52 protein-coding genes and 1 pseudogene (1 of these 53 only partly in view) are annotated in these 55902 nt (G+C 61.7%); 22 read left to right on the top strand and 31 right to left on the bottom strand.

Annotated features, from left to right (window positions below; translation table 11 throughout):
* Positions 1-513: the 3' portion of an SDR family oxidoreductase gene (locus tag FPT15_RS25755; RefSeq protein WP_106577891.1), read on the top strand. The gene continues 234 nt to the left of window position 1, outside the view; the window shows 513 of its 747 coding nt (coding positions 235-747); its start codon lies beyond the left edge, outside the window; it ends in the stop codon at positions 511-513.
* Between the two features lie 58 nt (positions 514-571).
* Here FPT15_RS25755 and FPT15_RS25750 read toward each other — a convergent pair whose 3' ends face one another.
* The 5 genes from FPT15_RS25750 to FPT15_RS25730 all read right to left on the bottom strand — a co-directional run bounded on the left by FPT15_RS25750 (position 572) and on the right by FPT15_RS25730 (position 5350).
* Positions 572-1267, bottom strand: coding sequence for a tetratricopeptide repeat protein (locus tag FPT15_RS25750; protein ID WP_145165651.1), 696 nt, complete (start codon positions 1265-1267; stop codon positions 572-574).
* 6 nt (positions 1268-1273) lie between these two features.
* Positions 1274-1930, bottom strand: a complete 657-nt coding sequence (locus tag FPT15_RS25745) for a hypothetical protein (RefSeq protein WP_256676516.1) — start codon at positions 1928-1930, stop codon at positions 1274-1276.
* Between the two features lie 103 nt (positions 1931-2033).
* Positions 2034-3443 carry a GntR family transcriptional regulator MpaR gene (gene mapR, locus FPT15_RS25740; protein ID WP_145165649.1) on the bottom strand — a complete coding sequence of 470 codons (1410 nt, stop codon included), beginning with the start codon at positions 3441-3443 and terminating at the stop codon, positions 2034-2036.
* 73 nt (positions 3444-3516) lie between these two features.
* A complete protein-coding gene (gene ccoG / locus FPT15_RS25735) occupies positions 3517-4926 on the bottom strand; it encodes a cytochrome c oxidase accessory protein CcoG (RefSeq protein WP_145165648.1) in 1410 nt (469 codons plus the stop codon).
* 184 nt (positions 4927-5110) lie between these two features.
* Positions 5111-5350: a DUF3203 family protein gene (locus tag FPT15_RS25730; RefSeq protein ID WP_145165647.1), complete on the bottom strand. Its 240-nt coding sequence runs from the start codon at positions 5348-5350 to the stop codon at positions 5111-5113.
* Positions 5351-5473: 123 nt separating this feature from the next.
* On the opposite strand from FPT15_RS25730, the gene FPT15_RS25725 reads away from it, so the two are divergent.
* Entirely contained in the window at positions 5474-5989 is a 516-nt protein-coding gene (locus FPT15_RS25725; protein ID WP_145165646.1) for an MgtC/SapB family protein, read from the top strand.
* On the opposite strand, the gene FPT15_RS25720 is transcribed toward FPT15_RS25725, so the two are convergent.
* Positions 5978-6994 (bottom strand): M10 family metallopeptidase C-terminal domain-containing protein, encoded by a 1017-nt coding sequence (locus tag FPT15_RS25720; RefSeq protein ID WP_145165645.1) that lies wholly within the window; start codon positions 6992-6994, stop codon positions 5978-5980. The genes FPT15_RS25725 and FPT15_RS25720 overlap by 12 nt on opposite strands.
* 233 nt (positions 6995-7227) lie before the next feature.
* Positions 7228-7386 (bottom strand): hypothetical protein, encoded by a 159-nt coding sequence (locus tag FPT15_RS29865; RefSeq protein WP_178119749.1) that lies wholly within the window; start codon positions 7384-7386, stop codon positions 7228-7230.
* Between the two features lie 204 nt (positions 7387-7590).
* On the opposite strand from FPT15_RS29865, the gene FPT15_RS25715 reads away from it, so the two are divergent.
* The 4 genes from FPT15_RS25715 to FPT15_RS25700 all read left to right on the top strand — a co-directional run bounded on the left by FPT15_RS25715 (position 7591) and on the right by FPT15_RS25700 (position 16469).
* Complete coding sequence (locus tag FPT15_RS25715; RefSeq protein ID WP_145165644.1) at positions 7591-9579, top strand: alpha-1,4-glucan--maltose-1-phosphate maltosyltransferase; 1989 nt, start codon at positions 7591-7593, stop codon at positions 9577-9579.
* Between the two features lie 90 nt (positions 9580-9669).
* Positions 9670-13017 carry a maltose alpha-D-glucosyltransferase gene (gene treS, locus FPT15_RS25710; protein WP_145165643.1) on the top strand — a complete coding sequence of 1116 codons (3348 nt, stop codon included), beginning with the start codon at positions 9670-9672 and terminating at the stop codon, positions 13015-13017.
* Positions 13014-15251, top strand: coding sequence for a 1,4-alpha-glucan branching protein GlgB (gene glgB, locus FPT15_RS25705; protein WP_145165642.1), 2238 nt, complete (start codon positions 13014-13016; stop codon positions 15249-15251). The genes treS and glgB overlap by 4 nt, the downstream gene beginning before the upstream one ends.
* Positions 15252-15341: 90 nt before the next feature.
* Positions 15342-16469, top strand: coding sequence for a diguanylate cyclase (locus FPT15_RS25700; protein ID WP_145165641.1), 1128 nt, complete (start codon positions 15342-15344; stop codon positions 16467-16469).
* A 3-nt stretch (positions 16470-16472) separates the two neighbouring features.
* Here FPT15_RS25700 and FPT15_RS25695 read toward each other — a convergent pair whose 3' ends face one another.
* The 3 genes from FPT15_RS25695 to FPT15_RS25685 all read right to left on the bottom strand — a co-directional run bounded on the left by FPT15_RS25695 (position 16473) and on the right by FPT15_RS25685 (position 19941).
* The gene (locus FPT15_RS25695; protein ID WP_145165640.1) at positions 16473-18659 is read right to left on the bottom strand and encodes a response regulator; all 2187 of its coding nucleotides are present in this window, start codon (positions 18657-18659) and stop codon (positions 16473-16475) included.
* 172 nt (positions 18660-18831) lie between these two features.
* The gene (locus FPT15_RS25690) at positions 18832-19683 is read right to left on the bottom strand and encodes a CAP domain-containing protein (protein ID WP_145165639.1); all 852 of its coding nucleotides are present in this window, start codon (positions 19681-19683) and stop codon (positions 18832-18834) included.
* 81 nt (positions 19684-19764) lie between these two features.
* Positions 19765-19941, bottom strand: coding sequence for a hypothetical protein (locus FPT15_RS25685; protein ID WP_178119748.1), 177 nt, complete (start codon positions 19939-19941; stop codon positions 19765-19767).
* 20 nt (positions 19942-19961) lie between these two features.
* Between FPT15_RS25685 and FPT15_RS25680 the strand changes: the two genes are divergently transcribed.
* Both FPT15_RS25680 and FPT15_RS25675 read left to right on the top strand, forming a co-directional pair.
* Complete coding sequence (locus FPT15_RS25680; protein ID WP_256676515.1) at positions 19962-20090, top strand: hypothetical protein; 129 nt, start codon at positions 19962-19964, stop codon at positions 20088-20090.
* 56 nt (positions 20091-20146) lie between these two features.
* Positions 20147-20818 carry a GNAT family N-acetyltransferase gene (locus tag FPT15_RS25675; RefSeq protein ID WP_145165638.1) on the top strand — a complete coding sequence of 224 codons (672 nt, stop codon included), beginning with the start codon at positions 20147-20149 and terminating at the stop codon, positions 20816-20818.
* A gap of 63 nt (positions 20819-20881) precedes the next feature.
* Here the strand turns inward: FPT15_RS25675 and FPT15_RS25670 are convergent, their stop codons facing one another.
* Positions 20882-21259: a hypothetical protein gene (locus tag FPT15_RS25670; protein WP_145165637.1), complete on the bottom strand. Its 378-nt coding sequence runs from the start codon at positions 21257-21259 to the stop codon at positions 20882-20884.
* 112 nt (positions 21260-21371) lie between these two features.
* Entirely contained in the window at positions 21372-21974 is a 603-nt protein-coding gene (locus tag FPT15_RS25665; RefSeq protein WP_145165636.1) for a TetR/AcrR family transcriptional regulator, read from the bottom strand.
* 81 nt (positions 21975-22055) lie between these two features.
* Here FPT15_RS25665 and FPT15_RS25660 point away from each other — a divergent pair, with 81 nt between their 5' ends.
* Complete coding sequence (locus FPT15_RS25660; protein WP_145165635.1) at positions 22056-22655, top strand: NAD(P)H-dependent oxidoreductase; 600 nt, start codon at positions 22056-22058, stop codon at positions 22653-22655.
* 1 nt (position 22656) lies between these two features.
* Here the strand turns inward: FPT15_RS25660 and FPT15_RS25655 are convergent, their stop codons facing one another.
* Together FPT15_RS25655 and FPT15_RS25650 are read right to left on the bottom strand one after the other, a co-directional pair.
* A complete protein-coding gene (locus FPT15_RS25655; RefSeq protein ID WP_145165634.1) occupies positions 22657-23046 on the bottom strand; it encodes a hypothetical protein in 390 nt (129 codons plus the stop codon).
* Positions 23047-23078: 32 nt separating this feature from the next.
* Positions 23079-24335 carry a 3-phosphoshikimate 1-carboxyvinyltransferase gene (locus FPT15_RS25650; protein WP_145165633.1) on the bottom strand — a complete coding sequence of 419 codons (1257 nt, stop codon included), beginning with the start codon at positions 24333-24335 and terminating at the stop codon, positions 23079-23081.
* A 329-nt stretch (positions 24336-24664) separates the two neighbouring features.
* Between FPT15_RS25650 and FPT15_RS25645 the strand changes: the two genes are divergently transcribed.
* Positions 24665-25294 (top strand): lytic polysaccharide monooxygenase auxiliary activity family 9 protein, encoded by a 630-nt coding sequence (locus FPT15_RS25645; protein WP_145165632.1) that lies wholly within the window; start codon positions 24665-24667, stop codon positions 25292-25294.
* A gap of 7 nt (positions 25295-25301) precedes the next feature.
* Here FPT15_RS25645 and FPT15_RS25640 read toward each other — a convergent pair whose 3' ends face one another.
* Positions 25302-25856 (bottom strand): UPF0149 family protein, encoded by a 555-nt coding sequence (locus FPT15_RS25640; protein WP_145165631.1) that lies wholly within the window; start codon positions 25854-25856, stop codon positions 25302-25304.
* A 60-nt stretch (positions 25857-25916) separates the two neighbouring features.
* The gene (locus FPT15_RS25635) at positions 25917-27185 is read right to left on the bottom strand and encodes a chloride channel protein (RefSeq protein WP_145165630.1); all 1269 of its coding nucleotides are present in this window, start codon (positions 27183-27185) and stop codon (positions 25917-25919) included.
* Between the two features lie 192 nt (positions 27186-27377).
* On the opposite strand from FPT15_RS25635, the gene FPT15_RS25630 reads away from it, so the two are divergent.
* Together FPT15_RS25630 and nudC are read left to right on the top strand one after the other, a co-directional pair.
* Complete coding sequence (locus tag FPT15_RS25630) at positions 27378-28190, top strand: crotonase/enoyl-CoA hydratase family protein (protein ID WP_145165629.1); 813 nt, start codon at positions 27378-27380, stop codon at positions 28188-28190.
* A 5-nt stretch (positions 28191-28195) separates the two neighbouring features.
* Positions 28196-29029, top strand: a complete 834-nt coding sequence (gene nudC / locus FPT15_RS25625; RefSeq protein WP_145165628.1) for an NAD(+) diphosphatase — start codon at positions 28196-28198, stop codon at positions 29027-29029.
* On the opposite strand, the gene FPT15_RS25620 is transcribed toward nudC, so the two are convergent.
* From FPT15_RS25620 to FPT15_RS25610, 3 genes are all read right to left on the bottom strand, one after another.
* On the bottom strand, positions 28997-29776 hold the full coding sequence (locus FPT15_RS25620; RefSeq protein ID WP_119741946.1) for a TSUP family transporter: 780 nt from the start codon (positions 29774-29776) through the stop codon (positions 28997-28999). The genes nudC and FPT15_RS25620 overlap by 33 nt on opposite strands.
* Before the next feature lie 193 nt (positions 29777-29969).
* On the bottom strand, positions 29970-30686 hold the full coding sequence (pcsA, locus tag FPT15_RS25615; RefSeq protein ID WP_145165627.1) for a phosphatidylcholine synthase: 717 nt from the start codon (positions 30684-30686) through the stop codon (positions 29970-29972).
* A 149-nt stretch (positions 30687-30835) separates the two neighbouring features.
* A complete protein-coding gene (locus tag FPT15_RS25610) occupies positions 30836-31750 on the bottom strand; it encodes a class I SAM-dependent methyltransferase (protein ID WP_145165626.1) in 915 nt (304 codons plus the stop codon).
* A gap of 191 nt (positions 31751-31941) precedes the next feature.
* Between FPT15_RS25610 and mdeB the strand changes: the two are divergent.
* Positions 31942-34621, top strand: a pseudogene (mdeB, locus tag FPT15_RS25605) (alpha-ketoglutarate dehydrogenase).
* 124 nt (positions 34622-34745) lie between these two features.
* Here the strand turns inward: mdeB and FPT15_RS25600 are convergent.
* Entirely contained in the window at positions 34746-35234 is a 489-nt protein-coding gene (locus FPT15_RS25600; protein ID WP_145165625.1) for a DUF1289 domain-containing protein, read from the bottom strand.
* A gap of 152 nt (positions 35235-35386) precedes the next feature.
* On the bottom strand, positions 35387-36637 hold the full coding sequence (locus tag FPT15_RS25595) for a ribonucleotide-diphosphate reductase subunit beta (RefSeq protein WP_034108883.1): 1251 nt from the start codon (positions 36635-36637) through the stop codon (positions 35387-35389).
* Between the two features lie 388 nt (positions 36638-37025).
* On the opposite strand from FPT15_RS25595, the gene FPT15_RS30495 reads away from it, so the two are divergent.
* Positions 37026-37304, top strand: a complete 279-nt coding sequence (locus FPT15_RS30495; RefSeq protein ID WP_372241496.1) for a GNAT family N-acetyltransferase — start codon at positions 37026-37028, stop codon at positions 37302-37304.
* A 32-nt stretch (positions 37305-37336) separates the two neighbouring features.
* Complete coding sequence (locus FPT15_RS25585; protein WP_145165623.1) at positions 37337-37963, top strand: transcriptional regulator; 627 nt, start codon at positions 37337-37339, stop codon at positions 37961-37963.
* Here the strand turns inward: FPT15_RS25585 and FPT15_RS25580 are convergent.
* Positions 37951-38331: a RidA family protein gene (locus tag FPT15_RS25580; protein WP_145165622.1), complete on the bottom strand. Its 381-nt coding sequence runs from the start codon at positions 38329-38331 to the stop codon at positions 37951-37953. The two genes, FPT15_RS25585 and FPT15_RS25580, sit on opposite strands and share 13 nt — an antisense overlap.
* Complete coding sequence (locus tag FPT15_RS25575) at positions 38328-39293, bottom strand: threo-3-hydroxy-L-aspartate ammonia-lyase (protein ID WP_145165621.1); 966 nt, start codon at positions 39291-39293, stop codon at positions 38328-38330. Before FPT15_RS25575 ends, FPT15_RS25580 begins: the two co-directional genes overlap by 4 nt.
* 113 nt (positions 39294-39406) lie before the next feature.
* On the opposite strand from FPT15_RS25575, the gene FPT15_RS25570 reads away from it, so the two are divergent.
* From FPT15_RS25570 to FPT15_RS25555, 4 genes are all read left to right on the top strand, one after another.
* Entirely contained in the window at positions 39407-40024 is a 618-nt protein-coding gene (locus tag FPT15_RS25570) for an LpxA family transferase (protein ID WP_145165685.1), read from the top strand.
* Between the two features lie 92 nt (positions 40025-40116).
* Positions 40117-40635, top strand: coding sequence for a sigma-70 family RNA polymerase sigma factor (locus FPT15_RS25565; protein WP_145165620.1), 519 nt, complete (start codon positions 40117-40119; stop codon positions 40633-40635).
* Positions 40632-41552, top strand: a complete 921-nt coding sequence (locus FPT15_RS25560) for a FecR domain-containing protein (RefSeq protein WP_145165619.1) — start codon at positions 40632-40634, stop codon at positions 41550-41552. Before FPT15_RS25565 ends, FPT15_RS25560 begins: the two co-directional genes overlap by 4 nt.
* A gap of 361 nt (positions 41553-41913) precedes the next feature.
* The gene (locus tag FPT15_RS25555; protein ID WP_003173733.1) at positions 41914-42129 is read left to right on the top strand and encodes a molybdopterin-binding protein; all 216 of its coding nucleotides are present in this window, start codon (positions 41914-41916) and stop codon (positions 42127-42129) included.
* 517 nt (positions 42130-42646) lie between these two features.
* Here the strand turns inward: FPT15_RS25555 and FPT15_RS25545 are convergent.
* Positions 42647-45994 carry a hypothetical protein gene (locus FPT15_RS25545; protein WP_145165617.1) on the bottom strand — a complete coding sequence of 1116 codons (3348 nt, stop codon included), beginning with the start codon at positions 45992-45994 and terminating at the stop codon, positions 42647-42649.
* A 188-nt stretch (positions 45995-46182) separates the two neighbouring features.
* A complete protein-coding gene (locus tag FPT15_RS25540) occupies positions 46183-47328 on the bottom strand; it encodes a MalY/PatB family protein (RefSeq protein WP_145165616.1) in 1146 nt (381 codons plus the stop codon).
* A gap of 98 nt (positions 47329-47426) precedes the next feature.
* Between FPT15_RS25540 and FPT15_RS25535 the strand changes: the two genes are divergently transcribed.
* Positions 47427-47588, top strand: coding sequence for a hypothetical protein (locus FPT15_RS25535; RefSeq protein ID WP_372241498.1), 162 nt, complete (start codon positions 47427-47429; stop codon positions 47586-47588).
* Between the two features lie 40 nt (positions 47589-47628).
* On the opposite strand, the gene FPT15_RS25530 is transcribed toward FPT15_RS25535, so the two are convergent.
* The 6 genes from FPT15_RS25530 to FPT15_RS25505 form a co-directional block, all read right to left on the bottom strand.
* On the bottom strand, positions 47629-48705 hold the full coding sequence (locus FPT15_RS25530) for a nucleoside hydrolase (protein ID WP_145165615.1): 1077 nt from the start codon (positions 48703-48705) through the stop codon (positions 47629-47631).
* Positions 48706-48733: 28 nt separating this feature from the next.
* The gene (locus tag FPT15_RS25525) at positions 48734-50044 is read right to left on the bottom strand and encodes an MFS transporter (RefSeq protein WP_145165614.1); all 1311 of its coding nucleotides are present in this window, start codon (positions 50042-50044) and stop codon (positions 48734-48736) included.
* Positions 50045-50364: 320 nt separating this feature from the next.
* Positions 50365-50997 (bottom strand): N-carbamoylsarcosine amidohydrolase, encoded by a 633-nt coding sequence (locus FPT15_RS25520; protein ID WP_145165613.1) that lies wholly within the window; start codon positions 50995-50997, stop codon positions 50365-50367.
* Positions 50998-51193: 196 nt separating this feature from the next.
* Entirely contained in the window at positions 51194-51946 is a 753-nt protein-coding gene (locus FPT15_RS25515; protein ID WP_145165612.1) for an Asp/Glu racemase, read from the bottom strand.
* A 14-nt stretch (positions 51947-51960) separates the two neighbouring features.
* Positions 51961-52758 (bottom strand): alpha/beta fold hydrolase, encoded by a 798-nt coding sequence (locus FPT15_RS25510; protein WP_145165611.1) that lies wholly within the window; start codon positions 52756-52758, stop codon positions 51961-51963.
* Positions 52755-53888, bottom strand: coding sequence for an FAD-dependent monooxygenase (locus tag FPT15_RS25505; RefSeq protein ID WP_145165610.1), 1134 nt, complete (start codon positions 53886-53888; stop codon positions 52755-52757). Before FPT15_RS25505 ends, FPT15_RS25510 begins: the two co-directional genes overlap by 4 nt.
* A 307-nt stretch (positions 53889-54195) precedes the next feature.
* On the opposite strand from FPT15_RS25505, the gene FPT15_RS25500 reads away from it, so the two are divergent.
* Complete coding sequence (locus FPT15_RS25500; protein WP_145165609.1) at positions 54196-55248, top strand: 2,5-dihydroxypyridine 5,6-dioxygenase; 1053 nt, start codon at positions 54196-54198, stop codon at positions 55246-55248.
* Positions 55249-55373: 125 nt separating this feature from the next.
* Positions 55374-55808: a MarR family winged helix-turn-helix transcriptional regulator gene (locus tag FPT15_RS25495; RefSeq protein WP_145165608.1), complete on the top strand. Its 435-nt coding sequence runs from the start codon at positions 55374-55376 to the stop codon at positions 55806-55808.
* The last annotated feature ends 94 nt before the right edge of the window (positions 55809-55902 follow it).

Here is a 55902-nt window from a genome sequence, read left to right as displayed (position 1 = left end):
GGCCGCGTCACCGCGCTGGTGAACAACGCCGGCACCGTGGGGCATAAGTCGCGGGTCGACGAGATGTCCGAATTCCGCATCCTCAAGATCATGAAGACCAACGTGCTCGGGCCGATCCTGTGCGCCAAGCATGCGGTGCTGCGCATGTCGCCAAGGCATGGCGGGCAGGGTGGCAGTATCGTCAACGTGTCGTCAGTGGCGGCGCGCCTGGGTTCGCCGGGTGAATACGTCGACTATGCCGCCTCCAAGGGAGCACTGGACACCTTCACGCTGGGGCTGTCGAAAGAAGTTGCCGGTGAAGGGATTCGCGTCAACGCCGTGCGGCCTGGCTATATCTTTACCGACTTCCACGCCCTGAGTGGCGACCCGGACCGGGTCAGCAAACTGGAGTCCGGCATTCCAATGGCCCGTGGCGGGCGCCCGGACGAAGTGGCCGAGGCGATTATCTGGTTGCTGTCGGACAAGGCCTCGTACACCACCGGGACCTTCCTGGACCTGGGCGGCGGTCGCTGATCACCGCTGTTGACCGGCTGTTGAGTGAGGCACCCACGGGGGCGCCTCACTGCGACGCTCAGGGCAGCTTGATCTGATACGCCGCCAACTGCGCCTTGTGTTGCGCCTCCACCGTGCTTGGGTCGACGCGTTTGGCGAACTGGGTCAAGTCGCGTCGAGCGTTTTCCTTATCGCCCAGCCGGTCATAGGCCAGCGCTCGCTGGTAGTAGGCCCACGCGTAGTCAGGCTGTTTGATCAGTCCGGCGCTGTAGGCTTCGGCGGCTTCGCGGTACTGGCCGAGATCGTAGAGCGCCAGGCCCAAATGATAGAACGTCGGCATGTTGAACCCGGCGCCTTTGCCATTCTCGCCCAGGCCGGCATCCAGATTGGACTGCACCAGTTCGAGGGCTTTTTGCGGGTTGCCATTGAGGCGGTACAGGTAGCTCAGTTCCAGGGTCGCGCGCGGTTCGGGGTGCGGGTTGGTGGCGATGGATTTTTCGCGCGCGCTGATGGCTTGCGGATACTGCTTGAGGTTTGTGTAGGCCACTGACTGCAGCAGGTACACGGTGCTCTTGATTTTGGGCGGCAGGGTGTTCTTCGTCAGGCACAGGTCTGACTCTTGAATCACCTGCTGATTTTGCTCGGCTCTCATGGCCTTGCTGGTGTTGACGCAATGTTGCAGGTTGAGTTCGGCGGGGGTTGGCTGGTGCGCGCAACCGGTGACGACTGCGGCAACGGCCAGCAGGGCGAAACCACGAATAGAGGCGTTAGGCATGCTTGGTCAGTCCAGCAGATTGGCGTTGAGGTCGGGGCGATAGACTTGCAGCAGGGCAGGCGTGACGGTGCCTTGCAAGGAGCAGAAGATCTTCGTACGGCCCTCGGTCGGCCCTTTTTCCAGGCTCAGCGTACGTTCTACAAAGCCGAAGGGCGTGGCCACGCCCGGCCCCGCCAAGCCTTCGGTGCGCCATTGGCCGATCGGGTCGCCCACCCGGCGAATATCGGCGCGGCTGACGTTGCCGCGTTCTGCTACCAGGCGTGCGTGGTCGGCGATCAAGGGCTTGAGGCGCTCGGCCACATCGCTCACCGAACCTTCGGCGACGAATCCCCAGAACAGCAAATTGCCGACATTGGGCAGCGACATGGCTTCATTGTGATACCCCACAAGGCGCACGCCGTTGACCACCAGCGGTTGCTCAAAGGCCTGGTAGCGACCGCCTTCCTGCAGTGGGTTCATGACCACTGGAGCGCTGACGTTGCCCTGTTTGGCCACGCGCAGGGTGCCGGCGGGCAGGGAGGCGGTGTTGAGGGTTTCGAAAAAGCGTGCGTCACAGCGGGAGAAATCGCTGAACAGCTGATCGGGGGTGGCGGCAGTGGTTTGGCCCTGGGCCTGGCTGGCAAGCGCCAGCAAGCAAAGGGCGGATAACAGTGGGCGAAGCATCGGCGTCATCCATGAGCGTTGAGGGGCGGCGAGTGTAACAAGGCCCAAACGTCTTCGCTAACAGGATGAGCGTTGCCCGGTGGTCAGGCTCCGGCGAGCCTGTTCAAAACGAGCGCACGATCCGCCCCAGCGTTTCCATCGCTTTCTCCGACGCCTCGGTCCACGGGCTGCCGTAATTCAAGCGAATGCAATTTCTGAAGCGCTGGGTCGCCGAGAAAATCGGTCCCGGCGCAATGCTGATGCCTTGGGCCAGGGCCATCTGGAACAGCTTCAGCGAATCGGTTTGCTCCGGCAGTTCGAGCCACAAAAAATACCCGCCAGCCGGCTGGCTGACCCGTGTCTGGGCCGGGAAATAGCGGGCGATGGCCGCCAGCATCGCGCTTTGCTGTTCTTCCAGGGCATAGCGCAACTTGCGCAAATGGCGGTCATAGCCACCGTGCTGCAGGTAGTCGGCAATCGCCGCCTGCGCCGGCATTGAAGGGCACAATGAGGTCATCAGCTTCAAGCGCTCGACCTTCTGCGCATAGCGCCCGGCGGCCACCCAGCCAACGCGATAACCCGGGGCCAGGCTTTTGGCGAAGGAACCGCAATGCATCACCAGGCCTTCGGTGTCGAAGGCTTTGGCCGGTTTGGGCGCGTGCTGCCCGTAATACAACTCGGCGTACACGTCGTCTTCAATCAGTGGCACCTGGTGACTGCGCAGCAGTTCCACCAACGCCTGCTTTTTGGCTTCCGGCAGGGTTGCGCCCATCGGGTTCTGGAAGCTGGTCATGGTCCAGCAGGCCTTGATCGGGTAGCGCTCGAGGCTTTGCGCCAAGGCGTTGAGGTCAATGCCGTCGCGTGGGTGTACCGGAATTTCCACGGCCTTGAGCTTCAGACGTTCCAGCACTTGCAGGCAGGCATAAAACGCCGGCGCTTCGATGGCGACCAGGTCGCCCGGCTCGGTCACGGCCTGCAGGCACAGGTTCAGGGCCTCGAGCGCGCCGTTGGTGATCAGCAGCTCCTCCATCGGCAGCATCAGGCCACCGACCATGTAACGCAGGGCAATTTGCCTGCGCAGCTGCGGGTTGCCCGGTGACATGTCGGTCACGACCAGGCGTGGGTCCATTTCGCGGCTGGCACTGGCCAGGGAACGTGCCAGGCGTGGCAAAGGGAACAGCATCGGGCTGGGAAAGGCCGAGCCGAAGGGCACGGTGTTGGGGTCTTTGATGGAGTCCAGTACCGAAAAAACCAGTTCACTCACATCGACTTCGGTGGATTCGTGCACATGCTCACTCACCACCGGCTCGGAAAACGGGCTCGGTGCGTGGGTGTTGACGAAGTAACCGGAACGCGGCCGCGCGCGAATCAGCCCACGGCGTTCGAGCAGGTAATACGCCTGGAACACCGTGGACGGGCTGACGCCGTAGGTCTGGCTCGCATAGCGCACCGACGGCACGCGCTGGCCGGGCCCGAGCACGCCGGAGCGGATCAGTTCTGCGATGTCATCGGCGAATTTTTCGTAGCGTTTCATGAAGGCCTTAAAAACAGTTTTCTCATTATGAACACAGGGCAAACAGTGGCTGCGGGCCTGTGTCGGTTAGGCCTCAGCGGTTCATCGGCGCTACAAAGCGGCTGTCGGCCGCACTGTAGATCCAGGGCTCATCCACGTCCGTCACCTTGAACCGCAGGGTCTGTGAACTGCTCGCCGGCTTGTCGGCCAACAACGCCACCGACACCGGCACATCGCTGATTTCCCCCGGCGCCAGGCTGAGCTCGGTCTTGCCTTGCAGCACGAAACCCTCGGCGTCCACCAACGCCAGGCGATAGTGCTGGCGCTGCTGGGTTTTGTTGATGACCTTGAGGCTGTAAATGTTTTCGATCAAGCCCTGGCTGTTTTCGCGGAACATACCGCGATCCTTGGTGACGTCGAGCGATACCATCGGCCGTCCTACCAGGGCCACCACCAGTGCGGCGATCATCACCAGCAGCACGGCACTGTAGCCGATCAGTCGCGGCCGGAGCAGGTGGGTTTTGCCGCCCTGCAGTTGGTGCTCGGAGGTATAGCTCACCAGCCCGCGGGCATAGCCCATTTTGTCCATGATCGAATCGCAGGCGTCGATGCAGGCCGCGCAGCCGATGCACTCCATCTGCAAGCCGTCGCGAATATCAATGCCGGTGGGGCACACCTGCACGCACAGTTGGCAGTCGATGCAGTCACCCAGGCCGACGTCGGCGGGCGTCACGTCTCGTTTGCGCGGGCCGCGGTGTTCTCCACGCGCCGCATCGTAAGAAATGGTCAGCGTGTCCTTGTCGAACATCACGCTCTGGAAGCGCGCATAGGGGCACATGTGCATGCACACCGCCTCACGCAGCCAGCCGGCATTGATGTACGTGGCCGCGGTGAAAAACAGCACCCAGAACAGGCTGACGCCGCCCATTTGCCAGGTCAGCAGCTCCAAGGCCAGGGGCCGGATGGGCGTGAAGTAGCCGACAAACGTCAGCCCGGTCAACACGCTGATGCCCAGCCACAGCGTATGTTTGGCCGAGCGCCGCGCCAGCTTGTTCAGGCTCCACGGCGCCGCGTGCAGCTTGATACGCTGGTTGCGTTCGCCTTCGGTGACCTTTTCACACCACATGAACAGCCAGGTAAACGAGCTTTGCGGGCAGGTGTAGCCGCACCACACCCGGCCTGCGAACACGGTGATGGCAAACAGGCCGAAGGCGCAGATGATCAGCAGCGCCGACAACAGGATGAAGTCCTGGGGCCAGAAGGTTGCGCCGAAGATGTGGAATTTGCTCTCGGCCAGGTCCCACAGCACGGCTTGGCGCCCACCCCAGTTCAGCCATACGGTGCCGAAAAAAGCCAGGAACAGCACCGCGGCGCCGGCTACGCGCAAAGTACGAAACAGGCCGGTGAAGCTGCGGGTATGGATCAGGGTGTCGCTGGATTTGGCCTTCACCTTCTTTGGGTGTATGGGCTCAAAGGTTTCCACGGTTGGGATTTTTTCGCTCATGGTCGTTCGCTCATCAGCCTCCATCAGGCGGATGAACTATGGACGCCGCTCTGTGTGCATAACAGACTCAGCTAGGGCGATAAAAAGCGGATCAGATGGGGGGCTTCAGCAAGACTTCCGCCAGTTGCTGCACTCCGTGGTGCCAGGAGTGCAGCGCTAATCAGCGCACATTGATACAGATCAATCAAATCACCGAATCACTGTCGGTCGCCTTTAAGTGTTTGCGTCCATCCACGGCACCGGCGACGGTCAGGGCATCGGCTTCGGCCTCGGTGATGTAGACCCTGTCGTTATCCAGCGTCACAAAAGACATGGCCTTGAGGCTGTCGGTGCTGACCATTACCTCGGATGCAGGCAGGCTGCGCTCCTGGCCGTTTTCATCGACCTTGAAGTAGCACGTCTGGTTATCGATACGTACAGGCATGGTGATCTCCTTTTCCATTGGCGGGTGATCATTAGGGGTCACCCGGTTGCCCGGCGTTCCAGGCAACTGACTGGCGGTCGCCGTTGTCCATGCTTAACCCATAATCACAAAGGACCGCTTTCCATGGATGCCTGGTGGAGCGAAGTGTGGCAAACCCTGCAAGCCGAATTTGCCGACATCGGCGATGCGAAACAACTCACCCAGATCACTGTGCGCTTGCTGATCGCCGCGCTCCTGGGCGGCATTCTCGGGTTCGAACGGGAACAGAAGGGCAAGGCGGCGGGTGTACGCACCCACATGCTGGTGGCGTTGGGCGCCGCGCTGTTTGTATTGGTGCCGCAGACGTCCGGCAGCCAGGCGGATGCGATGAGCCGGGTGCTGCAAGGCGTGATTGCCGGCATCGGATTTCTCGGCGCCGGCACCATTCTCAAAGGCAATGAAGATGAGCAGGGCCAGCACGTCAAAGGCCTGACCACCGCTGCCGGCCTGTGGATGACGGCGGCAATCGGGGTTGCCGCCGGCATGGGCCGCGAATCGACAGCGGTGCTCAGTACCTTGCTGGCCTTGGCGGTATTCAGCGTGATGCCCCGGATCGTCAGGGCGTTCGATAATGATGATGACCGCCGATCAGGTGAGTAGATCGTCTTCTTTGACCTGGCCAAATATCTTCGCAACCAGCGCAGGCTCCCCTTGGTTGCCGGAAATCACCAGCACGCTGGCATTGTGTGCACGCGAGTATTTCAGCTGCATCTCACCACTGGCGCCGGATAACTGGTTGACCCAGTGCAGCGGTTTATTCAGTTGCCGGCGAATGCCGGTGACATCCAGCTTGTCTCGGTCGGTGACGAAGTTTCTGATTTCACACGGGTGGTCGAGCGTGGACTCCAGCGTGTGAGTGAAACTGTAGGTTTTGGGGTGGTTTTTACAGTCGGACTCGTAGTGATCCCGTCGCTGCCAATCCTCAAGATGCGCATATTGCAACGGCTCGGTCACCTTCCGGACCTGAGTGGCAATGTCGCAGAGGTGTTTACCCTTGGCCTCCAGGCTGCGCATGGAGTCCTGAATGCTGGTCAGGGGCGCGTGCTCCTGGCGGGCGAACGCGCGAACCATATCAAAGCGACTGCCCGGCGAGGCTTTCATCAAACTGGCTTTCAACGCGAACAGCGCCGCCTCCACGTAATTGCGATAGGCGCCGACCTGCTCGGTTTCGATGGGGCTCAAGACCGCGTCGATCGAATCTTTGTTGAGTTGGGTTTCGATCCTGGCAAGGATCTTGAAGCAGGACGTTGCGTTGGGGCCGCTCAACAGGCACTTGAGGTTGTCTGGGGTCAACAGCCGGTCGATGGTGTTGAAGTTGGCTGCTGACTCTCTGGACTCTGGGTCGCGCATCAGGCGCTCAACGGTTTTGCGGTCCAACTGGTCGCAGAGCTGCTTGAGCTGTTTTTCCAGGGCAGCCTGGTCGGCGGCTGGGGGTGGGGCTCCATCTGCACGCATCGGCTCGCGGGTGGTGCTTGGTGCCGACCGGAGCAACGCGTCCAGCGCTTGAGCAGACACGCTTACGGGTGAGGGTGAAATGGGGCGGGCGTGAAGATGGCCTGGGGTGACTTCGGCGCGGGCGCGCGACGGCTGATGGATGGTCGACATGATAGATCCTCAAAAACAAATCGGACGAGCGCTGGGGTCAGGGGCTTGGATATGGAATCAGCGCAAAATCAGTATGAGAACGACCACGTCAGTTGGGGTTAGGGCTTTGCCTTTTAAGTGAGTGGGAATTTTCTGCGTCAACGCCCGCTCGCGAGTCACGGTTCAGCGGCCAGTGCTGCGCCGGCAGTACCAGGCTGACCCGGCGAGCGGATGCTGAATCTGCAACATCTGCGTCACAGAATGACCGGTGGCTCGCTCGTTGGCGGTTCCTGCACCGGCGGTGGGTCGTTTTCAGGGGGTTCCTGTTCGGGAATCGGCTTCGGCTCAGCGGGCGGTAACGTTGGGTCGTCGATGTTCGGATCAGGTGTTTCAGCCGGAATCGGGATATTCATCGGTGTGGCCTCCTTTGTGCTTTGCTCTACCGGTGGACATCCGCCTGGGGGAATTGATTCCCCGCCCAATGGCGACATATCCACCTGAACTTTTCACCTGACGCCAGGCTCGGACCTATTACGGCCTTGCTCAGGGAGAGCGTTGCCCTATCAGAATTCGGATCAAGCAAAGAGCGTCCACAGGGCGTAAGGGGAAGATGCTCGATGACTGCTGAAACACTGGCTCCAGACGATTCCATTTTGCCGCTATCCCAGGCGTTGTTATTGCCCAGGATCGCCATCGAAAGTACCGCGCCTGTCATCGACGGCGGCGAATTTGCCGTGAAAGCCGTGGTCGGCCAGCGCATCAATGTCACCAGCAAGGTCTTTGCTGATGGCCATGACAAGCTTGCCGTACTGATCCGCTGGCGCCCGTTGCAGGACGAAAGCTGGCACAGCGTGGTGATGGCCGACGTCGGTAACAATGGCTGGGAAGGCGCGTTCACCGTGACGCAGCAAGGCCCCCACGAATATTGCATTGAAGCCTGGATCGATACCTTTGCCAGCTTCTGTTATGAGCTGCGCAAGAAACACGAGGCCGGCGTACCGGTCAGCCTTGAACTGCAGGAAGGTCGCAGCCTGGTGTTGCAGGCCGCCGAGCGCAGTGACAACGAGCTGCGCGATCGCCTGATGCTGCTGCACCACGAACTGTCGGGCTTGCTGGAAACCGAGCAGGTCGCGCAGTTTCTGCACGAAGACAGTGCACACCTGATGACCCAGGCCGACCATCGTGCCTACTTGAGCGTCAGCCCGGTTTACCCGGTTGATGTGGAGCGGACGGCGGCGCAGTTTGCCAGCTGGTACGAGTTGTTTCCGCGCTCGATCACCGACGATCCTGCGCGCCACGGCACGTTTAACGACGTGCACTCGCGCTTGTCGATGATCCATGACATGGGCTTTGACGTGCTGTACTTCCCGCCGATCCATCCGATCGGGCGCAGCCATCGCAAAGGCAAGAACAACTCCCTGACCGCCGGCCCCGATGATCCCGGCAGCCCGTACGCGATTGGCAGCGAGGAGGGCGGCCATGAAGCCATCCACCCGCAACTGGGCAGCCGCGATGACTTCCGCCGGTTGGTCAAGGCCGCCGCGGACCACGGCCTGGAAATCGCTCTGGATTTTGCCATTCAGTGCTCCCAGGACCACCCGTGGCTCAAGCAGCACCCGGGCTGGTTCAACTGGCGCCCGGACGGCACGATCAAATACGCCGAGAACCCGCCGAAGAAATACCAGGACATCGTCAACGTCGACTTCTATGCCGCCGATGCGATCCCGAGCCTGTGGACTGAGCTGCGCGACGTCGTGCTGGGCTGGGTGGAAGAGGGCGTGAAGACCTTTCGGGTCGACAACCCTCACACCAAACCGCTGCCCTTCTGGCAATGGCTGATCAGCGACGTGCGCGGCAAGCACCCGGACGTGATCTTCCTCGCCGAAGCATTCACCACGCCTGCAATGATGGCGCGCCTGGGCAAGGTCGGTTATTCGCAGAGTTACACCTACTTTACCTGGCGCAATACCAAGGCCGAGTTGAGCGAGTACTTTGCACAGTTGAACGAATCGCCCTGGCGCGAGTGCTACCGACCGAATTTCTTCGTCAACACGCCGGACATCAACCCCGGCTTCCTGCACGAATCCGGGCGACCGGGCTTCTTGATCCGCGCCGCACTGGCCACCATGGGCTCGGGCCTGTGGGGCATGTATTCAGGGTTTGAGTTGTGCGAAGCCGCGCCGGTGCCGGGCAAGGAGGAGTATCTGGATTCGGAGAAGTACGAGATCCGTCCGCGTGATTTCACCGCGCCCGGCAACATCATTGCCGAGATCGCGCAGCTCAATCGTATCCGCCGGCAGAACCCCGCGTTGCAGACGCACTTGGGGTTGAAGCTCTACAACGCCTGGAACGACAACATCCTGTACTTCGGCAAACGCAGTGAAGACGGCAGCAATTTCATTCTCGTCGCGGTGAACCTTGACCCGTTCAATGCCCAGGAAGCGCATTTCGAGTTGCCACTGTGGGAACTGGGCTTGCCGGATGATGCCCAGACCCAAGGCGAAGACTTGATGAACGGGCATCGCTGGACCTGGTACGGCAAGACTCAGTGGATGCGGCTGGAGCCGCACATGCCGTTTGGAATTTGGAGAATCACCACCTCCTGAAACCAGCCAGTCACCTGCGGGCGCCGGTACACGGCGCCTGCAGGGAGCGCGCTCCACCAGTTGGTTTTTCAGCATTTTCAGGAGTTACCAATGGCGAAGAAACCCAAGGCTGCCACCTTTATCAAAGACCCGCTCTGGTACAAGGATGCGGTGATTTATCAGGTTCACGTCAAATCCTATTTCGACTCCAACAACGACGGCATCGGTGACTTTCCCGGGCTGATCGCCAAGCTCGATTACATCGCCGACCTGGGCGTAAACACCATCTGGCTGTTGCCGTTCTACCCCTCGCCACGCCGTGATGACGGCTATGACATCGCCGAGTACCGTGGCGTGCACAGCGACTACGGGACCATGGCCGACGCCAAGCGGTTTATTGCCGAAGCCCACCAACGCGGCCTGCGGGTCATCACCGAACTGGTGATCAACCACACCTCCGACCAGCATCCCTGGTTCCAGCGTGCGCGCAAGGCCAAGCCGGGTTCGGCCGCGCGCGACTTCTATGTGTGGTCCGATGACGACCAGAAATACGACGGCACCCGGATCATCTTTCTCGACACCGAAAAATCCAACTGGACCTGGGACCCGGTCGCTGGCCAGTACTTCTGGCACCGGTTCTATTCTCACCAGCCAGACCTTAACTTCGACAACCCGCAGGTGATGAAGGCGGTGCTGTCGGTGATGCGTTATTGGCTGGACATGGGCATCGATGGCCTGCGCCTGGACGCCATTCCGTACCTGATCGAACGCGACGGTACCAATAACGAAAACCTCCCGGAAACCCACGACGTCCTCAAGCAGATCCGTGCCGAGATCGACGCGCATTACCCCGACCGCATGCTGCTCGCCGAAGCCAACCAATGGCCGGAGGACACGCAGCTGTACTTCGGTGACAAAAAGGGTGACGACGGCGATGAATGCCACATGGCGTTCCACTTCCCGCTGATGCCGCGCATGTACATGGCGCTGGCCCAGGAAGATCGCTTCCCGATCACCGATATTTTGCGCCAGACCCCGGAGATTCCCGCCAACTGCCAATGGGCGATTTTCCTGCGCAACCACGATGAACTGACCCTGGAAATGGTCACCGACAAAGAACGCGACTACCTGTGGAACTACTACGCCGCCGACCGTCGCGCGCGGATCAACCTGGGTATTCGTCGACGCCTGGCGCCGCTGATGGAGCGTGATCGCCGCCGTGTCGAACTGCTCAATAGCCTGCTGCTGTCGATGCCGGGCACGCCGACCCTGTATTACGGCGATGAGATCGGCATGGGCGATAACATTTATCTGGGCGACCGCGACGGCGTGCGTACGCCGATGCAGTGGTCCATCGACCGTAACGGCGGCTTTTCCCGCGCCGACCCGGCGAGCCTGGTGCTGCCGCCGATCATGGACCCGCTTTACGGCTACCAGTCGGTCAACGTCGAAACCCAGGCTCAGGACCCGCACTCGTTGCTGAACTGGACCCGGCGCATGCTCGCGGTGCGCAAGCAGTCCAAGGCCTTTGGCCGTGGCAGCTTGAAAATGCTCTCGCCGAGCAACCGCCGTATCCTGGCCTACACCCGTGAATTCACCGGCGAAGACGGCCGCACGGAAATCATCCTGTGCGTGGCCAACGTGTCACGCAGTGCCCAGGCCGCCGAACTGGACCTGTCGGCGTTCGCCGGCATGGTGCCGGTGGAGATGCTCGGCGGGAATGCCTTCCCGCCGATTGGCCAGCTCAATTTCCTGCTGACCCTGGCGCCTTACGGCTTCTACTGGTTTGTGCTGGCGGCGGAAAACCAGATGCCGAGCTGGCATGTGGAACCGGCGCAGAGCATCCCGGACTTCACCACACTGGTATTGAAAAAACGCATGGAAGAACTGCTCGAAGAACCGTGCCGCAGCACCCTGGAACAAACCTCGCTGCCCGCCTGGCTGCCCAAGCGGCGCTGGTTTGCCGGCAAGGACACTGCCATCGACAGCGTGCACATTGCCTACGGCGTGCGCTTTGGCGACCCGCAGCACCCGGTGCTGCTCAGCGAGATCGAGGTGAGCAGCGCTGGCCAGGTCAGCCGCTATCAACTCCCGTTCGGCTTTCTCGGCGAAGACCAGCTCACCAGTGCGCTGCCCCAGCAATTGGCGCTCGCCCGTGTACGCCGTGCGCGTCAGGTCGGTTTGGTGACCGATGCCTTCAGCCTTGAGCACTTTATTCGTGCGGTGATCCATGGCCTGCAAGCCGGCACCGTGCTGAACACCGGCGAAGGTGATTTGCGCTTTGAGGCCACGCCGCATCTGGCCAAGCTGCAACTGGGCGACGAGCCGCAGGTGCGCTACCTGGCCGCCGAACAGTCCAACAGTTCGGTGGTGGTGGGCGAAAGCCTGGTGCTCAAGCTCATCCGCAAAGTCAGCGCCGGCGTGCACCCGGAGCTGGAAATGAGCGCTTACCTGACCGAAGCCGGTTACCCCAACATCTCGCCGCTGCTGGGCTCGATGGTGCGCCGTGACGGTGAAGGGCAAGACAACCTGCTGATGATTGCCCAGGGCTACCTCAGCAACCAGGGCGATGCATGGGCCTGGACGCAAAACAGCCTGGAGCGGGCGATTCGCGATGAATTGGCCGAAGCCATGTCCGAACAGGAACAGCACTACAACGCCCTCGGCGAACTGCAAGACTTTGCCGGTTTGCTCGGCCAGCGCCTGGGTGAAATGCACGCGGTCTTGGCGGCGAAAACCACCAACAAGGACTTCAAGCCTGAAGTCACGAGCGTCAAGGACATCCAGGCCTGGGCCAAGGACGTGGGCGCGCAGATCGACCGCGCGCTGCACTTGCTCAAGCTTCATCAAAGTCAATTGAACCCTGCCGATCAGGCGTTGGTCAGTGAATTGCTGACGCAGAAAAAAGCCATCGGCACGCACGTTCAGGCCCTGGCGAAAGCCACGGCCGGCGGGTTGCGGATCCGGGTTCATGGTGACTTGCACCTGGGCCAGGTACTGGTGGTCAAGGGCGATGCTTACTTGATCGACTTTGAAGGCGAACCGGCGCGTCCGCTGCATGAGCGGCGCGGCAAGCACAGCCCCTATAAAGATGTCAGTGGCGTGCTGCGCTCGTTCGATTACGCCGCCGCCATGGCCTTGAATGTGCAAGGTGTGGATCACTCGCCCGAAGCGGACATTGCCCGCAAGCGCGTGACCGACCGGTACTTGAGTGAAGCACGTCAGGCATTTACCCAGGCTTATCATCAGGCGACGTCTACACTGGCGCATGACTGGCAGGATGCCAAAGGCCAGAGCGCTGCGCTGACGTTGTTCAGCTTGGAAAAGGCCGCGTATGAAGTGGCCTACGAAGCGGAAAATCGCCCGACCTGGTTGCCGGTGCCGTTGCAAGGTTTGCACGGTCTGCTCAGCGGGCTAACACCTATATCGAAAAATGCACGCGGTGGGGAGACGTCATGAGCTTTACAAATAAAGAACCGCTGCAACCGAAACTGACTGCAATGCCGGCGTCCAAGGACGTCGAAGCACTGGTACGCGCCGAACACCATGACCCGTTCTCGATTCTCGGGCCACATGATGACGAGCAAGGCGGCCAGTTCATCCGCGCGTTTCTGCCCGAAGCCCTGAGTGTTCAGGTGCTGGCGCGAGACAGCGGTGAGACGCTCGGCAACCTGGACGCCAGCCCGGTGCCAGGTTTGTTTGTCGGCCACTTCAAGACACGCCAGAGCTACCTGCTGAAAATCCAGTGGGCCGGCGGCGAGCAGATCACAGAAGACCCTTACAGTTTCAGCCAGTTGCTGCTCGGTGAAATGGACTTGTACCTGTTTGCAGAAGGCAATCACCGTGACCTGAGCAGTTGCCTCGGCGCGCAAGTGACCAGTGTCGATGGCGTGCAGGGTGTGCGCTTTGCCGTGTGGGCGCCGAACGCCCGGCGCGTGTCGGTGGTGGGTGATTTCAATATCTGGGATGGCCGTCGCCATCCGATGCGGTTGCGTCACCCCTCGGGCGTCTGGGAAATCTTCATTCCACGCCTGCAACCGGGTGCGGCCTACAAGTACGAGATTCTCGGTGCCCACGGCATTCTGCCGCTCAAGGCCGACCCGATGGCGTTGGCGACCCAGCTGCCGCCCGACACCGCCTCAAAAGTCGCTGCGCCGCTGCAGGTGGACTGGCAGGACCATGAGTGGATGCAGTCGCGCGCCGACAAGCAGAAACCCTCGGCGCCGCTGTCGATTTATGAGCTGCATGTCGGCTCCTGGCAATGCGAGCTCGACGAGGCCGGTGAAGTCTCCCGCCAGTACGGTTGGCGCGAGCTGGCCGAGCGCTTGGTGCCGTATGTGCAGCAGTTGGGCTTCACCCACGTTGAGCTGATGCCGATCATGGAGCACCCGTTCGGCGGTTCCTGGGGTTATCAGGCGTTGTCGCAGTTTGCTCCGAGCGCGCGCTTCGGCTCGCCGGAAGATTTCGGCTTCTTCGTCAACGCCCTCCATCAGGCCAACATCGGCGTGATCCTCGACTGGGTACCGGCGCATTTCCCCACCGACACCCACGGTTTGGCCCAGTTCGACGGCACCGCGCTGTACGAGTACGCCAACCCGCTGGAAGGCTTCCATCAGGATTGGGACACGCTGATCTACAACCTGGGCCGCACTGAAGTGCACGGGTTTATGCTGGCCTCGGCGCTGCACTGGCTCAAGCACTTCCATATCGACGGCCTGCGCGTGGATGCCGTGGCGTCGATGCTGTATCGCGATTATTCGCGCAAAGCCGGCGAGTGGGTGCCTAACCGCCATGGGGGCCGCGAGAACCTGGAAGCCATCGACTTCCTGCGTCATTTGAACGACGTGGTGGCGCTGGAAGCACCAGGCGCACTGGTGATCGCCGAAGAATCCACCGCGTGGCCGGGTGTGAGCCAAAGCACCCAGCAGGGCGGGTTGGGCTTCAACTACAAGTGGAACATGGGCTGGATGCACGATTCGCTGCATTACATCCAGCAGGATCCGGTGTACCGCGCCCATCATCACAACGAGCTGAGTTTTGGCCTGGTGTATGCCTGGTCCGAGCGCTTTATCCTGCCGATCTCCCACGATGAAGTGGTGCACGGCAAGCATTCGCTGATCGACAAGATGCCCGGTGACCGCTGGCAGAAGTTTGCCAACCTGCGCGCATACCTGAGTTTCATGTGGATGCACCCCGGCAAGAAGCTGCTGTTCATGGGCTGCGAGTTTGGGCAGTGGCGCGAGTGGAACCATGACCAGCAACTGGATTGGTACCTGCTGCAATACCCTGAACACCAGGGCGTGCAGAAACTGGTTGGCGACCTCAACCGCCTGTACCGTGAGGAACCGGCGCTGCATGAGCAGGATGATGCGCCCCAAGGCTTCCAGTGGCTGATCGGCGACGATGCGATCAACAGCGTCTATGCCTGGCTGCGCTGGAGCAAGGACGGCAAGCCGGTGCTGGTCGTCGCTAACTTCACCCCGGTGCCGCGTGAAGCCTACGCCGTTGGCGTGCCATTTGCAGGGCGCTGGAGCGAGGTGATCAACAGCGATGCCGACATGTACGCCGGTTCCAACTACGGCAACGGTGGGGAAGTGTTCACGCAGGAGGAACCACGTCATGGGCAGCCGGTGTCACTGTCGTTGAATGTGCCGCCATTGGGTGTGCTGATTCTGCGGCCGGAAACGCTTTAAGGGCGCCAAGGTGCCGGATTCTGTTGTCCGCAGTACTGGCAGGGTGCCACAATGGCGCCCTAGTCGCGGCAGTCGAAGCAGGCGTATTGAATGAACGGCCTAGAGCATGGGCAGGACCAGGATGGTTTGATAGAAGAACTGGTGCGAACCGACCGTTTGCATCTGCTGTTTCGTCAATCCTTCGCTGCCATTTTCGGCAGTTACCTGGCCGCCGTCATGCTCTGCTGGTTGTGCTGGGACCGCTTTGACCACACCGTCATGCTGGTCTGGTTATCGGTGCTGGCAGTGACCTCGCTGCTGCGGGTGCAGATGTTCATGCAATGGTTTCGCTGCCCGAACAGCGAACGTACCCCCGACCGCTGGGAGCGCCGTTACTGGGTGACGTTGATGCTATCCGCGGGTGTTTGGGGCATTGGCGCCCTGGCGGTGATGCCCACCGACGACCGCGTCTCCCAGGTGCTGGTCATGTTGTTCACCGTGGGCATGTCGGTCAGCGCCGTCTCGTGTTATTCCGCTTACCGTTACATGACGCTGGGCTCCATGGCCCTGGTGCTGTTCCCCTGCACGCTGTGGCTGCTGTTCCAGCCCTCGTCGATGCAAGTGGGCGTGGGCGTGGTGGTGCTGGTGTTCTCGACCTTCGCGGCAAGCGCCACGCGTAAATTGGCGGATGCCCTGGAAAAAGCCTTTCGCCTGACCCGGCAGATGGAACGTGCGCACACGATTTCAACGCGCGCCGCCCAGACCGACGAACTCACTGGATTGATGAACCGCCGCGCATTCTTCGAACATGCCCAAGTGCTGTACGCGCAATGTCGCCATAACCAGCAGCCGTTGTGCGCGCTGATGATGGACATGGATCACTTCAAAGCCATCAATGACACCTACGGTCACCAGGCCGGCGACCAGGTCTTGCGCCAGATTGGCGGGGTGATCAGCGCATCGTTTCGCCAGGCCGACGTGTACGGGCGGCTCGGCGGCGAGGAGTTTGCGGTGTTGTTGCCCAATACCTCGCTGGAAACCGCACGGGATATCGCCGAGCAACTGATCAAGGCCATCTCCGGCCTCGCTGCCGAACCGGTGCAGGGCTTGACCGCCAGCCTCGGTGTGGCGACGACCCGCAGCCTCGATCAGGACCTGCACAGCCTGATGAACACCGCCGACCAGGCGCTGTATCGCGCCAAGGCTATGGGCCGTAACCAGGTGGCGATCGCGGAGTAGGCGTCAGGCGCGCTGCATCGACTTGGCCAGCACGCGCGCCACCTGGTCGGCGGAGTAGGGCTTGGCCAGGAACTCGACCCCTTCATACCCACTGTCGGCCAATTCTTCGCTGTAGCCGGAGGTCAGCACCACCGGCAGGTCCGGCCGACGCTGGCGCAGCAGTCTGGTCATCGCCACGCCGGTCATGCCCGGCATTACCACATCGGAAAAAATCGCGTCGAAGCCCATCACATCGGCACCGGCCAATGCGAGTGCCTGTTCGGCGTCGGTGGCCCAGGTGGTCTGGTAACCGAGGTCCTGCAGGATCTGGTTGGCAAAGCGGCCCACTTCGAGGTTGTCTTCGACGATCAGAATATGCCGCTGCGCGGTGTCGTGGACCAGCGAGCCGTCCTCCTGGGGCAAGCTGGCCTGCACCGTCTCGGCTTCTGCTTCGGGCAAGTACAGGGTAAACACGCTGCCTTGCCCCAGGGTGCTGGACACGTCGACGTTACCGCTCGATTGCTTGGCGAACCCGAACACCTGCGACAAGCCAAGGCCCGTGCCTTTGCCCACCGCCTTGGTGGTAAAGAACGGTTCGAAAATGCGCTCGACAGTGTCCTCGGCAATGCCGCTGCCGGTGTCGGCCAGCGCAATCGCCACAAACGGCTGCTGTACTTGCACATCGCCACGGATCAGTGGCAACGCTGCCACCGTGGCGACGCGCAGTGTCAGGGTGCCGCGGCCGTCCATGGCATCGCGGGCATTGAGCGCGATATTGATCAGCGCGGTTTCAAACTGGCTCGGGTCAACGCGCACATAGCATGGCAGGCGGGGCAGTTCGATATGCACAGTGATACGCGCGCCGGTCACGCTTTCAAGCATTTCGCCGATGTTCTTGACCCGCTCGCAGACATCGAAGACTTCCGGGTTCAACGGCTGGCGGCGGGCGAAGGCGAGCAACTGGCTGGTGAGCTTGCTGGCGCGCTCGACGGTGTCTGAAACCGCGCTCATGTAGCGTGTACGTCGCTCTTCAGACAGCCCTGGCTGGCGCAGAAAATCCACCGAGGAGCGAATGATCGTCAGCAGGTTGTTGAAGTCATGGGCCACGCCGCCGGTCAACTGGCCGATCGCCTCGAGCTTTTGCGATTGGTGCAACGCCGCTTCAGCCTGGGTCAATGCGGCGGTGCGTTCTTCTACGCGTTGTTCCAGGGTGGCATTCAGTTCGGTGATCGCGGCCAGGCCGTCGCGTACGGCGGCGTCGGCGCGCACACGTTCTATGTGTGCCCAGGAACGCTCGGTGACTTCACCCACCAGCGCCAGGTCGTACGGTGACCACAGGCGCGCGAATTTATGGTGCACGGCCATCAGTGCTGTCAGGCGCCCATCCTTGATCAACGGAAAACACACCGTCGCCGTCACGCCCAGCGACTGGTAGGCGGCGGCTTCCTCGTGGCTGAACTCCACACGGTTGTCATTCACCACAAACGGCTCGCCTGCACGCAGGCACCTTACGGCCTGCTCGCCGAAATCCGCCAGGCTGTAACGCCCGACAATACTCGGCGAGCCCGGTGCGGCCCAGTTGTCGCGGATGGTGAAGCTGTCTTCGTCGGCTTCCATGTCGGCATAGGCGCAGATGGACACCTGCATGTGCTCGGCGAGCAGGCGCGTGGTGAGGGTCATGATGGCTTCGGCGTCAGTGGCGTTGGCCACCGCGCTGCCAATCGCATCCAATACCGCCAGGCGACGGCTGAGGAATACGGTTGCGGTGGTTTCGGTGACGGTATTGAGCATGCCCACGACCGCGCCCAGCGGGTCGCGCACAGGGCTGTAGCAAAACGTGAAATACGATTGCTCCGGGCCGTTGCCACGTTCAATCACCAGCGGGTAATTCTCGACATAGGTCGCGTGCCCTTCAAAGGCCGCGTGGGCGATGGGGCTTACTTCATCCCAGACTTCGCGCCAGGTTTCACTGAAAGGACGGCCTAACGAGTAGGGTTTATCGCCAAGAATGGGGACAAACGCATCGTTGTAGAGCGTGATCAAGTGTGGCCCCCAGCTGATGGACTGGGGGAAGCTTGAGGCAAAGCACAGCGCGACCGTTGTTTTGAGTACGTCGGGCCAGTGTTCCAGCGGACCCAATGGCGTACTCGCCCAATCATGCTGACGCACGCGTTCGGCCATGTCGCTGCTGCCTTGCAGCCAATTCATCATTGGGAGAACACCTTGTTTGCCAGAGTCTTCAGCGCGCCTGAACATTCAAGGCGCCCAGCTACAGACACAGTTGATCGTCAGCAGTTCAGCGCAATTATCGGCAAGATGGCACTTTGATTTCGTACGCGTTCGAGCAGGCTTGCTTCGGCCGGGTTGGGCGCTTGCCCAACCGCTATTGCGTGCCGAACAAACCGGTCCAGTAAATGCCCGCATCACTCTTTGGGTCCATCGCATAAGCGGCGCCCAACTCGCGAAATTGCGGGTTCATCAGGTTGGCGCAATGCCCTGGGCTGGCGAGCCAGCCATCCACCACCTTGCGCGGCGTGTCGAGGCCGGCGGCGATGTTCTCGCCGATATTTTTCGCGATATAGCCTGCCAGTTCGGCGCGATCACCGGGGGTGCGGCCGTCGTGGTCCAGGTGGTCGAAGAAGTTGCCGTTGGCCATATTGCGTGTGTGGCTGTTGGCGGCGCTGGCCAGGTCGTCGTTCCACGACAATGGCGTGGTCGCGGCAAATGCCTGGGTGCCGCACTGGCGCGGCTGTTCACGGGCGGCGTTGATCAGGTTGAGCAGCTGCCGGCCTTCGGTCTGCCAATCACCCAAACCGCTGGAAAGCAGCGGGCGGGCAAGCACAATGCGCCAGTCCTCGCCGCTGTTGCTCACGCCGATGTCGACAAATTGCGGGTCCAGCACCACGCGGCAGAAACTTTCCCGCACCGCCTTCATGGCCGCCTGGGCATCCTTGGGCCCCGACAGGCTGATGGCTTGCACGTTGACCATCGGGTACGCAGCCCGCGCGAGCGCTTGCTGCAAATCGCCGACATTGGTGGCCGGCAGCACCAGCCGCGTGTCGCTGGCCAGCGGTGGCAGTTCCTGTGAACCCTGGTCACCGCAGCGCTGCACCTGGCTGCGGTACTGGTTGATCTGTTGCACCAACTGACTTTCTTCATTCGCCATCGCGCTGGCGCAGAACGCCAGACTGGCGGCCAGCGTCGTAAGACCCATCATCAATGACAGAACGCGCATGGACGTTACCCTTGAGCTTGAAAGTGCCCATGATGCGCGATGTAACCCGGTCTGGCGCAACGCCTTTTTTGTTTTTTTGCCTCAACGGGTGTTCTGCGGGCCGTTCACGGCGCTGTGGCGGCGCCAGGCAAAGCGGCTTGCAAGGATGATCAAGACCAGTGCCACGGCAAAGGTCACGTGCAGGCCATTAGCCACGGTTTGCGCGGTTGCATGGGTGACATCGGGGCTGGCCCAGGCAAATACTGCGCCCAGGCCCAAGGTGCCGACTGATCGCCAGCGTGCCCGAACGCTACACCGCCCACCAGCGCGATGGGCTGTACAGCGTTGCGCTGCCGCTGACGCTTGCGTCGTTTACCGTGGCCATGCTCTGCACCCGCGGTTGTTTGCGCGAGGTGTGCGGGCAATGAACCGGTCGCAGCAGGTACAATCGCCGCTGCCTTGACGCGAAACCTCAGGAATTTGCATGTTCAGCCTTACCCGCTACACCGCGCCGTGCCCCGAGTCGATCAACAGCCAGATCCTGCAGATGGTGGTGGATAACCTCACCGACATCAGCAGCGTCGCGCTGCCGCCCAGCAACCTGCTCTACAACATTTACCAGTACACCACCGGCTTTGAGGCGCACCTGTACCTGCAAGCGCTGGATGGCTCGAAGGGCATCGCCGTTGAGCTAGTGGTGGCGATGGATGAGGACACGCTGGTCGGCTTTTGCCTCTATCTGCCGGTGAAAGACGACCCGCAAGCCTGCGGTATCGCGTTCATGGCGGTGCAGGCGGGTAGGCGCCGCCAGGGTGTGGCGCGCGCAATGATGCAGGACGTGCTGGCGCGTTATCCCCACGCCGAGTTGGCGTGTGCCGTAGAAAAGGTCCCGGCGTTCACGGCCATGGGCTTTCAGGTACGCGGTGCGCGCGACACGCAGGTGCTGATGAACACGCGCGATTACGGCACTGACGGCCTGATGGGCGTGCTGGACGTGGCGGCGATCTATCGCTCGCTGGAGGTGCGGCAGATTCATACCTACCTGCTGCAAAAACACGGCAAGCGCGCGATGGTGGATGCCGAGAAGCAACGCGACCGGCATCTCGATCAGCTGGCGCGCAAGGTGCAGCTATATGTGAATGAGCACTTGGCGTGAAACGGCCAACCGGTGGCGAAAGCGCTTTCCCTTGCCACCGGTACGCTGTATTGGCCTCAAACCTTACGGCTTGGCCAGGTTCCAGTTACCGCCAACGCCGTCACCGGTGATGTCGCCCGGCTTGCTGTCCTTGACCCAGGTGTACAGCGCCTGGCCTTTGTAGGCCCATTGTTTGCTGCCGTCGTCGCGGGCGATCACGCTGTAGCCGTCGGCGTCTTTCGCCGCGGCCTGGGCAGTGAACGCGGGCCAGTTGGCCAGGCACTGGCCGTTGCACGCCGATTTGCCGGCGCTGTCTTTGGCGAAGGTGTAAAGGGTCATCCCCTGGCTGTCCACCAGCACTTTGCCCTTGGCGCTGTCGGCCACCTTGGCCGGGGCGGCGAACGCCGTGGAAGCCGCACAGGCAATCAGGACGGCAGCAGCGAGGAAGAGTTTTTTCAGCATGACGAGCTCCTGGGTGTTTTTGGATTTGGGTACCGGCCTTGTGCTGTATTCACAAGCCGTACTCAGGTAAACACCCGTCACGACGCTTTATTCCTGCGGCGCAAATAATGATTTACCCGCGGCTGCGATTGACCATGCCCAGGATCGTCGCGAGCAACTCCTGCTGCGCCTCATCGCGGCTGATCTCGCCGCTGGCTGCCGCCTGGGACAGCGCCTCCGCCGCGCCCAGCATCGCCCGCAAGCCGGCTTGCGGCACGGTGGCGCCGGGTGCAAACGGCGCCAGGGCGTCGCGGCATTTGTCGAGAAAGATCGCCTCGTATTTGCGCTTGAGGGTTTCCAGTTCCGGCGAACTGCTCAACGCGGCAATGACCCCCGGAATTTCCCGCCCCTGCAGCAACACACAATCGACATAGCACGCGGCGATCACCTGCGCGCGGTCATCGAGTGTCGCGCCACTGCTATCGAGGGCTTCGGCAAACAGCTGGTTCTGGCGCCCGTCGAAATCTTCGTACAGCGCGGCGAGCAAGCCTGCGCGGGTGACGAAATGGTCATAGACCACCGGCTTGGTGACGCCCGCCAGTTCCGCGAGACGGCCCAGGGTCAGCGCTTCGGTGCCTTCCTCGCGCACCATTTGCCAGGCCACGTCGAGCAGTTGGCGCAGACGATCTTCGCGCGCAAGGCGCCGGCGTGGAGCAGGGGATTCAGTGCTTGACATGCTTATATACCAAAAGTAACTTGATGGAATAACTTACTAAAAGTAGTTTAGCCCAGCCTAAACGCAAAGGGAGTCAATGTCATGCATGCTCTGATCGTTGTTGCTCATCACGACCCGCAATCGCTCACCCATAGCCTCGCCGCGCAAGTGGCGGCAGGGCTCACCGAGGCCGGCCACACGTTCGAGATCGCCGACCTCGCCGCCGAAGGTTTCGACCCGCGCTACACCGCTGCCGACCACCGCGTGCACCGCAGCCGTGCCGCGCCACCGGCCGACATCCTCGCTGAGCAAGCACGCATCGACCGCGCCGACGCGCTGGTCATGGTGTTCCCGATCTACTGGTGGTCGCTGCCGGCCTTGCTCAAAGGCTGGGTCGACCGCGTATTCGTCAACGGCTGGGCCATCGACTACGGTCCCGATACGCCGGTGGTGAAAAAACTACGGCACTTGCAGGTGCACTTGCTGGCGGTGGGTGCAGCCGATGAAAGCGCATTTGATCGCCACGGCTATGCCAAGGCGATGCGCACGCAAATTGACTACGGGATTTTTGATTATTGCGGTGCTCAGGTGGTGACGTCCGAGTTGCTGCTGGAATCCGAGAGCGGGGGAGCGCAAGCGCATTTACAGGCGGCGAAGGTCGTGGGGCTGGGCCTGTTTGAGGACGAAACCGTAGCCGGGTGATTCAACCTTCGCGAAACAGGTCGTGGGCATCGAGCAAGCGGTAGGCAATCTCCGGGCGTTTTTCCATGCCGCGACGAATCGCTGCGGGAATCGATTGCCGGGTCTTGCGACACATGCCCGGCAGGTCGTCGATGACGATCTGAATCCCGCGCATGCTTTTGACCTCGGTGTGCCCCGGTGCGACATGCACGCGGATGCCCAATTGCTCGTACATCCGCTGTTGCATGTGTTCCAGGTCTTGCAGGCTTTTGAGGTCTTCGAGGCGCTCGAGCAGGCGTTTTTCTTCCTGGCGTGTCAGGTGAAGAATGCGCAGGTCGGCGTCGGGCGCCTGCAGCAGTTGCTCACGTTCGCACACGCAGGCGCCGGGTGGGCAGGGCGGGCGAATCGTCATGTGCATTCCCTCCCCATTCCGACGCCGCTGCTTCAGTAGCTCAGTGCGACCCCAAGACTGCCCAGGGCCTTCCAGTACTCAGGATAGGTCTTGGCCACGCAGTCCGGGTCTTGAATACGGATACCCGAGACCTTCAACCCGGCCAGCGCAAAGCACATGGCGATGCGGTGGTCGGCGTGGGTGTCGATCAGCGCGTTGCACGTGGTGCCGGCCAGTGCAGGGTCGCTGGCGACCAGCAGGTCATCGCCTTCGATGGTGGCCAGGCCGGGGCGAATTTCGTTGAGGCCGTCGTGCAGCGCCTGCACCCGGTCACATTCCTTTACGCGCAGGTTGGCCAGTTCAGTGAAGCGCACCGGGGTGTTATTGAAAGCGGCCAAGACTGCCAGGGTCGGGATAGCGTCCTGCATCTGCGAGCCGACCACGTTGGCCTGCATGTTCGGGAACTGGGCGATCACGGCCTGGGCCTTGGCGTCCGGCTGAGTGAAGTCCTGCGCCGCCACGCCGATGTCGATGCGCCCGCCGGTCAACACTTCAGCGGCCCACAGGTACGTTGCAGCGGAGGCATCGGGTTCGATCAGGTAGTCATGCGCGGTGTAGCCGGTGGGGGCGACGCGCCAGGTGGTGTCGTCGACCACTTCGACCTGTGCGCCAAAGGCACGCATGCAGTCCAGGGTCAGGTCCACGTAGCCACGGGCGCCGATGTCCTTGCCGGTCAGTGCCACTTCAATCGGCGCTTCGCCGCAGGCGGCGAGCATGAGCAAGGCCGACACGTACTGGCTGGACAAACCGCCGTCGATTTCAAAGCGTTTGGCCTGGACCTTGCCCACGCCGTGCACGGTCACCGGCGGGCAACCCGTGGGGCTGTCGACGCGGATGCCGTTCTGGCCAAGGGTGGCCAGCAGCGGGCCGATCGGGCGTTTTTGCATGTAGTCGTCGCCGTCCAATACCACGGTGCCTTCGACCGTTGCCACGGCTGCCGTGAGAAAACGCATCGCGGTGCCGGCATTGCCGAGGAACAACGGCTGCGCGGGCAATTGCAGTTTGCCGGAACCGGTGACCACGAAGGTGGTGTCATCCGGCTCATCGATGGTCACGCCCATCTGGCGCAGGGCCACCGACATGTGGCGGGTGTCATCGCTTTTCAGCGCGCCGCTCAAACGGCTGGTTCCCCTGGCCAGCGCCGCCAGCAACAGGGCGCGGTTGGTAATGGATTTGGAGCCGGGAGGAGCGACCTTGCCGTTCAGGGGGAAATTGGGCGGTGTAACGGTCACGGTTTTCTGCGAACTCAAGGTACAAGGCTCCTGATCAAGGCAAGGTGGTGTGGAGTGGCCGACGGGCGGACCCGAATAATCAGCCAAACACGCCACGCTTGTCGAGCAGGGATCGTTGTACGGCGCGTATTACGGCGTGATCCACTTGCGGACAGGGCGTGTAGCCTTGCTGCCCTTAGCCGGGTAGGACAAGTAACCCTCGCAGTGCAGGACAACAGCCTTTACTCCGCGAAACGGCGTCGCTGTACGAATGTTCCGAAAGAAGCATCGACTGGACAATAAAACCCACCGCGGTAAGTTCGAGGCACGCCCCATGACGGGGCGCTTTCAATCAAGGAGCGAATGAAATGAACAAACCTCAGACGCAACTCAGACACGGCCGTGTCGTGACCCCCGCCAGCCGAGGCTCGGTGGCCGTGGAACGTGGGCTGCTGGGCAACTGGCAAGTCAACGAAATGGAAGGCGGCAAGAACTTCCCGGCACTCACCGCCGGGCCTTTCCCTGCGCCTTATCAAACCGATGATCAAAGCGTCACGCCGCCGGCCGACGGGCACATCCTGAGCGGCGGCAAAACCGACGAGCGCGATTGCCTCAACTTCACCGACGAGGAAATGAGCAAAAAGCTCAACACCCCGTTCACTTGGCCATTGCTCAATGTCGAGGCCGGCCAGGTGTTCAAGGTGCAGTGGGAATACACCGCTGCCCACGTCACCCGGGGTTATCGCTGGCTCATCACCAAGGATGGCTGGGACCCCAAGCAGCGCATCAGCCGCGCCCAGCTTGAGGCAAAGCCATTCTTTGAAGACTTCTACACCCAGGTGCCGTATTACCAGCATGCCGATGAGATGAAAGCCAAGGTCGAGCACCAGGTGACCTTGCCCAAGGGCAAAAAGGGTCGCCACGTGGTGGTGTTGATGTGGATCGTGGCCAACACCGGCAACGCCTTCTATCAGGCGTTTGACCTGGATTTCAAATAAGCCCGGCTCAGCGTTTGCTCAACCAGTAATCATGTAGCGCCCGCGCAGCCGGTTCGATTGCGCTGACCCGCTGTTGATGGGCGTTTACATCCAGGTCCGCCGGCAATTCGAAGTTGTCCTGCTCGGCGCACCAGGAAATCTTCTCCAGTTGCCCGGCCAGTTCGGCGGGCAATTCGGGCCAGTGGCCGATCGCGGCGCCACGGATATAGCCAAAGCACCATTCCTCCGCCAGCGTGACGACATGGCCCTGATGCTCCGTGTCATCAAAGCGAGCCTTGAAGCCTTGCGCGTCGGTTGCCAACTGCGCGGCCAGGGTATTCATATGGCGCACGCACAGTTCGAGAAAACGTTGGGCCTCTTCCACACTTTCCCAGTCCGGGTTCTGCCCACCCCAGATCGCCGGGAACCACTCAGCGACGTCTACTTGTGCCGGGCTTGAGACCAGCGCAGTGAAGTAGCCGTCGAGTTCGGCCAGGTTCAGCACCGAGTGATCGTCGCCGTACTTGAGCAGGGTTTCTTCGATGAATTCGAAATCGGCGGGGGCGAGGGGTTGGGCGTGCATGGCAATTCCTTTGAGCGTCGAGCGCCGCTTCGGGGCGGCTTAAAGCGCGAAGGATGGCGCTTAGGCGGGCTTTTTTCCAGCGTTTTCCCAGCGCGCAAGCAGTTTGCTCACGCACAGCGAGCCGACCACCGCCAGGATGATCGGCACCAGAAAGTCATGGTCGATCCGGGTAAATTCCGCCACCAGCACAATTGCCGTCAGCGGCATGCTCATGCTCGCCGCCAGGAACGCCGCTGCGCCGATGATCGCAAACGCGCCCAGTGGCACGCCGGGCCACGCCAGGCTCCAGGCGCCGCCAAGGATGATCGCCAGCAGCGCGCCATTGGCCAGGGCCGGGGTCAGCAGCCCGCCTTCGGCCCCGGCGCGCAGGCTGCTGGCCGTGATCAGCACTTTGACCAGCAGCAGGATGGCGGCCAGGCCGATTGTCAGTTCATTGTCGAAACCCAGTTGCGCCGGGCCCTTGCCGTTGCCGAGGATCTGCGGCAGCAGCATGGCCAGCGCACCGATGAGGGTGAAGTTGATCAACGCCAGTACCGGCAAACGCCAGCCGCGCGCGGCGTTTGCCCTGGCGGCACCGGTAAAGCGGCTGAAACCGTAGGCCGCCACGCCAAACACCGGGCCACACGCCACGGCCCAGGCGATCAACGTCGGGCTCAGCAGAAAATGCGGCACCACGTATTGCGACTCTGCGCCAAGGCCGATCCACGCCACCGAAGCCCCAATCGCCGACGTTGCTAACGCAATCACCGCCGCTGGCCAGCTGAATGCGCCGACCAGCACTTCCAGCACAAACACCGCGCCGCCCAACGGCACGTTGTACACCGCCGCCAGGCCTGCACCCGCGCCGCAGGCGACGATCAGTCGATGCATCGACGGTTCCAGTCGCGCCCGTTGCGCTAACCATGTGGCCGCCAGCGCGCCGACTTCGCGCGGCGCCACTTCACGCCCCAGCGGCGAGCCGAGGGCCACGGTGACAATTTGCAGGATGGCGTGGGCGAGGGTGGTCTTGGGCGGCATGATCGGCATCTTTTCGCCAACCGCCTGCTTGATGCTCACCAGCGGGCGGCCGTAGCGATAAATCGTCCACCAGCCCACACCCGCAACCAGGCCGCACATGACCAAGACCAGTAACCGACGCTGCGGTGCGGCTGCGGTCACGCCCAAAAGAAAGGTCTCATGGCTGATCAGGCTGTCGAGGCTGTAGCCGTACGCCAGGTGCTGAATGGCGTGCAGCAGCAACGCCAGGAGCATCCCGCCAAGCCCGGCGCCAATGCCAGTCAGCACGACCACCAGGGCCAGAATCAACGATGAGCGAAACGTGGTCGGCATAGACGGCTCCAGGAAATGGCCCAGATTGTATAGCCGATAAAGTCGCGTCCCTGGGTGAAATGTATCGGCAGGCCATGAACCGCGGCCCCACAACATTTCATTACGTTTGCCAGTCCCGTTTTTGGCCGATGCGCCGCCGCGCTCCCTTGTTATAGTTCGGCCCTTATCACTCGCCAGTCAGGGATCACTGCCATGTCCGAATACCAAGCTTTCGTCGTCGAACTCACCGGCAACGTTGCCCATGTGCAGATCAACCGCCCGGAAAAGATCAACGCGATGAACGCGGCGTTCTGGACCGAGATCATCGACATCTTCCAGTGGGTCGAAGACACCGACGCCGTGCGCGCCGTGGTGCTCAGCGGCGCCGGCAAGCATTTTTCTTCCGGCATCGACCTGATGCTGCTGGCCTCGGTGGCCAACGAATTCGGCAAGGACGTGGGCCGCAACGCGCGCTTGTTGCGCCGCAAGATCCTTGAGCTGCAAGCCTCGTTCAACGCCGTCGACAATTGCCGCAAACCGGTGCTGGCGGCGATCCACGGCTACTGCATCGGCGGCGCCATCGACTTGATCAGTGCCTGCGACATGCGCTACGCCGCTGAAGACGCGCAGTTCTCGATCAAGGAAATCGACATCGGCATGGCCGCCGACGTGGGCACCCTGCAGCGCCTGCCGCGCATTGTCGGCGACGGCATGCTGCGTGAACTGGCTTACACCGGCCGCCAGTTCGGGGCTGAGGAAGCGCGCAGCATCGGCCTGGTCAATCGCGTGTATGCGGACCACGCAAGCCTGTTGGCTGGCGTGATGGACATTGCCCAGCAAATTGCCGCCAAGTCGCCGATTGCCGTAACCGGCACCAAGGCGATGATCAGCTACATGCGTGACCATACGGTCAATGATGGTCTGGAATACGTTGCCACCTGGAACTCGGCTATGTTGCAATCCAACGACCTGCGCGTGGCCATCGCGGCCCATATGAGTAAGCAGAAACCCGAATTCGTGGATTGACTGACATGACCCCAGGCTGGATTACCACAACGCTGCTGGACAACGACGCCCCCGGTGGCTGGGCCGTTGCCCGCAGCCGTGAAGGCTTTTTGCATGACACCAATGGCCCGCTGTTTGCGCGCGAATGGCTCAAGCGCCAGGACCTGTCGGTGTTCGCCGAACACGGCATCGGCCACCTCGACGGTGAGCCGGTGTACCTGCTGGAACTGAACTCGGCAAGTGACGTGCCGGGCTGCAGCTGGCAGGGTTTGCGCGCTTTCATGCTGCAGGGCGACCACACACTGTACAAAGTGCTCGGCTACGCGGCGCAGATCGGCACCTGGGCGCGCGAGCACCGGTTTTGCGGCAGTTGCGGGCAGGCCATGGTCCAGGTGCCGCGTGAGCGTGCGATGCATTGCCCGGCCTGCGACCTGCGCAGCTACCCGCGCATTTCGCCGAGCATGATCGTGTTGGTGACCCGGGGCGACGAGATCCTGCTGGCGCGTTCGCCGCGTTTTGTCACGGGCGTCTACAGCACCTTGGCCGGGTTTGCCGAGCCGGGTGAGTCGGCCGAAGACTGCCTGATCCGCGAGGTGCGCGAGGAAGTGCAGGTGGAGGTCAAGAATATCCAGTACATGGGCAGCCAATGCTGGCCGTTCCCGCATTCGATGATGCTCGGCTTCCATGCCGAATATGCCGGTGGCGACATCGTGCCCCAAGCCGACGAGATCGAAGACGCGCAATGGTTCAACATCCACGACCTGCCGCCGTTGCCGGCGTCACGGTCGATTGCGCGTTACCTGATCGACCTCTACCTGGCCCGTCGTTTAGGCCACGCTGAACCAGTGTTGCCAGGCTAGGCGCACGGTCAGGCCAAGGACCACGGTGATAAACACCGGGCGAATGAATTTGGCGCCGCCGCTGATCGCGCTGCGTGCGCCAAAGAACGCGCCGCACATTACCGAGAAGCCCATCGCCAGACCGACGATCCAGTCCACCGAGCCGTTGAAGATGAACACCGACAGCGCCGCCGCGTTGCTGACGAAGTTCATGCTGCGCGCTACGCCGCTGGCCTTCACCAGGTCGATGGGGTGCAGCAGCATCGTGCTGACCGTCCAGAAGGCGCCGGTGCCGGGGCCGGCCACGCCGTCGTAGAAGCCCAGGCCGAAGCCCTGGGTGGATTGCCATTTTTTCTTGATCGGCGCGTCGGCATCCAGCGGCGCCTTGGGCGTGCCGCCAAACAGCAGGTACACACCGCAGCCGAATACGATTACCGGGAGCATTTTGTTCAGGGTTTCAGCGGGCAGGTAGTGCGCGACCACCGCACCGGCGAGGGCGCCGATCAGCGTGCCGACGATGGCATGCACCCATTGGCGCGGGTGAAAGAGTTTGCGCCGGTAGAAGGTAAAGCTGGCCGTGGCCGAGCCAAAGGTGGAACTGAGTTTATTGGTGCCCAGCACCAGGTGGGGCGGCATGCCGGCGGTCAGCAGGGCCGGCGTGGTGAGCAGGCCGCCGCCGCCGGCGATGGCATCGATGAAGCCGGCGATAAAGGCCACGATGGCCAGGATGGCGAGGGTGGTGAGGTCTACGCTGAGTTCGAAGGGCATGGGCAGGGCTTATTCTTGGCAGGGCGCAGCAAAGGGGCTGCGCCAAAGGTCGCCATCTTACCTGCCGGTGTACACAGATCCAAATGTGGTAGCGGGCTTGCCTGCGATAGCGGTGGGGCAGGCCCAACTGCTGTAACTGACCCGGCGCCATCGCAGGCAGGCCAGCTCCCACCTTTAAACCGTGCCCGCCTTGCTATTTATGGGTTCCCAGCCACTCCAGCGCTGTGCGCCACACACAAATGCCGAGGAAATACGCCGACATCAGCGACCACAACCCGAACGTCCATGGGTTGGTATTCGGGTAGTCCACCACCATCAAAAAGCTGCACAACAACCAGATTGTGGTGACGGCAATGTTGATCGGCATAAAGCGCTTGACCCGGAACGGGTGCAAAAACTTCATCGGCGTCACGGTCAGCAGCGCCAGGCCAATCACCGTCAGCAAGGTGACCCAGGCGTCCGGCTGAATGATGTACACGCACAGGGCAACCACGTTCCAGGCGGCGGGAAAGCCGACGAAGTAGTTGTCCTTGCTCTTCATGTTCACATTGCAAAAGCAGAACAGCGACGACACCAGAATCACCGACACCGTAAACAGGTGAGTGAAGTCCGGCAGGTCGATATAGCGGTAGATGAACAGCGCCGGAATAAACACATACGTCAGGTAATCAATCACCAGGTCCAGCACCGAGCCGTCAAAGCTTGGCAACACCGTGCTGACATTCACTCGTCGGGCCAGGGAGCCGTCAACGCCATCGACTACCAGTGCCAGGCCCAGCCAGAGCAGGCAAGCCTTGGGTGAGTTTTCCAGCAGCGCAAGCGTGGCCAAAAAGGCCAGCACCACGCCAGTGGCAGTAAAGCCGTGGGCGCCCCAGGCTTTGAGTCTGGCTACATGCAGGGTCGATATCACGGGCGGTTCTCCAAAAGGTCAAACAGGGCAGCCGACAACGTAACGCCGTCGAGTCTGGCCGGGGAATGCAGGTATCGACCGGGAAGGGGGGGATAAGGTTCACCACCCCGGTGTACCACTTAGCGTAGCAAGCGCAGGACGTTTCAGCATCAACCCTGACGGAACACCAGCGCCTTCAAGCCACTTTGGGGGTCGATATCCGGAAATTCAGGCGGGTTTTGCAGCCGCTCCACAAAGCGCAGGCCCGGTGCTTCGCGGGTGACGCCGTCGATCAGGAAGTCTTCGCCAAACGCCGGGTCGTTCATGCACGCCAGTACGCTGCCCTGTGGCGTGAGCAAATCCGGCAGCCGGCGCAGCACGCGCTGGTAGTCCTTGGTCAGCAGGAAACTGCCTTTCTGGAAGGACGGCGGATCGATGATGACCAAGTCATAAGGCCCGCTGTGGGTGACCTTGGCCCAGGACTTGAACAGGTCATGGCCCAGAAACGTAACGTTGCTCAGGTCGTGACCGTTCAGGCGATGGTTGTCGCGGCCACGGCTGAGGGCGCCACGGGCCATGTCGAGGTTGACCACATGGTCGGCGCCGCCTTCGATGGCCGCGACCGAAAACCCGCAGGTATACGCGAACAAATTGAGTACGCGCTGGCCCTTGGCCTGCTCACGCACCCAGTGACGGCCATAACGCATGTCGAGGAACAGCCCGCTGTTCTGTTTTTTTCCCAGATCGATCAAGTAACGCAGGCCGCCTTCGGTGATGGTCAGCTCATCAACAGCGTCGCCCACCAGCCATTCGGTAGTGCTTTGCGGCAGGTAGCGGTGTTGCAGGGCGACGGTATAGGCGCTGAGCTGCGCTTTGAGCATCTGTTTCAGCGCGTCCAGCTGTTCGGCCTCCGGCGCTTTGAACAGCGACACCAGAATCACCCCTTGCAACCAGTCCACCGTCAGTTGTTCCAGGCCCGGCCAGCAGCGGCCACGGCCGTGGAACAGTCGCCGGGTCTCGGCGGGCGGGCTGGCCAGGGCGGTGAGCAGGTGGGCGTGCAGGGTGGCGAGTGCGTCTGGGGTCATCGGTCAGCGTCGGTCATTGAGCGGGCGGCATTTTAAACACAGTTGCAGTGTTACGTGTGGCTTGAGCACAACGTGCTGGAAAAAAGCAGATTCGCAGTGATTCATGCTCAAAATGCTCGAACCTGCGCCTGATAACAGGCAAAAAATCCTCGAGCACCAGCATAAACTGGAAAAAAAGCCCGGAGGTGCGCATGAATGGTTTCGTCAGTGCAGTCAATCACACGGCGTTGGATCAAGTAGAGCTGGACGAGTGGCGGGACGCACTGGCCTCGCTGGTGGCCAACGCCGGTCCCGAACGAGCGCGGCAGATCCTCGACCTGCTGGCCCGCGAAGGCAGCGCCCCGCACATCGACTGGAAACCCCGCCACGGCACGCCGTACATCAACAGCATCAGCGTTGCGCAGCAGCCGGCGTTTCCCGGTGACCTCGCCACCGAAGAGCGCCTGGCCTCGCTGGTGCGCTGGAACGCGCTGGCCATGGTGGTGCGCGCCAATCAGGCGTACGGCGAACTGGGTGGCCATATCGCCAGCTACGCCAGTGCCGCCGATTTGTTCGAAGTCGGCTTCAACCACTTTTTCCGCGCCCGCAACGAAGACTTTGGCGGCGACCTGGTGTTCTACCAACCGCATTCCGCGCCGGGCATTTATGCGCGTGCCTATCTGGAAGGCCGCTTGAGCGAAGACGACCTCGCACACTACCGCCAGGAGATCGGCGGGCAACAAGCGGGTGCACGGGGTCTCTCCAGCTACCCGCACCCGTGGTTGATGCCGGACTTCTGGCAGTTCCCCACCGGTTCCATGGGGATCGGCCCGATCAGCTCGATTTTCCAGGCGCGTTTCATGCGCTACCTGCAGCATCGTGGGCTGCTCGACACCACCGACCGTCACGTCTGGGGTGTGTTCGGCGACGGCGAAATGGACGAACCGGAAAGCATGTCGGCCCTGACCCTGGCCGCCCGCGAAGGCTTGGACAACCTGACCTGGGTGGTCAACTGCAACCTGCAACGCCTTGACGGCCCGGTGCGCGGCAATGGGCGCATCATCGACGAACTGGAGGCGTTATTTGCCGGGGCCGGCTGGAATGTGATCAAGCTGGTCTGGGGTTCAGACTGGGACGCCTTGCTTGCCCAGGACAGCGACGGCTCGCTGGTGAGCACGCTGTCGCAGACGGTCGACGGGCAATTCCAGACCTTCGCCGCCAAAGACGGCGCCTACAACCGTGAGCACTTTTTCGGGCAGAGCGAATCACTGGCCAAGTTGGTCGAGGGCATGAGCGACGAACAGATCGACCGCCTCAAGCGTGGCGGCCACGAACATGGTCAAGATCCACGCTGCCTACCACGCCGCGCTCCGGGTCAAAGGCCAGCCGACGGTGATCCTGGCGCAGACCAAAAAAGGTTTCGGCATGGGCGAAGCCGGGCAGGGCAGGATGACCACGCACCAGCAGAAGAAGCTGGATCGGCAAGCGCTGATTGCCTTCCGCAATCGTTTCCAGTTGCCGCTGACGGACGAGCAGACCGAATCGCTGAGCTTCTTCAAGCCGGCCGACGACAGCCTCGAATTGCGCTACCTGCATCAACGCCGCCAGGCGCTGGGCGGTTACGTACCGAGCCGCAGCCAGGTCGCAGCGCCGGTGGCGGTGCCGCCAGTGACGGGTTACGCCGGTTTCGCCACGGCGGCTGACGGCAAGGAAATGTCCACCACCATGGCCTTCGTGCGCATGCTCACCAACTTGCTCAAGGACAAGGCCCTCGGCCCGCGCATCGTGCCGATCGTGGCGGATGAGGCGCGCACCTTTGGCATGGCCAACCTGTTCAAGCAGATCGGCATCTATTCCAGCGTCGGCCAGCGCTACGAGCCCGAAGACATCGGCTCGATCCTCAGCTACCGCGAAGCCACCGACGGGCAGATCCTCGAGGAAGGCATCAGCGAAGCCAGTGCCATCAGCTCGTGGGTGGCAGCGGCCACCAGTTACTCAGTGCACGGCCTGCGCATGTTGCCGTTCTACATCTATTACTCGATGTTCGGCTTCCAGCGCGTCGGCGACCTGATCTGGGCCGCCGCCGACCAGCGCGCCCGCGGCTTCCTGCTTGGCGCCACGGCCGGGCGCACCACCCTGGGCGGCGAAGGGTTGCAGCACCAGGACGGCAGCAGCCACCTCAGCGCGGCCACCGTGCCTAATTGCCGCGCCTACGACCCGGCGTTTGCCGGCGAGTTTGCGGTGATCCTCGACCACGGCATGCGCCAGATGCTCGAGCACGATGTGGACGAGTTCTACTACGTAACGCTGATGAACGAAAACTACCCGCAGCCGAGCCTGCCGCAGGGCGTGGAGTCGGCGATCATCAAAGGCATGTACCGCTTGCAAGGTGCGCCAGATGCTCAAGTGCGCCTGTTGGGTTCGGGCACGCTGCTGCGCGAGGCCCAGGCTGCCGCGCAGTTACTGGCCGAGGATTGGCAGGTGGCGAGCGAGGTGTTCAGCGTCACCAGTTACAGTGAGCTGGCGCGGGATGCGCGGGAAGTGGAGCGGTGGAATCGCTTGCATCCTCAGGACGCCAAGCGCGTCAGCCATATGAATGACTGTCTGCCCAACGGCGCGCCGGTGATTGCGGTGTCCGACTATGTGCGGGCGGTGCCGCAGATGATCGCTTCTTACCTCAATTGCAGCTACGCCGTGCTCGGCACCGACGGTTTTGGCCGCAGTGACACACGGGCGGCGTTGCGGGATTTCTTCGAAGTAGATCGCCATCACCTGGTGCTGGCGGCGCTGACGGCGTTGGCGGAGCAGGGGAGTGTGGCGCGGGAGGTGTGTCAGCAGGCGATTGAGCGCTATGGCTTGCAGACAGAACGGGCGGGTTCCTGGATGTCCTGAACCACACACACATCAAATGTGGGAGCTGGCTTGCCTGCGATAGCGGAGTGTCAGTCGACAAATTTATTGACTCGTCCACTGCTATCGCAGGCAAGCCAGCTCCCACAGAGTTTTGTGGTGGGTGTTAGAACGTGGCAATCAGGGCTGGCCCAAACGCTTCCTTCAGAAACCCCGGTGCGATGTAGCGCTCGTAGTGCGCCTCGGATAACAGAAAAAACTCGCGATCAATCGCGTCGCGTAAATCAGTCAGGTTGCGCTCACGAAATTCCGGCAACAACGCCAGGCCATACGCATCCAGTCTGGAAATCACCCGCGCGCCCCGCGCAATCAACTGGTACGCCCAGCAATACGGCGACTGGTGGGGCACAAACCGAATTTTGCGGTCTTCCAACTGCTGGCGCAGGCGCTGCGGGTCAAGCACTTCCAGCTTGCTGGCCATCACCTGCACCAGCAACTGTTCCAGGCGCTGCCACACTGCCTGCTTCTCGTCGGCGCTGTAGCCATTCCACTGAATCACCTCATGGTGATAACGCTTGCAGCCCCGGCAGACCAGGTCCCCGTAAACGGTGGAGCACAGGCCGACGCAAGGCGTTTTGATGGTTTGATTGGGCATAAAGGGCAATTTGCAAAGTCTATAGAGCACCGCAGACCCAATGTGGGAGCGGGCTTGCCCGCGAATGCGGTGAGTCAGTCACCGGATGCATCGACTGACACACTGTATTCGCGAGCAAGCCCGCTCCCACACGTTTAGATCTGTGTTGTTGATCAGTCCCAGCTCAGCGCGCCGCCGGTCTGGTACTCGATCACACGGGTTTCGAAGAAATTCTTCTCTTTCTTCAAGTCCATGATCTCGCTCATCCAAGGAAACGGATTCGTCGTCCCTGGATACTCTTCCTTCAACCCAATCTGCGACAAACGACGGTTCGCGATGAACTTCAGATAGTCCTCCATCATCGCCGCATTCATGCCCAACACCCCACGCGGCATGGTGTCGCGCGCATATTCAATCTCCAGCTGAGTCCCTTGCAGGATCATCTGGGTCGCTTCTTCCTTCATCTCGGCATCCCACAAATGCGGGTTTTCGATTTTGATCTGGTTGATCACGTCGATACCGAAGTTCAGGTGCATCGACTCGTCGCGCAGGATGTACTGGAACTGCTCGGCAACGCCGGTCATTTTGTTGCGACGGCCCATCGACAGGATCTGGGTGAAGCCGCAGTAGAAGAAGATGCCTTCCAGCACGCAGTAGTAGGCGACCAGGTTGCGCAGAAGTTCTTTGTCGGTCTCGACGGTGCCGGTTTCGAACTTCGGATCGGAGATCGAGCGGGTGTACTTCAGGCCCCAGGCGGCCTTTTTGGCGACCGAAGGAATCTCGTGGTACATGTTGAAGATCTCGCCCTCATCCATGGCCAGCGATTCGATGCAGTACTGATACGCGTGGGTGTGGATCGCTTCTTCGAAGGCCTGGCGCAGGATGTACTGGCGGCACTCCGGGTTGGTGATCAGGCGGTACACGGCCAGCACCAGGTTGTTGGCAACCAGGGAGTCGGCGGTGGAGAAGAAGCCGAGGTTGCGCATGACGATGCGGCGTTCGTCGTCGGTCAGGCCTTCGGGGTTTTTCCACAGGGCGATGTCGGCGGTCATGTTGACCTCTTGCGGCATCCAGTGGTTGGCGCAGCCGTCGAGGTACTTTTGCCAGGCCCAGTCGTACTTGAAGGGCACGAGTTGGTTGAGGTCGGCGCGGCAGTTGATCATGCGCTTTTCGTCAACGGCGACGCGGGCGGCGGAGCCTTCCAGCTCAGCGAGGCCTTCGGCGACGTCGAGTTTGTCCAGGGCGGCCTTGGCGCGCACGATGGCGGCGGAGTCGTTGGCAGTCACATTGCGCGCTTCCAGTGCGGCCGCGGCGCCGGCACCGTCAAGGCGGTCCATGTTGGCTTCGCTGGCATGCCCGGCGTTGGCGCCCTTGATCACCGCTGCACCGGTGTCTTCGTTGTCGACTTCATCCCAACTCAGCATTGAAATACTCCTTCCTGATCTGTTCTGACGGCGTGTTAACCCGTCCAAAAATATGCGGTTTGCAGGCTACCTGGCATTGAAATGCTGCGCATAGTGTGGTCGGTAATTACCGATACTGCACACTATGTAGTGGTCTGTTTTGTTTGTGGGCACACTATATGGTGTGTAACAAAGTAGGTCAACGCACAAGATGTGCGGTCATCGGTCGCTGCCCGGCGCCCATTCAGCTATAAAGCCTGGGTTCACTGGCCACACACGCAAACTCAAGGGAATGAAAAAAATTCTGATCCGCGCAGCCGCCCAGGAAGACGCCTAAAGCATCTTCGCCGTGCATCAAAACTCGGTCGAAAACCTGTGCAACGCCGATTACGGCCCTGAGCAGATTGCAATGTGGCTCGATGGTCGCTCGCCTGAGACGTACCGCGCGGCCATTGCCGCGGGCAGCCTGTGGCTGGCGTATACCGATAGCCTGCAAGGTTTCGTCGAGATTGACGGCCATGAAATCAGCAAATTGTTCGTGCGCGGTGATGCGGCCGGGCAGGGCATTGGTGCGCGTTTGCTGATTGAAGCCTTGCAGCACATCCAACACACGGGCCATGCCACGGCCTACCTGGAAGCAACCCTTCCATGGTTGAAACGCCGCAATGAGGGACCGCGGCCAAATTGACGTCCTGTCCAGGACTGGATATGTTGTCTTGCATGAAAAAGACCTCTCCCGAACAAACCACGCTGATCAGCCAGCTCGAACAGATCGCCGAAGGCTTGAGCAAAACCTTCAGCCCGTTCTGTGAAGTGGTGCTGCACGACTTGCGCGACCCGCAGCACGCTATCCTGGCGATCCACAACAACCTCTCCGGGCGCCAACCCGGTGACCCGGCCACCGAACTGGGCCTGGCGCGCATTGCCGACCCGGACTACCCGCAGGTCCTCGCCAACTACCAGAACCAGTTCGCCGATGGGCGCCAGGTCAAAAGCACGTCGATCGGCATCAAGGACACCAGCGGCAAGTACGTCGCGGCTTTGTGCATGAACGTCGATCTCTCGTTGTTCCGGGGCTTGCAGAGCATGCTGGAGCAGTTTGGTTCAGTCAGTGGCGACCAGCCCAATGAGTCCCTCGACCCGTCCGGCGCCGATGTGATTCGTGCGCGAATCGACCAGTTCGCCGCACGCCTGGCGACCACGCCGCGGGCACTCAAGGCGGCGGATCGGCGGCTGCTTCTGCAAGAGCTCAAAGACTCTGGCTGCATGGACGTTCGCCGGGCCATGGAAACTGTCGCCTCGCACCTGGGCGTGTCGCGCGCGGCGGTCTACACCTACGCCAAGTAACGCGCCAGCGCTTCAATCTCTACCAGATACCCGTGATGCAACTCGGGCACCGGCACCACCGCGCGGGCAGGGCGGTGCTCGCCCAGCGCGGCGGCGTAAATTCGGTCAAATTCCGGCCAGTGGTTAACCCCGGCCACGTACACCGTGACCTTGACCAAGTCCTGGGGCGAACCGCCAGCGGCTTTCAAGATCGCCAACACATTGTCCAGCGCCACCTGCGCCTGTTCGGCAAACGACGCCTCAAGGTTGTGGCGACCCTGCGCGCTGACCGGCAATTGCCCGGAGATATACAGTGTGTCGCCATGGCGGACGGCCTGCGAATAATGCCCGGCTGGCGGCGCGGCAGTTGCGGTGTGAATGATGTTCATGGCACCTCGCTGAGCAGAGCGGCGTAGCGCTGGATATCGACGTTGCCGCCGGTGACGATAAGCCCCACGCGCTGGCCCTTGAACCGCTCGCCCAGTTGGCGCAACGCAGCCAGGCCAAGGCAGCCGGTGGGTTCCACCACCATCTTCATGCGCTGCATGAAAAAGCGCATGGCATCCACCAACTGCGCGTCGGAGACGGTAAAGATGTCGTTCACCTGATCACGGATGATCGGGAAGGTGTAGTTGCCCAAGTGTTGGGTTTGCGCACCGTCGGCAATGGTCGCCGGCGTGTCGATGTGCACAATGCTGCCGGCACGCAAGGAGCGCTGGCCGTCATTGCCGGCCTCCGGTTCGACGCCGAACAGTTGGCAATCCGGTGCCAGTGCACGAGTCGAAAGTGCTGTGCCTGAGAGCATGCCACCGCCGCCCAGGCCGACGAAGAGCGCGTCCAAAGGGCCGGTGAATTCCAGCAGTTCCTTGGCGGCCGTGCCTTGGCCGGCGAGGATGTGCGGGTGATCGTAAGGCGGGATCAGCGTCATCCCTTGCTCGATGGCCAGGGTACGGCCGATGTGCTCGCGGTCCTCGGTGAAACGGTCATACAGCACCACGCTGGCGCCATATTCACGGGTCGCGGCGACCTTGGCGGCCGGCGCGTCGGTCGGCATCACAATCGTCGCCGGCATGCCCAGCAAACGCGCCGCCAGCGCGATGCCTTGGGCGTGGTTGCCTGAAGAAAACGCCACAACACCGGCCGTGCGCTGCTGCGCATCAAACTGCGAGAGGGCGTTGAACGCCCCGCGAAACTTGAACGAGCCGGTGCATTGCAGGTGCTCACATTTGATGAACACTTCGGCGCCGGTTTCGGCGTTGAGGGTGCGCGAGGTGAGCACCGGCGTGGTGTGCGCGAAGCCCTCCAGGCGCTGGGCGGCGGCGATGACGTCTTGATAGGTAGGCAATTGCATGCGACGGACCTTGTGTGCGTGTCTGGATAAAATATCCATATCAAGACAAATAGTAAAGTTTCCCGTGTTCATGCTAGCGTTTCGAGCTTCTCTGAATGCTCGAGGGTTCGACGTTGATCAGACTCACCGACTACATCGCCAACCTTGCCCAATCACCGCTGGCGCCGTGGGCCGACCTGGCACCCTGGGTGTTGGTCGCCCAGGCGCCCGCCATCGTGCGCCAATTGCTCACCGAACTGGCGCTTGATGATTACGCCATTCACGATGAAATCGCCGTGCACCGTACCGCGACGGTCGAACCCGGCGCCTTGCTCAAAGGCCCATTGATCATCGGCGCCGAGTGTTTTATCGCCAGCGGTTCGCTGCTGCGTGGTGGCTGCTGGCTGGAGGCGCAGTGCATCATCGGGCCCGGCGCCGAACTGAAAACCTCATTGGTATTCAAGGGCAGCAAGCTGGCGCATTTCAATTTTGTCGGTGATTCGGTGCTTGGCCACGGGATCAACCTGGAGGCGGGCAGCATCGTCGCCAACTACCGCAATGAGCGGGTGGACAAGGAGGTGCTGGTGCGCATTAACGACCAGTTACAGCGCACCGGTTGCGACAAGTTCGGCGCGTTGCTCGGCGATCAGTGCCGGATTGGCGCCAATGCGGTGCTGGCGCCGGGTGCCGTGTTAGCCCCTGCCAGTGTGATCGGGCGCGGGCAAGTGTTCGACGCAGAAACGTCTGTATAAACGCAATGTTGAAAAGGGCATGGTGCACCGGCACGATATTAAATAGAATGAATCTCATTTGAGACTCACTCGCGCCGCGCAGGTCGCTTGCCATGAATGATGCTGTTGTCCCGACCCACGCCGCCGAACCCACCTTGTCGAGTTTGTACCGCGACCACCGCAGCTGGCTCGAAAGCTGGCTGCGGCGGCGCCTGGGCAATGCCTGGGATGCGGCGGACCTGAGCCAGGATACGTTCCTGCGCGTGCTCGCCAGTGCCCAGCCGATTGCGCAGATGCAGGAGCCGCGCGCGTACCTGGTGACGGTCGGCAAGCGTTTGCTGGTCAACTTTCATCAGCGGCGCAGCCTTGAGCAGGCTTACTTGACGGCCTTGGCAAGCCTTCCGCACACCTGTGTGCCGTCGCCGGAGCAACGCTGGTTGCTGCTCGAAACCCTGCAGGCGCTGGATGAGCTGCTCGACGGCTTGCCCGTGCTGGTGCGCCGCGCATTTTTGTGGAGCCAACTTGAAGGCCTGGGTTATCGCGAGATTGCCGAGCGGCTCGACGTTTCTGAGCGCACCGTGAAGCGCTACATGGCGCACGCTTACGAACATTGTTTGCTGGCCGAGCTGTGAGCCGCGAGGTCGCGCGCGCCGCCGCGCAGTGGCTGGCCTTGCTGGAATCCGGCGCGGCCACCGAACGTGATCACGCCGCGTTGCAGCAGTGGCGTGACAGCCACCCCCAGCACGAACTGACCTGGCAGAAAGCCCAGGCCCTGCGCCAGCGTTTCAACGACGTGCCGCCGGCATTGGCAATGGCCAGCCTCGACCGCCCGCAACCGTCGCGGCGGGCCATGCTCAAGCGTGCGCTGGGTGTGGCGGCGCTGGTGCCGACCGCCTGGCTGGTCAGCCGGCAGTTGCCCATCGAGGCATGGCGGGCCGACGTGCACACCGCCACCGGCGAGCGCCGGCGCCTGCCGTTGGCCGATGGCAGCAGCGTGCAACTCAACACGGCCACGGCGGTGGATGTTGATCTCCAGCAGCGGCGCATCACGTTGGTAGACGGTGAACTCGCCGTGAATGTGCCGGGCGCGGCCTCGATGACTGTGAACACCCGCTACGGCGAGGTTCACGTCAGCCAGGCCGAGGTGTGTGTGCGGCAATTGGCGTCCGGTTGTTTGGTCTCGGTGCTCAAGGGCGTGGTGCAGGTGCGCGACGTGCGGGGGCACGTGGCGACGTTGAGCAGCGGGCAGCAGGCGCCGTTGCAGGCCAAAGGGCTTGGCGCCTGGGTAGCGTTCGATGCGCTGCAACTGGGCTGGCGCGACGGCGTGTTGACCGCACAGAACCAGCCGCTGGGGGATTTTCTGCGCGAACTGTCGCGTTATCGCCCAGGCGTGTTGCGCTGGGACCCGAGCCTGGAAATGCTACGCGTCACCGGCAGCTTCCGGCTGGACGACACCGACCGCATCCTCACGCTGCTGTCCCAGACGTTGGGGTTTGAGGTGCGAGCGCGGACGCGGTATTGGGTGACCTTGAGCCGCACGCTGGTTTGACGCTTTAACCCTTGATGGCCGCGATCAACTCGGCCGCCACCAGGAACATCCACGCCAGGCTCGGGATCGAGCGCAGCCCGGCAAACGTGGGCTCCAGAATGGTATGTTCCTTCATGCTTTATCGGAATATGCAGTCTCTGTGCTATCTGCTTCTACGGCGCATTTGCTCGGGTTTACGCCGCTGTGGCTGTGATGGCAGCGGGCAGTTTGTTGATCCAACTGTCGCCAGGCGAACACTTCTTATATATCCGTATCGAATAAATAAAGAGTTATATATTCCTTTTAATGTTCGATTGGATGGCGCATTTTGAGGGCCTGCGCATTCGTGCGGATTGACCCAACAGCCAAAAGGAAAGCCGACATGACCATTAAAGCGATCAACGTGCGCAACCAGTTCAAGGGCGTCATCAAGGAGATTCTGCTGGGGGAAGTGGTGTCCGAGATCGACGTGCAAACCGCGTCCGGCATCGTGACGTCAGTGATCACCACGCGCTCGGTGCGCGACCTGGAATTGAAAGTGGGCAGCGAAGTGATTGCCTTTGTGAAGTCGACCGAAGTTTCCATTGCCAAGCTGTAAACCACTGTTGAAGCAAAAGCGGATTAAGTGCAGATCTGCTTTTTTGTGGGAGCTTGCTTGCCGGCGATGCGGGCACCTCGGTGCATCAGGCCTACCCAGTTGATCTCTTCGCAGGCAAGCCAGCTCCCACATTTGAGTACACCCATTACCCTGATGTACTCAAATGTGGGGGCTGGATTGCTTGGGTAGGTCACTCGGGAGACCGATTACCTATCCGTTGCTGCAGCCATCTTGGTTGTCGGGGCCTGTCAGACCGCGTGCAGATCTGCTTTTCTGTGGGAGCTGGCTTGCCTGCGATGCGGGCACCTCGGTGCATCAGGCCTACCCAGTCGATCCCTTCGCAGGCAAGCCAGCTCCCACATTTGACCCAGTACACTCTCTGCCTGATGTACTCAGCTGCCAATGTGGGAGCGGGCTTGCTCGCGAATGCGGTGGGGCATTCAGCTTTTCTGTCACTGATACACCGCCTTCTCAAGCACGCCCATTCCCACATGGATAGAGGCCAGCCCAGTGAACCTCAGTTGATGCGCGGGCCGCCGCCGCCTGGTTGATGCGGTTGCGGTTTGTCCGGGGGCGCATCGCTGGGCAGGCTCTTGGGTGGCGTGTTGGGGTCTTCGTAGTGCTTGTGCAAGTCCCCATCCAGCCGATTGCTCGACGACCCGCCTTTTTGCGGCGTCTGGTCGAAGTGCTCCCATTCCGATTGCTGGAAGCGAAAGATGCTGTCATCGGTCGGCGTGTCGCGGCTGTGGTAATGGTGGATTTCGTAGTGGGCGTACTCGACCTTGTCGGCCCAGTTGTCCTGCAATAAGCCGTCGCCGGCCAGATCGCGGTACCAGTCGTTTTCTTTCTCGGTGGCTTTCTGCTTTTTGTTGTGGTCGACAAAGTAACCGATGATCCCGCCCACCACCGCCAGCACCACGCCCACCAGGAACAATGGCCCGGTCAAGGCCGCCGCGGTGCCTGCGCCAAACAGTGCCGCCGCGCCGAGTACCCCGGCCGACGCACCGAACGCACCGCCCGCCACCTGCAGGCCGCCGGCCGCCTGGGCCAGCGGGTCTTTGCTGTCCACGCCACTTTTGATCGCCAGTGCGCCCAACACGATATCGGCGAACCCGCCGGCGATGTCCGTGGCCGGGCCGAGCACCTTGATGACCGAGCCGGCAATTTTCGCGGACTTGGACGCGCCGAGCTTGGCCGCGCCTGCAGCGGCGAGGCCGTCATCCAGGTGAGTCGCCAGGCCTTCGGTGGCCTCGGTGACGGCTTTATCGCCTTCGCCAAACATCTTCGAAATGCCGTCGTACTGGCTGTCGGGCACGGCATCGAGTGCGCTGGTGATCTTGGCTTTTACATCGGAGGGCAGGTCGTTGACGCGGAACTCGAAGTTCGGCTCCTGCAGGCCGGTCTTGCCCCAGATTTCCGGCAGCGTTTTGTCCAGGCCAAGGAAATCCACCAAGCCGCCTTTACCCAGGGTCTCGCCAATCTTGTCGCCCAGGCGCACGAAGTGGCTGGAACCGCCGGCAAAGCTCAAGAAGTCCTTGGCGATGGACATGCGCTGCGCAGGCGTTTCACCGAGCTTGCCGCCTTTGCCGACCAACTGGTAAATCGCCGAAAACAGGGTCACGCCGGCGCCGAGAGAACCCAGGATGCCCTTGCTGTTGAGGGTATGAAACACCTCGCCGAGCATGCCGCGGTCGGCGACCGGGATATAGGGTTTGCTCAACGCGGTTTTCAGGTCGGCCTCGCTGATCGAACCATTGTTCTTGTAGACCTCGCCCAACTCCTCCAGGGCCTTGGTCACGCCAGCGGACTTTTCCTTGCCCTGCAGGCCTTCGTTGAGAAATTTCTCCAGGGTTTCCTGGGTGCGCCGTGGCAGGTCGAGCAGGGTGCCTTTCAATACGCCTTTGAGCAGGCCGAACAGGTCCTTGGTGGCCAGTTCCTTGTTCTCGTCGGAGATCTTGCTCGGGTCCGAAAGGATCGCGTTGAGGTCGGTGGTCAAGCCGTCGGCCTGAATGTTCTGCGCCGCCTTGCTGGCCGCTTCCGGGTCGAACAACGACAGCGAGGTGAGGGTGTCGCTCAGGTCTTTCTGCGCCTCAGAGGTCTTGCCCTGGTCTTGCAGGTCCTTGAGGTACAGCACGTAATCCGGGTTGGACGTCAGGTCCAGGAGCTTTTGCTTGATCTCGTCCTTGTTTGGCAGCTTGTTGATCGCGTCGTCCATTTTCGACTTGTAGTCGGCCTGCACGGTCGGGTCTTTGAACAGCTCGCCGATCTGCTCCTGCACTGCCTTGCCGTCGATGATGTCGTGCATATCGGCCGAGGTCAGCTCGGTCTGCTTGTCATCGAACTCGCGCCAGGTGGTGTTGAACGGGCGCTTGGCTTCTTCGTAGCCGGTAATGCCGTGGCCATTCTGGTAGGCGGCCTGGGCTTCCAGCGCGCGCACCAGCTTGGCACGCGGGTCGTCTTTGGGAATCGAGCCATCCTTGACGCCGGCGCGGTAGGTGTCGATCAACTGGGTGGTGGCCAGCTCGCTGACGCTCAAGGTTGGCGACTTGTCGTCTTTCTCATCGGCATGGACGCCGGTGTCCATGTTCAGCACGTCGAGGTCACCGGCCTTGGGCAGGTTGTGCTGGGTGCGCGTGTCATCGACCGCTCCGGCACTGGAGGCGTCCCACTTGGCCTTGACGTCATCGTAGAGCTGCGGGCTGAGTTCCTTGGAGACGATGACCTTGCCTTCGCTGGTTTCGTAGCGGATCAGGCCATCGCCCAGTTCGTCGGGTGAACCGAACGTGATGTCGGTGTTTTTCAGGAAGTCATTCGGCCCGGCCAACTTATAGCCTTCGCTTTCGCTGGTGTGGATCTTGTCCCAGGTGACGTGGGCGGTGGCGACGCTCTTGAACAGCTCGGGGCTGACGTCGGAAGACACCACCACCTTGGTGCCGTCATGCAGTTCGTAGGTGAGGATGCTGTCTTTCTGGTCGTTGTTCCAGCTGAACGTCTTGTAGTCATTCAGGCCCGGCACCGGCGTGTTGGCGTCGGCCAGGGCTGCCCCGTTATTCAGCTCGCCTTCCACCACGGCCTTTTTGCCAGGGTCGGTGTAGACCTCGTGCAGGCCCGCCAGGTAGTCGAACAGCTTGGGGTTGTCGTCACGCGCCACGACCATCTTCTGGCCGTTGCTCTCAAAGCGGATCAGGCCCGGGCCGACTTCATCCTCGGGGCCGACCGTGGTACCGGCGTAGGGCGGCCACACTTCGTTGTCGCTGGCGCGTTTGTAGCCGGCGTCTTCGCTGCTGGAGAGGCCGGTGAAGCTCGCATAGTCATCCTTGGCTTTCTGGAAGGCTTCGGGGTTGTCACGCTGGCTGACCACGACTTTGGTGCCGTCCTGGGTTTCATAGCGGATCACGCCCGGGCCGGTCTCGTCGGGTGGCCCAAGGGATTTGTAGTCGGCGAGCTTTTCCGGCGCTTTTGCATCCGCGCCAAGGCTCTGGTAACCCGCGTTCTGGCTGGCCACCACGCCCGTGAGCGATTTGAAATCGGCACTCACTTGCTTGAACAGCTCCGGGCTGTCCTGTTCGCTGACGATGACTTTCTTTCCGTCCTGGGTTTCATAACGAATCAACCCAGGGCCGACTTCATCGGGCGGGCCGATGGCCTTGTAGTCGGCGAGGGCGGGCGGTGGCGTGGCGTCCTTGGTGGCCAGTGTATAGCCCTGTTGCTGGCTGGCATCGAGCCCCGCTGGCGTCTTGTCCTGGGACTCGACTTTTTTGTGGGCGCTGTTTTTGAGCAGCACATGAAAAGCGGTGCCCGACTTGGATGGCGTGCGGGGAAGGGTTTTGGGATCGGACGAGCGATCAAGGGGCTGGGTCGCCATGCCATGAAACTCCTGCTGTTGCCGGTGGGACGGATGGGCAAAAACAGTAACAGCAGGGTTTCGGCATTCGTTGCGAAACGTTGTGAATTAACGCCGGCGACCCGCGCTAACGGGCTCATCCGGCTGGGTTGTGCAAGTCAGCAGTCCGAGATTCGAGGAGGGCTGGCCCCGGCGATGGGGCCAGTCGCTTAGCGGTTTTTCAGGCTGCGCTCCATACGCTGCAAGCCCTCTTCGAGCATCGCACGCGGGCAGCCGAAGTTCAGGCGCACAAACTGCTGGCTGTCATCGCCGAACTCAATGCCGGCGCTCAGGCCGACCTTGGCCTGTTCCAGGAAGAACTGCTGCGGATCGTCCAGGCCCAGGGCGCTGCAATCCAGCCACGCGAGGAAGGTGCCTTGCGGGGCATGCATCACCACGCCGGGCAAACGGGTTTGCACGGCGTTGAGCAGGTAGTCACGGTTGGCCTGCAGGTAGCTCAACAGCGCCTCCAGCCATTCACCGCACTGGCTGTAAGCTGCGCGGGTAGCTTCCAGGCCAAGCGGGCTGACGCTGTCGACCATGCCGCAACGCGCGTTATTGAAGCGCTCGCGCATCTGGGCGTTTTGCACCACGGCAAAACAGGTCTTCAAACCGGCGACGTTGTAGGCCTTGCTCGCCGACATCAGGGTGATGGTGCGCTGGGCGATCTCGGGGCTGAGGCTGGCGGTAGGTGTATGGCGACGGCCATCGAAGCACAGTTCGGCGTGGATTTCATCGCTGATGATCAGCGCGCCGCTTTCCAGGCAGGCGTTGGCCACGGCCAGCAGTTCTTCGCGCGGGAAGACTTTGCCGATGGGGTTGTGCGGGTTGCTCAACAGCAGCGCGCCGGCGCCGGTCAGCGCCTGGCGCAGGGCCGGCAGCGGCGTGAGGTATTCGCCGTTGCTCAACGCGAACGGCACTTCGATACGCGGCAGGTTCCAGTTCGCTGGCGCCAGGCGAATCGGGCGATAGTTCGGGGTTTGCAGCACCACCGGCTGGCCCGGCTGCACGAACGCGTGCAGCGCCATGTTGAAGCCGGGTTCGACGCCGGGCAAAAACAGCAGTTCGTCTGGCAGTACGCGCCAGGCGTATTTGGCCCATAGGTCGGCAACGATGGCGTCGCGCACATCCGGCCCGGCCACGCTGTAGCCCAGGATGTGCTGGTCCAGACGCTGGTGCAGGGCTTGCAGTACGGCAGGTGGCGCGGCGATATCCATGTCGGCGATCCACATCGGCAAGACGTCTTGCGGGTAACGGTTCCACTTGGTGCTGCCGGTGCCGAGGCGGGGGTGGATCGTGTCGAAATCAAAGCTCATAAGAGGCTCGTGTCAGGGAGGCAGGCGCAAGAATGGCGCTGATTTTAGCGCCATTATTTTTATAGGCCAGCGCTGATTGCCTCATACGGCGTCGGGATTTGTGGGGCGGCTATGAAAGCCTGGTCACCGTGGCGGATACACGCGACCGTGAAAGCGCGACGGAGCGGGCGTTGAACCTGGTGGTGCGCTTGCATATCGGCTTGGAAGATGTGGCGGCGCTGATCGAGGATCTGCAGCGCGGCTTTGCCTTGGCGGGTTGAGTGAGGGGCGCTCCCACGCAAGGTGGGAGCGATCCCTTTATCAGTGCTTGACCGGAGTCGGCAGCGTCACCAGGCCGACGTAGCCGTCCCAGAATTTGTGCTGATCGACGCCAAATACCACCTTGGCTTTCTGCGTGCCCAGCGGTGCACCTTTCTGGTAGCCCAGCGCACGGCCGTAGTCGGCGCCGAACGTTGCGTCCACATCCACCCACAAATCGCGGGATTCGGTGACGATGTCCGGGCTGACCAGGAACAGCGCCGGCAAGCTGTCCCAGGTGAAGCTGTGGTAGCTGGGGTCTTTGTCGAACAACGGCCCGAACTCGTGCTTGTACAGCTCGGCAATCGCGCCTTTGTGTGCCACCACGCGTTGGTACACCGACTTGTCGAAGGTGACTTTCTCGCAAACATCATTCGGGAAAATCACGTGCTCGATCGGTGAGCGCAGGACGATCTTTGCCGCCTCCGGGTCGAACCACCAGTTGAATTCCGCCGCCGGTGTGGTGTTGCCCGGAATCTGGAACGCACCGCCCATGTACACGATTCGCTTGATCAGCGGCACGATGTCCGGCGCCGAGCGAATCGCCAGGGCGATATTGGTCAAGGGACCGACGGCGAGGATCGTCACTTGATGGGGATTGGCGCGCACGCTTTGCACGATGAACTGCGCGGCGGTCTCGCTGCGCAGTTGGGTGTGCGTCGCCAGGCCATCCGGTGGCGCGATCAACTGCGAGGGCGAGGCAGGGCGCGGGTTTTTGAACGCGCCCGGCCAACCGGCGCCAAACAGCGCTTTCTCTGCCTCGTAAGTGGCGTAGTCATGCAGCAGCGGGTAGGCGGCGCCGGAGTAGACGCCCACCTCTTTTTCCACGCCCATGCGTTCCACGGCCTTGAGGGCATCGACCTGTTCCTGGTCGACCCAGGCGTTGCCGCTGACCAGGGTCATGCCCAGCAGCTCGATGCGTTTTTGCGCATGCAGCTGGGCGAGCATGATAAAGGCCTGGCCGTCATCGTTGAGCACGTTGAAATCGGTGTCGAAGATGACTTTTTCGGCCGCTTGCGCGGTGCCGGCACACAGGCCGACCGCGACAAGCAGTGCACAGCTTTTAAAGAAGCCTTGCATGGTGATTCATCCGCAGAAATTGTTGTTGTTAACGGTTCACCAGTTTCGCCGGCAAGGCGATGACCAGGAAGCTGCTGAGGATCAGGCAGCCGGCGAAAAACCACAAGGCGCCCGCGCTGCTGCCGGTGACGTCGATGGCCACGCCCATCAGCGAGTTGCTTACCAGGCCGGCGATGTTCGCCACCGAGCAGGCCAGGGCAAAGCCGGTGGCTGCTGCGGTGCCTTTGAGAAAAGTTGCCGGCAGGCTGAAAAACACCGGCACGGCGCCGATGATCGCGGCCGAGGCGATGGCGAACAGCACCACCGTGGCCACCACGTTATGGGTAAAGAATGTGCTGGTGGCCATGGCGGCCGCGCCGATGAAAAACGGCACGATGATGTGCCAGCGACGTTCACGGTGTTTGTCGGAGCTGGCGCCGATCAGCAGCATGCCGAGCAACGCCGCCACGCTGGGTAATGCGGTCAGCAGGCCGATGTGGAAGGTGTCGGTAATCCCGGCGTTGCGGATGAACGTCGGCATCCAGAAACCCATGGCGTAGGCGCTGAGCAGGATCGAGAAGTCGATACCGCCGAGCATCCACACTTTGAGGTTGAAGAAGCCGTCGCGGAAGCTGTGCTTGCTGCCGGTGGCGTCGGCTTCGTCCTTGCGCAGCTCACTTTCGAGCAGGGCCTTTTCGTCGTCCGACAGCCATTTGGCTTGCTGGAAAGTATTGGGCAGCGCCCAGAAGGTCAGCACGCCGAGCAAAACGCTGGGCACCGCTTCGATCAGGAACAGCCATTGCCAGCCGCGCAGGCCGCCCAGGTTGTCGAAGTGGCCCATGATCCAGCCGGACAACGGGCCGCCGATCACGCTGGACAGCGGCAGGCCGATCATGAACAGCGCGATGATGCGGCCGCGCCGATGCGTCGGAAACCAGGTGGTCAGGTAATACAACACACCCGGCAAAAACCCGGCTTCGGCGGCGCCGAGCAGAAAGCGCAGGATGTAGAACTGCGTGGTGGAGGTGACCAGCATGGTGCAGGCCGAGAGCAGGCCCCAGGTGATCATGATGCGCGCGATCCAGATCTTCGCGCCGACCCGTTCCAGCACCAGGTTGCTGGGCACTTCAAAGATGATGTAGCCGACAAAAAACAAGCCGGCGCCAAGGCCGAACGCGGTTTCGCTGAAGTGCAGCTGGTCGAGCATCTGCAGTTTGGCGAAGCCGATGTTGATGCGGTCCAGGTAAGCGGCCAGGTAGCAGAAACACAGAAACGGAATCAGCTTCCAGGTGATCTTGTGGTAGAGCGTGGTGACGGGGTCGGCGACGGTGGTCGCGGGCGCTGCATTCGCAATGGGCATTGGGGTGTCTCCTGGCGGTGACTTATGGTTTTTATACAGCCGCTTTTGTTCCAGCACTTCGGAGTGCTGTAAAAGCGACTTCCAAAGGCAGTGTCAGAAGACTGAGATTTCCCTGCTGGAGGTCATCCATCTGTGGGCCGGGTGTGTGGGAGCTGGCTTGCCTGCGATGGCATCGACGCGGTGTCACTGAAACACCGCAGCGCCTGCATCGCGGGCAAGCCCGGCTCCCACAGGGATCGGCTTCTACAGATGAGTGCCTTCCAAGCGGCTACCTCAGTTTTTTCCGGACCACGCTCTTTGTCGTGGTTCCTGGTCAATCGTTATTGCTCCCTGAACTTGCTCATCGCCTCCTGCTTGCTCACCACGTCGCCATACTTGCTGTCGATGTCGAACAGGTTGGCGTCGTGGGGCGCCGGGTGTCGGTCGCCGACGCATTCGCGCACGACGATGGTGCGAAACCCGTGTTGCACCGCATCCACCGCCGTGGCGCGAATGCAGCCGCTGGTGGAGCAGCCGGCGAGTACCACGGTGTCAATGCCTTGAGCGTGCAGCATCGGGGCCAGGCTGCTGCCGAAAAACGCGCTGGCGTACTGCTTGGTGATCACCACTTCATCGTCCTGGGGCAGCACCTCGGCGCAGAACGCCGCCAGTGGGTTGCCCTCGACCATGTCTTTCATTACCGGGGCTTTCTTGACCCAGATGCCGCCATCGGCGAAATGGCCGCGATGGTAGCGGATATTGGTGTGCACCACCGCAATCCCATGCTGGCGCGCAGTGGCCAGCAGCTCGACGCTTTCGGCCACGGCCGTGACCACGCCCGGTGCGAACAGTGGCGCGCCTTCGGTGGTGTAGCCCTGCATGAAGTCGATCATCAGCAGCGCGGCCTTTTTGCCGAAGCCGATGCGGTTGCCCCAGACGCCTTGGTAGTTGGCGTCGGCAGATTGTTCGCTCATTTGTTTTTCACCTCATTCTCTATGTGTGGCGAGCGGGCTTGCCCCGCGTTGGGCTGCGAAGCGGCCCCAAAACCTGCCATGCGGTTTGCCTGACGGAACCCATTGCCTGGACGAGGGGCCGCTTCGCGCCCCAACGCGGGGCAAGCCCGCTCGCCACGACAAGCCCGCTCGCCACAGCAAGCCCGCTCGCGGTGAGTCAATAAGCGCCGGAGAGCAGGGCGCCGGCACCGGGCACGATAGGCTCCAAATCCAGCGCCTTGAGCATCGCGTAAGTAGTGGCGATGGCGGCAGTGAGCACCGGCTTGCCGGTTTGTGCCTCAACCTTGGCGACCACTGGCAACGACTGCATCTGCACACAGGCCGAGAGCACGATCACATCGACGCCTTCCAGGTTCATGCCCGCGACGATGGCCGGCAGGTTGGCCGGGTCGTGGCGCGCAACTTGGAGGTTGTCGGGGATTTCCAGCGCCCGCCAGTCCACCACCTCAAAGCCTTCTTCGCGGATGTAATTCACCACCAGTTCGGTCAGCGGCTTCATGTACGGCGCGACGATGGCGATGCGTTTGGCGCCCATGACGTTGAGGCCTTCGATCAGTGCGCCGGCGCTGGTGATCACCGGGGCATTGGCGTCGTTATCGGCAGTGGCTTGGCGCAGGCGCTGCTCGGATTTGCGGTGATAACCCAAGCCCATGGCCATGATCGCCACCAGACAGGCGTATCCCAGCACATCCACCTTGGCGTCGGACAGCTCGATGGCGCAGCGGTCGGACTCGCCGTCCATTGCCGCCAGTTCTTCCTTGCGCACCTGCTTCATGCGCATGCGGCTGGAGTGGAAGGTAAAACGCTCCGGGCGGATCGCCTGGCGCGCGTTGAGCATCGCCGGGATCTCGGTTTCCATAGTGGTGTTGGAACTCGGCACGATCTGGCCGATGCGGTAAGGCTTGTGCATGGTGGTCTCCGTTCTTAGTGGGTGAGGAAATCGCCGAGCGCGTCGAAGAAGCCCTCGAGGTCATCCCACGGAATCATGTGCCCGGCGTTGGGTACGCGGACGATCTGGATGGCCGGTTGCAGGTCCTGGATTTCGGCGATGTCTTCATCGAGGATCACGCCGCCGCGCCCGGCCACCATCAACAGGGCAGGGGCCTTGAGGTGAGGCAGGTCCTGATGGAAGTCCACCGTGTGAAAGTCATTGAAGGCGCGCACGATGGCGGGCTCAAAGCAGGTGTGCAGCCATTCGGCGCGCAGTTGCAGTTGCTCGGGTGTCCAGGTGGCGCAGAAGGCGCGCATGGCCTGTGCATCCATCCCAACCAGGGATTGGCGGATCGAATCGACGTACCACGGCAATTTGCTCGGGTATTCACGACGACCGGGGCCGGACACTGGCGGGTCGATCAGCACCACACGGTTTACGCCCTGCGGATGCTTGACCGCACTGCGCACGGCAAAGCGCGCGCCCATGGAGTGGCCGACCAGGTGGTAACGGTCCAGATTCAGTGCATCGGCGAATGCGCCAATGTCATCGCTGCAGGTGTCGGCGCTGTAGTCCAGCTCGGGTCCGGTGGACGACAAGCCGCGCCCGCGTACATCCAGCACGTACGTGTCGAAGTGCGCGCCGAGGCGTTCGGCCACAAACCCCCAGGTAATCGCCGGGCTGGTGATACCCGGAATCAGGATCAGCGCCGGGCCGTTGCCGCCGTAGCGCAGGTAGTGCTGGCGAATGCCGTTGGCCTGGACGTTGCCGCCATAGAGAAAGGTGCTCACGCGGCCACCCCCGATTTCAGTGGCTGCGCGTACAGGTCATAGCCGTACACCCAATCCGGGTCTTCCTGGGTGCGCAACCACGTGTTGGCGTTGGACACCGCCTGCACGCGGGAGGCGCGCTCCTTGCGGTTGGCTTCGTAGAGCTGGAACGCGGTGCGGTAATCGCTGATGCCGGTTTCCTGCAGGCAACGGGTGAGCATGGCGGCGTCTTCGATGGCCATGCCGGCGCCCTGGGCCATGTGCGGCTTCATTGGGTGGCAGGCGTCACCGAGCAACACCAGGCGACCTCGGCTCCACAGTGGCAGCGGGTTGCGATTGCGCAGCGGCCATTTGGTCACGCTTTCGGTGGACTCGATCAGGGCCTGCACGGTGGGGTGGTAGCCCTTGAACGCCTCGAACATCTCTTCGCGGCTGCTGTCCACGAATGCGCCCTGAAAGTCCCATTCGGCATGCGGTACGCCAGTGACGTAGTAGTACTCATCGCGTTTGCCGGTGGTGTAATACACCATCATGTGGCGGTCTTCGGTCCACCACTTGATGCAGTCTTCGAACGTAAGGTCGTACTTGGCCAACTGGTCGCCACGGATCAATGCGCGGTGCGCGACCCAGCCGCTGTACAGCGGTTTTTCCGCGCCGAGCAGTTCTTCACGAATCTTCGAATTGATGCCGTCGGCGCCGATCACGATGTCGGCATAGGTCACTTCACCATCGGCGAAGGTCAGGCGCACCTGGGTGTCGGTTTCTTCGAGGGTTTCCAGGCGCTTGTTGAAATGCAGGGTGCCGGGCTTGAGAGTGGACATCTGCAGGGCATGCAGGTCGCCGCGGTGCACGGTGACATACGAGGCGCCGTAGCCGGTGAGCGGGATGCGCGAGAGGTAGTCGCCGGTTTCGCCGCAACGGCTGAACCAGTGCTCGGGGTGCGAGCCCATCAGGTCCAGCTGCTGTTCGATGCCCATGCGGCGGAAGATTTTCATGATGTTGGGCCCCATGTGGATCCCCGCGCCCAACCGGGAAAACTCCGGCGCCTGCTCGTAGACGTCCACGTCAAAACCGGCCTGCTGCAACAGGGTAGCTGCGGCGGCGCCGCCCAGGCCGGCACCGACGATGGCGATTTTTTGTGTGCTTCCCATGGGGCGTGATCCTCTTTCTTTGTGATTGTCGGCAGCGTCTGTCTGCAAGGTTTTTAAAGTGTATACGCTCATTTTTTAAAATGGGAAGCCCGCTTCTGAAAATTTATTTTTTGGCCTCGCTGAACCTGTGTAACGCGATAATCCCAATAATTACTGGGTTTGTTTCGATAGGTAACGTTTTGGCGCGCCGCTTGCAGTCCGCTTGCAATTCAGGTCTTATCGTTATTAATTGGCGTATACGCTATAAAAATGCACTAGAGTGAAGCGCAGTGCTTGAACTTGGTGCAGTCCCACAGGAGACAGGAAAATGCCGGTAAGCGATTGCGAACTGACCCAGATGTTTGAACACGTGCTGAAGCTGTCGAAGGTCGACCCGACCCAGAGCGTTGCCGTGCTCAAGAGCCATTACTCCGACGCACGCACCGTGCGCGCGGCGATGGAGGCGGCGCAGCGCCTGGGGGCCAAGGTGTATGCGGTGGAGCTGCCGTCGTTCAATCACCCGCGGGCAATGGGCAATGACATGACCGCCTACTGCGGCGACACCGCGCTCACCGGCAACATCGCCGCCCAGCGTGCGCTGGAAGCCGCCGACCTGGTGGTTGACACGATGATGCTGCTGCATTCGCCGGAACAGGAGCAGATCCTCAAGACCGGCACGCGCATCCTGCTGGCCGTGGAGCCGCCGGAAGTGCTGGCGCGCATGCTGCCCACCGAAGAAGACAAGGTGCGTGTGCTGGCGGCCGAGCAATTACTGAAAAAGGCGCGTTCGATTCACGTCAAATCCCGCGCCGGCAGTGATTTTCGCGCCGCCTTGGGGCAGTACCCGTCGGTGACCGAATACGGTTTTGCCGATGAGCCTGGGCGCTGGGACCACTGGCCCAGCGGCTTCCTGTTCTCCTGGCCCAACGAGGAAACCGCCGAGGGCGTGCTGGTGCTGGACGTCGGCGACATCCTCCTGCCATTCAAGACCTACACCCGCGAGAAGATCACGCTGGAGATCGAGAAGGGCTTTATCACCAGGATCCACGGTGGTTTCGAGGCCGAGTACCTGCGTGATTACATGAAGTACTTCAACGATCCGGAGGTGTACGGCATCTCCCACATTGGCTGGGGCTTGCAGCCAAAAGCGCAGTGGACCGCCATGGGGTTGCATGACAAGAACGACGGCATGTGCATGGACGCGCGGGCGTTCTATGGCAACTTCCTGTTCTCCACCGGGCCGAATACCGAAGTGGGCGGCACGCGCAAGACGCCGTGCCACATGGACATTCCGCTGCGTCATTGCGATGTGTACCTGGATGACGAGGCGGTGGTTATCGCCGGTGACGTAGTCGCCCCGGCAGCCTCTCTGGCCCGCTGAAGATCCCAATGTGGGAGCGGGCCCGCTCCCACAGTTCTAACCGTGTTTCCTCAATGAGAAACTTGAGTCGATCCGGTAAGCCAGCCATCATGCGTCCCCATCGCCAATCACCCACCGAGCCCGCCGTGCCTGATTCCTACGTTTTCTCTGAACAAGTTGGCCACCTGCTGCGCAAGGCCTACCAGCGCCACCTGGCGATCTTTCAGCAGAATGTCGGCGACTCCCAGCTCACCGCCGTGCAGTTCGTCACCCTGTGTGCACTGCGCGATCAGGGTGCAAGTTCCCTCACCGAACTGGTCAAGGCCACGGCCGTTGACCAGGCGACCATTCGCGGCATTGTCGAGCGGCTCAAGGCCAAGGAACTGATCACGCTGGAGCCGGACCCGCAAGACAAGCGCAAGGTGATGGTGGACCTGTCTGCCGCAGGCGCCGACCTGGTCGCGCAAACCGCGCCGCGCGCCGCGCAGATCAGCGAACTGACCCTGAGCAACCTCAACCCGGCGGAACGGGTGGCGGTGTTGTTTCTGCTGCGCAAAATGATCGACGACCCGCAGGAATAGTGGGCTTGTTGTGGCGAGCGGGCTTGTTGTGGCGAGCGGGCTTGTTGTGGCGAGCGGGCTTGTTGTGGCGAGCGGGCTTGCCCCGCGTTGGGCT

It is taken from the genome of Pseudomonas sp. RGB (genome assembly GCF_007713445.1).
Lineage (GTDB): Bacteria > Pseudomonadota > Gammaproteobacteria > Pseudomonadales > Pseudomonadaceae > Aquipseudomonas.
This window is presented reverse-complemented; position numbering and strand designations above follow the sequence as displayed.

Excerpts from the sequence above, each read along its gene's own strand:
- FPT15_RS25745 (WP_256676516.1), bottom strand. The coding sequence starts at position 1,930 with ATGCTTCGCCCACTGTTATCCGCCCTTTGCTTGCTGGCGCTTGCCAGC.
- FPT15_RS25715 (WP_145165644.1), top strand. The coding sequence starts at position 7,591 with ATGACTGCTGAAACACTGGCTCCAGACGATTCCATTTTGCCGCTATCC.
- FPT15_RS25675 (WP_145165638.1), top strand. The coding sequence starts at position 20,147 with ATGTTCAGCCTTACCCGCTACACCGCGCCGTGCCCCGAGTCGATCAAC.
- glgB (WP_145165642.1), top strand. The coding sequence starts at position 13,014 with ATGAGCTTTACAAATAAAGAACCGCTGCAACCGAAACTGACTGCAATG.
- FPT15_RS25700 (WP_145165641.1), top strand. The coding sequence starts at position 15,342 with ATGAACGGCCTAGAGCATGGGCAGGACCAGGATGGTTTGATAGAAGAA.
- FPT15_RS25565 (WP_145165620.1), top strand. The coding sequence starts at position 40,117 with ATGAATGATGCTGTTGTCCCGACCCACGCCGCCGAACCCACCTTGTCG.
- mapR (WP_145165649.1), bottom strand. The coding sequence starts at position 3,443 with ATGAAACGCTACGAAAAATTCGCCGATGACATCGCAGAACTGATCCGC.
- FPT15_RS25670 (WP_145165637.1), bottom strand. The coding sequence starts at position 21,259 with ATGCTGAAAAAACTCTTCCTCGCTGCTGCCGTCCTGATTGCCTGTGCG.
- FPT15_RS25540 (WP_145165616.1), bottom strand. The coding sequence starts at position 47,328 with ATGAGCTTTGATTTCGACACGATCCACCCCCGCCTCGGCACCGGCAGC.
- FPT15_RS25655 (WP_145165634.1), bottom strand. The coding sequence starts at position 23,046 with ATGACGATTCGCCCGCCCTGCCCACCCGGCGCCTGCGTGTGCGAACGT.
- FPT15_RS25645 (WP_145165632.1), top strand. The coding sequence starts at position 24,665 with ATGAACAAACCTCAGACGCAACTCAGACACGGCCGTGTCGTGACCCCC.
- FPT15_RS25610 (WP_145165626.1), bottom strand. The coding sequence starts at position 31,750 with ATGACCCCAGACGCACTCGCCACCCTGCACGCCCACCTGCTCACCGCC.
- FPT15_RS25725 (WP_145165646.1), top strand. The coding sequence starts at position 5,474 with ATGGATGCCTGGTGGAGCGAAGTGTGGCAAACCCTGCAAGCCGAATTT.
- FPT15_RS30495 (WP_372241496.1), top strand. The coding sequence starts at position 37,026 with ATGTGGCTCGATGGTCGCTCGCCTGAGACGTACCGCGCGGCCATTGCC.
- FPT15_RS25555 (WP_003173733.1), top strand. The coding sequence starts at position 41,914 with ATGACCATTAAAGCGATCAACGTGCGCAACCAGTTCAAGGGCGTCATC.
- FPT15_RS25520 (WP_145165613.1), bottom strand. The coding sequence starts at position 50,997 with ATGAGCGAACAATCTGCCGACGCCAACTACCAAGGCGTCTGGGGCAAC.
- FPT15_RS29865 (WP_178119749.1), bottom strand. The coding sequence starts at position 7,386 with ATGAATATCCCGATTCCGGCTGAAACACCTGATCCGAACATCGACGAC.
- FPT15_RS25525 (WP_145165614.1), bottom strand. The coding sequence starts at position 50,044 with ATGCCCATTGCGAATGCAGCGCCCGCGACCACCGTCGCCGACCCCGTC.
- FPT15_RS25505 (WP_145165610.1), bottom strand. The coding sequence starts at position 53,888 with ATGGGAAGCACACAAAAAATCGCCATCGTCGGTGCCGGCCTGGGCGGC.
- FPT15_RS25630 (WP_145165629.1), top strand. The coding sequence starts at position 27,378 with ATGTCCGAATACCAAGCTTTCGTCGTCGAACTCACCGGCAACGTTGCC.
- FPT15_RS25660 (WP_145165635.1), top strand. The coding sequence starts at position 22,056 with ATGCATGCTCTGATCGTTGTTGCTCATCACGACCCGCAATCGCTCACC.
- nudC (WP_145165628.1), top strand. The coding sequence starts at position 28,196 with ATGACCCCAGGCTGGATTACCACAACGCTGCTGGACAACGACGCCCCC.
- FPT15_RS25665 (WP_145165636.1), bottom strand. The coding sequence starts at position 21,974 with ATGTCAAGCACTGAATCCCCTGCTCCACGCCGGCGCCTTGCGCGCGAA.
- FPT15_RS25695 (WP_145165640.1), bottom strand. The coding sequence starts at position 18,659 with ATGATGAATTGGCTGCAAGGCAGCAGCGACATGGCCGAACGCGTGCGT.
- FPT15_RS25545 (WP_145165617.1), bottom strand. The coding sequence starts at position 45,994 with ATGGCGACCCAGCCCCTTGATCGCTCGTCCGATCCCAAAACCCTTCCC.
- FPT15_RS25575 (WP_145165621.1), bottom strand. The coding sequence starts at position 39,293 with ATGCAATTGCCTACCTATCAAGACGTCATCGCCGCCGCCCAGCGCCTG.
- FPT15_RS25585 (WP_145165623.1), top strand. The coding sequence starts at position 37,337 with ATGAAAAAGACCTCTCCCGAACAAACCACGCTGATCAGCCAGCTCGAA.
- FPT15_RS25730 (WP_145165647.1), bottom strand. The coding sequence starts at position 5,350 with ATGCCTGTACGTATCGATAACCAGACGTGCTACTTCAAGGTCGATGAA.
- FPT15_RS25640 (WP_145165631.1), bottom strand. The coding sequence starts at position 25,856 with ATGCACGCCCAACCCCTCGCCCCCGCCGATTTCGAATTCATCGAAGAA.
- FPT15_RS25580 (WP_145165622.1), bottom strand. The coding sequence starts at position 38,331 with ATGAACATCATTCACACCGCAACTGCCGCGCCGCCAGCCGGGCATTAT.
- FPT15_RS25500 (WP_145165609.1), top strand. The coding sequence starts at position 54,196 with ATGCCGGTAAGCGATTGCGAACTGACCCAGATGTTTGAACACGTGCTG.
- FPT15_RS25600 (WP_145165625.1), bottom strand. The coding sequence starts at position 35,234 with ATGCCCAATCAAACCATCAAAACGCCTTGCGTCGGCCTGTGCTCCACC.
- FPT15_RS25595 (WP_034108883.1), bottom strand. The coding sequence starts at position 36,637 with ATGCTGAGTTGGGATGAAGTCGACAACGAAGACACCGGTGCAGCGGTG.
- FPT15_RS25750 (WP_145165651.1), bottom strand. The coding sequence starts at position 1,267 with ATGCCTAACGCCTCTATTCGTGGTTTCGCCCTGCTGGCCGTTGCCGCA.
- FPT15_RS25720 (WP_145165645.1), bottom strand. The coding sequence starts at position 6,994 with ATGTCGACCATCCATCAGCCGTCGCGCGCCCGCGCCGAAGTCACCCCA.
- FPT15_RS25530 (WP_145165615.1), bottom strand. The coding sequence starts at position 48,705 with ATGCAAGGCTTCTTTAAAAGCTGTGCACTGCTTGTCGCGGTCGGCCTG.
- FPT15_RS25620 (WP_119741946.1), bottom strand. The coding sequence starts at position 29,776 with ATGCCCTTCGAACTCAGCGTAGACCTCACCACCCTCGCCATCCTGGCC.
- FPT15_RS25515 (WP_145165612.1), bottom strand. The coding sequence starts at position 51,946 with ATGCACAAGCCTTACCGCATCGGCCAGATCGTGCCGAGTTCCAACACC.
- ccoG (WP_145165648.1), bottom strand. The coding sequence starts at position 4,926 with ATGAGCGAAAAAATCCCAACCGTGGAAACCTTTGAGCCCATACACCCA.
- FPT15_RS25635 (WP_145165630.1), bottom strand. The coding sequence starts at position 27,185 with ATGCCGACCACGTTTCGCTCATCGTTGATTCTGGCCCTGGTGGTCGTG.
- treS (WP_145165643.1), top strand. The coding sequence starts at position 9,670 with ATGGCGAAGAAACCCAAGGCTGCCACCTTTATCAAAGACCCGCTCTGG.
- FPT15_RS25690 (WP_145165639.1), bottom strand. The coding sequence starts at position 19,683 with ATGCGCGTTCTGTCATTGATGATGGGTCTTACGACGCTGGCCGCCAGT.